52 protein-coding genes, 15 tRNA genes, 1 riboswitch and 1 other annotated feature (1 of these 69 only partly in view) are annotated in these 56,679 nt (G+C 51.5%); of the genes, 52 read left to right on the plus strand and 15 right to left on the minus strand.

The window, feature by feature from the left end; all coding sequences use genetic code 11:
- Window positions 1-25 precede the first annotated feature (25 nt).
- The 15 genes from ACFSDB_RS12560 (at window position 26) to ACFSDB_RS12630 (ending at window position 1,542) form a co-directional block, all read left to right on the plus strand.
- Window positions 26-114: transfer RNA gene (locus ACFSDB_RS12560), tRNA-Leu, on the plus strand.
- Between the two features lie 19 nt (window positions 115-133).
- Window positions 134-210, plus strand: a tRNA-Arg gene (locus ACFSDB_RS12565).
- 25 nt (window positions 211-235) lie between these two features.
- A tRNA-Pro gene (locus ACFSDB_RS12570) sits at window positions 236-312 on the plus strand.
- Window positions 313-318: 6 nt separating this feature from the next.
- A tRNA-Ala gene (locus tag ACFSDB_RS12575) sits at window positions 319-394 on the plus strand.
- A gap of 20 nt (window positions 395-414) precedes the next feature.
- A tRNA-Met gene (locus ACFSDB_RS12580) sits at window positions 415-488 on the plus strand.
- A gap of 8 nt (window positions 489-496) precedes the next feature.
- A tRNA-Ile gene (locus tag ACFSDB_RS12585) sits at window positions 497-573 on the plus strand.
- A 15-nt stretch (window positions 574-588) separates the two neighbouring features.
- Window positions 589-681, plus strand: a tRNA-Ser gene (locus ACFSDB_RS12590).
- A 190-nt stretch (window positions 682-871) separates the two neighbouring features.
- Window positions 872-948 (plus strand) — tRNA-Met (locus ACFSDB_RS12595).
- A 3-nt stretch (window positions 949-951) separates the two neighbouring features.
- Window positions 952-1,027, plus strand: a tRNA-Asp gene (locus tag ACFSDB_RS12600).
- A gap of 14 nt (window positions 1,028-1,041) precedes the next feature.
- A tRNA-Phe gene (locus ACFSDB_RS12605) sits at window positions 1,042-1,117 on the plus strand.
- A gap of 6 nt (window positions 1,118-1,123) precedes the next feature.
- Window positions 1,124-1,197 (plus strand) — tRNA-Gly (locus tag ACFSDB_RS12610).
- A 19-nt stretch (window positions 1,198-1,216) separates the two neighbouring features.
- Window positions 1,217-1,293, plus strand: a tRNA-Ile gene (locus ACFSDB_RS12615).
- Window position 1,294: 1 nt separating this feature from the next.
- Window positions 1,295-1,369, plus strand: a tRNA-Asn gene (locus ACFSDB_RS12620).
- Between the two features lie 4 nt (window positions 1,370-1,373).
- A tRNA-Ser gene (locus ACFSDB_RS12625) sits at window positions 1,374-1,464 on the plus strand.
- A gap of 6 nt (window positions 1,465-1,470) precedes the next feature.
- Window positions 1,471-1,542 (plus strand) — tRNA-Glu (locus ACFSDB_RS12630).
- Between the two features lie 97 nt (window positions 1,543-1,639).
- Here the strand turns inward: ACFSDB_RS12630 and ACFSDB_RS12635 are convergent.
- Together ACFSDB_RS12635 and ACFSDB_RS12640 are read right to left on the minus strand one after the other, a co-directional pair.
- Window positions 1,640-2,611, minus strand: a complete 972-nt coding sequence (locus tag ACFSDB_RS12635) for a DMT family transporter (protein ID WP_204890668.1) — start codon at window positions 2,609-2,611, stop codon at window positions 1,640-1,642.
- Between the two features lie 211 nt (window positions 2,612-2,822).
- Window positions 2,823-3,737 carry a 1,4-dihydroxy-2-naphthoate polyprenyltransferase gene (locus tag ACFSDB_RS12640; protein WP_204890161.1) on the minus strand — a complete coding sequence of 305 codons (915 nt, stop codon included), beginning with the start codon at window positions 3,735-3,737 and terminating at the stop codon, window positions 2,823-2,825.
- Between the two features lie 170 nt (window positions 3,738-3,907).
- Between ACFSDB_RS12640 and ACFSDB_RS12645 the strand changes: the two genes are divergently transcribed.
- The 10 genes from ACFSDB_RS12645 (at window position 3,908) to ACFSDB_RS12690 (ending at window position 13,228) form a co-directional block, all read left to right on the plus strand.
- Entirely contained in the window at window positions 3,908-5,299 is a 1,392-nt protein-coding gene (locus ACFSDB_RS12645; RefSeq protein WP_204890162.1) for an isochorismate synthase, read from the plus strand.
- Window positions 5,286-6,983 (plus strand): 2-succinyl-5-enolpyruvyl-6-hydroxy-3-cyclohexene-1-carboxylic-acid synthase, encoded by a 1,698-nt coding sequence (menD, locus tag ACFSDB_RS12650; protein ID WP_204890163.1) that lies wholly within the window; start codon window positions 5,286-5,288, stop codon window positions 6,981-6,983. The genes ACFSDB_RS12645 and menD overlap by 14 nt, the downstream gene beginning before the upstream one ends.
- Complete coding sequence (menH, locus tag ACFSDB_RS12655) at window positions 6,983-7,810, plus strand: 2-succinyl-6-hydroxy-2,4-cyclohexadiene-1-carboxylate synthase (RefSeq protein WP_204890164.1); 828 nt, start codon at window positions 6,983-6,985, stop codon at window positions 7,808-7,810. Before menD ends, menH begins: the two co-directional genes overlap by 1 nt.
- Window positions 7,807-8,625, plus strand: a complete 819-nt coding sequence (menB, locus tag ACFSDB_RS12660; protein ID WP_204890165.1) for a 1,4-dihydroxy-2-naphthoyl-CoA synthase — start codon at window positions 7,807-7,809, stop codon at window positions 8,623-8,625. The genes menH and menB overlap by 4 nt, the downstream gene beginning before the upstream one ends.
- 61 nt (window positions 8,626-8,686) lie before the next feature.
- On the plus strand, window positions 8,687-10,123 hold the full coding sequence (locus tag ACFSDB_RS12665) for an o-succinylbenzoate--CoA ligase (RefSeq protein WP_204890166.1): 1,437 nt from the start codon (window positions 8,687-8,689) through the stop codon (window positions 10,121-10,123).
- Entirely contained in the window at window positions 10,111-11,193 is a 1,083-nt protein-coding gene (gene menC / locus ACFSDB_RS12670) for an o-succinylbenzoate synthase (protein WP_204890167.1), read from the plus strand. The genes ACFSDB_RS12665 and menC overlap by 13 nt, the downstream gene beginning before the upstream one ends.
- Before the next feature lie 139 nt (window positions 11,194-11,332).
- Window positions 11,333-11,500 (plus strand): hypothetical protein, encoded by a 168-nt coding sequence (locus ACFSDB_RS12675; protein WP_204890168.1) that lies wholly within the window; start codon window positions 11,333-11,335, stop codon window positions 11,498-11,500.
- A gap of 55 nt (window positions 11,501-11,555) precedes the next feature.
- Entirely contained in the window at window positions 11,556-12,284 is a 729-nt protein-coding gene (locus ACFSDB_RS12680) for an AAA family ATPase (protein WP_204890169.1), read from the plus strand.
- A 15-nt stretch (window positions 12,285-12,299) separates the two neighbouring features.
- Window positions 12,300-12,473 (plus strand): Fe3+ hydroxamate ABC transporter substrate-binding protein, encoded by a 174-nt coding sequence (locus ACFSDB_RS12685; protein WP_204890170.1) that lies wholly within the window; start codon window positions 12,300-12,302, stop codon window positions 12,471-12,473.
- A gap of 119 nt (window positions 12,474-12,592) precedes the next feature.
- Window positions 12,593-13,228 carry an MOSC domain-containing protein gene (locus tag ACFSDB_RS12690; protein ID WP_204890171.1) on the plus strand — a complete coding sequence of 212 codons (636 nt, stop codon included), beginning with the start codon at window positions 12,593-12,595 and terminating at the stop codon, window positions 13,226-13,228.
- Window positions 13,229-13,265: 37 nt separating this feature from the next.
- On the opposite strand, the gene ACFSDB_RS12695 is transcribed toward ACFSDB_RS12690, so the two are convergent.
- Together ACFSDB_RS12695 and yidD are read right to left on the minus strand one after the other, a co-directional pair.
- Complete coding sequence (locus ACFSDB_RS12695; RefSeq protein WP_204890172.1) at window positions 13,266-14,291, minus strand: metal ABC transporter solute-binding protein, Zn/Mn family; 1,026 nt, start codon at window positions 14,289-14,291, stop codon at window positions 13,266-13,268.
- A gap of 89 nt (window positions 14,292-14,380) precedes the next feature.
- Window positions 14,381-14,611: a membrane protein insertion efficiency factor YidD gene (gene yidD, locus ACFSDB_RS12700; RefSeq protein WP_204890173.1), complete on the minus strand. Its 231-nt coding sequence runs from the start codon at window positions 14,609-14,611 to the stop codon at window positions 14,381-14,383.
- Window positions 14,612-14,718: 107 nt separating this feature from the next.
- Here yidD and ACFSDB_RS12705 point away from each other — a divergent pair, with 107 nt between their 5' ends.
- From ACFSDB_RS12705 to ACFSDB_RS12715, 3 genes are all read left to right on the plus strand, one after another.
- Window positions 14,719-15,165 (plus strand): Dps family protein, encoded by a 447-nt coding sequence (locus tag ACFSDB_RS12705; protein WP_204890174.1) that lies wholly within the window; start codon window positions 14,719-14,721, stop codon window positions 15,163-15,165.
- A 67-nt stretch (window positions 15,166-15,232) separates the two neighbouring features.
- The gene (locus ACFSDB_RS12710) at window positions 15,233-15,691 is read left to right on the plus strand and encodes an NUDIX domain-containing protein (RefSeq protein ID WP_204890175.1); all 459 of its coding nucleotides are present in this window, start codon (window positions 15,233-15,235) and stop codon (window positions 15,689-15,691) included.
- Window positions 15,672-16,454, plus strand: a complete 783-nt coding sequence (locus tag ACFSDB_RS12715; protein WP_204890176.1) for an alpha/beta hydrolase family protein — start codon at window positions 15,672-15,674, stop codon at window positions 16,452-16,454. Before ACFSDB_RS12710 ends, ACFSDB_RS12715 begins: the two co-directional genes overlap by 20 nt.
- A 265-nt stretch (window positions 16,455-16,719) precedes the next feature.
- On the opposite strand, the gene pckA is transcribed toward ACFSDB_RS12715, so the two are convergent.
- Window positions 16,720-18,309: a phosphoenolpyruvate carboxykinase (ATP) gene (gene pckA, locus ACFSDB_RS12720; RefSeq protein ID WP_204890177.1), complete on the minus strand. Its 1,590-nt coding sequence runs from the start codon at window positions 18,307-18,309 to the stop codon at window positions 16,720-16,722.
- A gap of 238 nt (window positions 18,310-18,547) precedes the next feature.
- Window positions 18,548-18,659, plus strand: a riboswitch (SAM riboswitch).
- A 194-nt stretch (window positions 18,660-18,853) separates the two neighbouring features.
- Between pckA and metK the strand changes: the two genes are divergently transcribed.
- Window positions 18,854-20,068, plus strand: coding sequence for a methionine adenosyltransferase (gene metK, locus ACFSDB_RS12725; protein ID WP_204890669.1), 1,215 nt, complete (start codon window positions 18,854-18,856; stop codon window positions 20,066-20,068).
- A gap of 40 nt (window positions 20,069-20,108) precedes the next feature.
- Here the strand turns inward: metK and ACFSDB_RS12730 are convergent, their stop codons facing one another.
- Together ACFSDB_RS12730 and ACFSDB_RS12735 are read right to left on the minus strand one after the other, a co-directional pair.
- Window positions 20,109-21,326, minus strand: coding sequence for an iron-containing alcohol dehydrogenase (locus ACFSDB_RS12730; RefSeq protein WP_377340250.1), 1,218 nt, complete (start codon window positions 21,324-21,326; stop codon window positions 20,109-20,111).
- A 28-nt stretch (window positions 21,327-21,354) separates the two neighbouring features.
- Entirely contained in the window at window positions 21,355-22,890 is a 1,536-nt protein-coding gene (locus ACFSDB_RS12735; RefSeq protein WP_204890178.1) for an aldehyde dehydrogenase family protein, read from the minus strand.
- A gap of 178 nt (window positions 22,891-23,068) precedes the next feature.
- Here ACFSDB_RS12735 and ACFSDB_RS12740 point away from each other — a divergent pair, with 178 nt between their 5' ends.
- Complete coding sequence (locus tag ACFSDB_RS12740) at window positions 23,069-23,770, plus strand: response regulator transcription factor (RefSeq protein ID WP_204890179.1); 702 nt, start codon at window positions 23,069-23,071, stop codon at window positions 23,768-23,770.
- Window positions 23,771-23,807: 37 nt separating this feature from the next.
- Here the strand turns inward: ACFSDB_RS12740 and ACFSDB_RS12745 are convergent, their stop codons facing one another.
- Window positions 23,808-24,320 carry a gamma carbonic anhydrase gene (locus ACFSDB_RS12745; protein WP_204890180.1) on the minus strand — a complete coding sequence of 171 codons (513 nt, stop codon included), beginning with the start codon at window positions 24,318-24,320 and terminating at the stop codon, window positions 23,808-23,810.
- A gap of 97 nt (window positions 24,321-24,417) precedes the next feature.
- On the opposite strand from ACFSDB_RS12745, the gene ACFSDB_RS12750 reads away from it, so the two are divergent.
- Both ACFSDB_RS12750 and ACFSDB_RS12755 read left to right on the plus strand, forming a co-directional pair.
- Complete coding sequence (locus tag ACFSDB_RS12750) at window positions 24,418-25,227, plus strand: alpha/beta fold hydrolase (RefSeq protein WP_377340255.1); 810 nt, start codon at window positions 24,418-24,420, stop codon at window positions 25,225-25,227.
- A gap of 21 nt (window positions 25,228-25,248) precedes the next feature.
- A complete protein-coding gene (locus ACFSDB_RS12755; protein ID WP_204890182.1) occupies window positions 25,249-26,262 on the plus strand; it encodes an LLM class flavin-dependent oxidoreductase in 1,014 nt (337 codons plus the stop codon).
- 23 nt (window positions 26,263-26,285) lie between these two features.
- Here ACFSDB_RS12755 and ACFSDB_RS12760 read toward each other — a convergent pair whose 3' ends face one another.
- Window positions 26,286-28,634: an ABC transporter permease gene (locus tag ACFSDB_RS12760; protein WP_204890183.1), complete on the minus strand. Its 2,349-nt coding sequence runs from the start codon at window positions 28,632-28,634 to the stop codon at window positions 26,286-26,288.
- Between the two features lie 12 nt (window positions 28,635-28,646).
- Window positions 28,647-29,345 (minus strand): ABC transporter ATP-binding protein, encoded by a 699-nt coding sequence (locus tag ACFSDB_RS12765; RefSeq protein WP_204890184.1) that lies wholly within the window; start codon window positions 29,343-29,345, stop codon window positions 28,647-28,649.
- A gap of 207 nt (window positions 29,346-29,552) precedes the next feature.
- Between ACFSDB_RS12765 and ACFSDB_RS12770 the strand changes: the two genes are divergently transcribed.
- Window positions 29,553-31,721: a copper-translocating P-type ATPase gene (locus ACFSDB_RS12770; protein WP_377340260.1), complete on the plus strand. Its 2,169-nt coding sequence runs from the start codon at window positions 29,553-29,555 to the stop codon at window positions 31,719-31,721.
- A gap of 64 nt (window positions 31,722-31,785) precedes the next feature.
- Here the strand turns inward: ACFSDB_RS12770 and mnmM are convergent, their stop codons facing one another.
- Window positions 31,786-32,367, minus strand: a complete 582-nt coding sequence (gene mnmM / locus ACFSDB_RS12775; RefSeq protein WP_204890185.1) for a tRNA 5-(aminomethyl)-2-thiouridylate-methyltransferase MnmM — start codon at window positions 32,365-32,367, stop codon at window positions 31,786-31,788.
- Entirely contained in the window at window positions 32,364-33,317 is a 954-nt protein-coding gene (gene mnmL, locus ACFSDB_RS12780; protein WP_204890186.1) for a tRNA modification radical SAM protein MnmL/YtqA, read from the minus strand. The genes mnmM and mnmL overlap by 4 nt, the downstream gene beginning before the upstream one ends.
- 155 nt (window positions 33,318-33,472) lie before the next feature.
- Between mnmL and ACFSDB_RS12785 the strand changes: the two genes are divergently transcribed.
- The 4 genes from ACFSDB_RS12785 to leuS all read left to right on the plus strand — a co-directional run bounded on the left by ACFSDB_RS12785 (window position 33,473) and on the right by leuS (window position 38,963).
- Window positions 33,473-34,669: an MDR family MFS transporter gene (locus tag ACFSDB_RS12785; protein WP_204890187.1), complete on the plus strand. Its 1,197-nt coding sequence runs from the start codon at window positions 33,473-33,475 to the stop codon at window positions 34,667-34,669.
- A 168-nt stretch (window positions 34,670-34,837) separates the two neighbouring features.
- A complete protein-coding gene (locus ACFSDB_RS12790; RefSeq protein ID WP_204890188.1) occupies window positions 34,838-35,530 on the plus strand; it encodes a CoA transferase subunit A in 693 nt (230 codons plus the stop codon).
- Window positions 35,531-35,548: 18 nt separating this feature from the next.
- Window positions 35,549-36,202 carry a 3-oxoacid CoA-transferase subunit B gene (locus ACFSDB_RS12795; protein ID WP_204890189.1) on the plus strand — a complete coding sequence of 218 codons (654 nt, stop codon included), beginning with the start codon at window positions 35,549-35,551 and terminating at the stop codon, window positions 36,200-36,202.
- Window positions 36,203-36,247: 45 nt separating this feature from the next.
- Window positions 36,248-36,454, plus strand: a binding site (T-box leader).
- Between the two features lie 97 nt (window positions 36,455-36,551).
- Window positions 36,552-38,963 carry a leucine--tRNA ligase gene (gene leuS, locus ACFSDB_RS12800; protein ID WP_204890190.1) on the plus strand — a complete coding sequence of 804 codons (2,412 nt, stop codon included), beginning with the start codon at window positions 36,552-36,554 and terminating at the stop codon, window positions 38,961-38,963.
- A 321-nt stretch (window positions 38,964-39,284) separates the two neighbouring features.
- Here leuS and ACFSDB_RS12805 read toward each other — a convergent pair whose 3' ends face one another.
- Window positions 39,285-40,556: a BaiN/RdsA family NAD(P)/FAD-dependent oxidoreductase gene (locus ACFSDB_RS12805; RefSeq protein ID WP_204890191.1), complete on the minus strand. Its 1,272-nt coding sequence runs from the start codon at window positions 40,554-40,556 to the stop codon at window positions 39,285-39,287.
- Between the two features lie 201 nt (window positions 40,557-40,757).
- On the opposite strand from ACFSDB_RS12805, the gene ACFSDB_RS12810 reads away from it, so the two are divergent.
- Window positions 40,758-42,365 (plus strand): putative polysaccharide biosynthesis protein, encoded by a 1,608-nt coding sequence (locus ACFSDB_RS12810; protein WP_204890192.1) that lies wholly within the window; start codon window positions 40,758-40,760, stop codon window positions 42,363-42,365.
- Window positions 42,366-42,374: 9 nt separating this feature from the next.
- The gene (locus ACFSDB_RS12815) at window positions 42,375-43,088 is read left to right on the plus strand and encodes a pseudouridine synthase (RefSeq protein ID WP_204890193.1); all 714 of its coding nucleotides are present in this window, start codon (window positions 42,375-42,377) and stop codon (window positions 43,086-43,088) included.
- Between the two features lie 42 nt (window positions 43,089-43,130).
- On the opposite strand, the gene ACFSDB_RS12820 is transcribed toward ACFSDB_RS12815, so the two are convergent.
- A complete protein-coding gene (locus ACFSDB_RS12820; RefSeq protein WP_204890194.1) occupies window positions 43,131-43,352 on the minus strand; it encodes a DeoR family transcriptional regulator in 222 nt (73 codons plus the stop codon).
- A gap of 299 nt (window positions 43,353-43,651) precedes the next feature.
- Between ACFSDB_RS12820 and pepV the strand changes: the two genes are divergently transcribed.
- From pepV to ACFSDB_RS12850, 6 genes are all read left to right on the plus strand, one after another.
- The gene (pepV, locus tag ACFSDB_RS12825; protein ID WP_204890195.1) at window positions 43,652-45,025 is read left to right on the plus strand and encodes a dipeptidase PepV; all 1,374 of its coding nucleotides are present in this window, start codon (window positions 43,652-43,654) and stop codon (window positions 45,023-45,025) included.
- Between the two features lie 17 nt (window positions 45,026-45,042).
- A complete protein-coding gene (gene dat, locus ACFSDB_RS12830) occupies window positions 45,043-45,891 on the plus strand; it encodes a D-amino-acid transaminase (RefSeq protein ID WP_204890196.1) in 849 nt (282 codons plus the stop codon).
- Between the two features lie 194 nt (window positions 45,892-46,085).
- Entirely contained in the window at window positions 46,086-46,622 is a 537-nt protein-coding gene (gene thpR, locus ACFSDB_RS12835) for an RNA 2',3'-cyclic phosphodiesterase (RefSeq protein ID WP_204890197.1), read from the plus strand.
- A gap of 11 nt (window positions 46,623-46,633) precedes the next feature.
- Entirely contained in the window at window positions 46,634-47,566 is a 933-nt protein-coding gene (locus ACFSDB_RS12840; protein ID WP_204890198.1) for a diacylglycerol/lipid kinase family protein, read from the plus strand.
- Window positions 47,563-48,213 carry a tRNA (guanosine(46)-N7)-methyltransferase TrmB gene (gene trmB / locus ACFSDB_RS12845; protein ID WP_204890199.1) on the plus strand — a complete coding sequence of 217 codons (651 nt, stop codon included), beginning with the start codon at window positions 47,563-47,565 and terminating at the stop codon, window positions 48,211-48,213. The genes ACFSDB_RS12840 and trmB overlap by 4 nt, the downstream gene beginning before the upstream one ends.
- Window positions 48,214-48,231: 18 nt before the next feature.
- Window positions 48,232-49,086 (plus strand): YtnP family quorum-quenching lactonase, encoded by an 855-nt coding sequence (locus ACFSDB_RS12850; protein ID WP_204890200.1) that lies wholly within the window; start codon window positions 48,232-48,234, stop codon window positions 49,084-49,086.
- Window positions 49,087-49,813: 727 nt separating this feature from the next.
- On the opposite strand, the gene ACFSDB_RS12855 is transcribed toward ACFSDB_RS12850, so the two are convergent.
- On the minus strand, window positions 49,814-50,128 hold the full coding sequence (locus tag ACFSDB_RS12855; RefSeq protein ID WP_204890201.1) for a PepSY domain-containing protein: 315 nt from the start codon (window positions 50,126-50,128) through the stop codon (window positions 49,814-49,816).
- A 172-nt stretch (window positions 50,129-50,300) separates the two neighbouring features.
- On the opposite strand from ACFSDB_RS12855, the gene ACFSDB_RS12860 reads away from it, so the two are divergent.
- The 7 genes from ACFSDB_RS12860 to ACFSDB_RS12890 form a co-directional block, all read left to right on the plus strand.
- Entirely contained in the window at window positions 50,301-51,374 is a 1,074-nt protein-coding gene (locus ACFSDB_RS12860) for a M42 family metallopeptidase (RefSeq protein WP_204890202.1), read from the plus strand.
- Between the two features lie 40 nt (window positions 51,375-51,414).
- Window positions 51,415-51,963 carry a DUF84 family protein gene (locus tag ACFSDB_RS12865; protein ID WP_204890203.1) on the plus strand — a complete coding sequence of 183 codons (549 nt, stop codon included), beginning with the start codon at window positions 51,415-51,417 and terminating at the stop codon, window positions 51,961-51,963.
- Between the two features lie 33 nt (window positions 51,964-51,996).
- The gene (locus ACFSDB_RS12870; RefSeq protein WP_204890204.1) at window positions 51,997-52,524 is read left to right on the plus strand and encodes a hypothetical protein; all 528 of its coding nucleotides are present in this window, start codon (window positions 51,997-51,999) and stop codon (window positions 52,522-52,524) included.
- Entirely contained in the window at window positions 52,521-52,838 is a 318-nt protein-coding gene (locus tag ACFSDB_RS12875; RefSeq protein WP_204890205.1) for a thioredoxin family protein, read from the plus strand. The genes ACFSDB_RS12870 and ACFSDB_RS12875 overlap by 4 nt, the downstream gene beginning before the upstream one ends.
- Before the next feature lie 61 nt (window positions 52,839-52,899).
- Window positions 52,900-53,715: a DUF1444 family protein gene (locus ACFSDB_RS12880; RefSeq protein ID WP_204890206.1), complete on the plus strand. Its 816-nt coding sequence runs from the start codon at window positions 52,900-52,902 to the stop codon at window positions 53,713-53,715.
- Window positions 53,712-54,320 carry a YtpR family tRNA-binding protein gene (gene ytpR, locus ACFSDB_RS12885; RefSeq protein ID WP_204890207.1) on the plus strand — a complete coding sequence of 203 codons (609 nt, stop codon included), beginning with the start codon at window positions 53,712-53,714 and terminating at the stop codon, window positions 54,318-54,320. The genes ACFSDB_RS12880 and ytpR overlap by 4 nt, the downstream gene beginning before the upstream one ends.
- A 6-nt stretch (window positions 54,321-54,326) precedes the next feature.
- Window positions 54,327-56,679, plus strand: the 5' portion of a protein-coding gene (locus ACFSDB_RS12890) for a DNA translocase FtsK (RefSeq protein ID WP_204890208.1). Its footprint extends 377 nt past the window's final position; the window shows 2,353 of its 2,730 coding nt (coding positions 1-2,353); its start codon is at window positions 54,327-54,329; the stop codon falls past the right edge of the window.

Genomic DNA, 56,679 nt, shown 5'->3' on the forward strand with positions numbered 1-56,679 from the left:
TTTTTTTGCACAGATGCCGACCCTCGCCGGGGTGGCGGAACTGGCAGACGCACAGGACTTAAAATCCTGCGGTAGGTGACTACCGTACCGGTTCGATTCCGGTCCTCGGCACCATTCTTGCAAAAATTCATACGCGCCCGTAGCTCAATTGGATAGAGTACTTGACTACGAATCAAGCGGTTAGAGGTTCGAGTCCTCTCGGGCGCGCCATCTTTTATACTCAGCATTTACAGTTCGGGAAGTAGCTCAGCTTGGTAGAGCACTTGGTTTGGGACCAAGGGGTCGCAGGTTCGAATCCTGTCTTCCCGACCATTTCTCGGGGCCTTAGCTCAGCTGGGAGAGCGCCTGCCTTGCACGCAGGAGGTCAGCGGTTCGATCCCGCTAGGCTCCACCAACTATTATATTAAAGATCCTGGCGGCGTAGCTCAGCTGGCTAGAGCGTACGGTTCATACCCGTAAGGTCGGGGGTTCGATCCCCTCTGCCGCCACTTTTTTAGGACCTTTAGCTCAGTTGGTTAGAGCAGACGGCTCATAACCGTCCGGTCGCAGGTTCGAGTCCTGCAAGGTCCACCATTTATATATTATCACGGAGGAATACCCAAGTTTGGCTGAAGGGATCGGTCTTGAAAACCGACAGGGGAGTCAAATCCCGCGGGGGTTCGAATCCCTCTTCCTCCTCCATTTTTAAAAAATGTGTGGACTAACCTTTTTAAAACTTCTATATATATAGAAGAAACTCTCATATTATTATCGCGGGGTGGAGCAACGAGCCGCACGAAGACGGCGAAGTAACATCGAAGCAGCCGAAGGCGATGCAGATGTCCATTGCGAAACAAGCGTAAGAGAAACAAAGTATCATCTATATTATTGTCGCGGGGTGGAGCAGTTCGGTAGCTCGTTGGGCTCATAACCCAAAGGTCGCAGGTTCAAATCCTGCCCCCGCAACCAAATGGTCCCGTGGTGTAGCGGTTAACATGCCTGCCTGTCACGCAGGAGATCGCCGGTTCGATCCCGGTCGGGACCGCCATTTTTTAAAAATGTGGGTCAGTAGCTCAGTTGGTAGAGCATTAGATTGAAGCTCTAAGTGTCGGCGGTTCGATTCCGTCCTGACCCACCATTTTTTGCGGGTGTAGTTTAGTGGTAAAACCTCAGCCTTCCAAGCTGATGATGAGAGTTCGATTCTCTTCACCCGCTCCATTTTATTTTCCATACATATGGGCCTATAGCTCAGCTGGTTAGAGCGCACGCCTGATAAGCGTGAGGTCGATGGTTCGAGTCCATTTAGGCCCACCATTCCGAAGTAGCTCAGTGGTAGAGCACCGCACTGTTAATGCGATGGTCGTAGGTTCGAGTCCTACCTTCGGAGCCATACTGGGGAAGTACTCAAGTGGCTGAAGAGGCGCCCCTGCTAAGGGTGTAGGTCGGGAAACCGGCGCGAGGGTTCAAATCCCTCCTTCTCCGCCAGTATTTGGCCCCTTGGTCAAGCGGTTAAGACACCGCCCTTTCACGGCGGTAACACGGGTTCGAATCCCGTAGGGGTCATAATGAAAAGAGTCTCGCATTTATGCGGGGCTCTTTTTCTATACAGAAAATTATAATCCACTTAAAAAGCAGCCACTCTTTAAAAGAGCGGCTGCTTTTATGGGTTCGACATCACTTTCACTGTATTGGGATCCGGACAATTGGAAGCTATGCTGTGGAGAATCATTCCGCCAACCACAGTCAAAATTCCGATCCAGGAAAGCGGAGAAGGGAAGGCAACGGAAAGAAACAGGATTTCTCCAGCTAATGCAAAAATTACTTCCATGGATTGGGTAGCTTCAACAGAAGCCAGCTTTTTCAAATCGTTGCGGACATAATCCGTCGCTTGAAAAAAGAGGACAGTGGCGATTACTCCTGAACTTAAGGCTACTAGAAGCGACTGCCATGTCTGCGAGGCGCTTGGTGCTCCTTCTGTTAGAAGGCCATACAAGGACAGCAACAGCCAAAATGGCAAGCTGGCCAACGTCATGCCGAGCACTCTTTGATAGGCATCCAAGCGGCCGCTGCATAGCGCCATCATTTTGCGATTTCCTAAGGGATAGGCAAAAGAAGCGAGTAACACAGGAATGAACCCCAGTAAAAACACTCCTAATGATATGTCCCGCGCATGTTCAATTTGCAGGAGCATTATTCCAAGCAGAACGATTGAAGACATGAGCATGCTTCTATAAGGGATTTTTCCCCTTTCCAACAGTGGACCATTCTTGGTATAAACGGTTGTCAGAAAGAAAGGTGCCAACAAAGAACCGGAAAGGATGGTGATCTGCCAAGTACCGGCAATTAACCATCCGGGTGAATAGGCTGCAGCGAAGCAAAGTGGGGCATAAAACAATCCGAATCCGACAAAGCTCCAAAGCAGCCATTGTTTTGGAGCCTTTTTCATTTCCAGTAAGAGCGGCTGAAGATTCTTCCTGGCTGCAACAATCAGCAGTAAAAACGGAATCATAAATAGGTAGCGCAAGGAAGCACTCCAGATCCAGCTGCCTCCAGTCGCTTCCATGCTGGCATTCAAAACAAATGTAAAAGCAAAAAAGAACGCAGCTGCTATTCCAATCAGTATCGGTTTTATAATGTCCACCTCATTCATTGTCTTATCTTTCTTTATAGGGTACCGCTTTAAAAAATGAAGGTCAATGAGAATTCAGATACGCCGGCATTCCGCTTTTTTTCAATCTATCAATAGAGTAGGAAAACCCGCATTCAATAAAAAAAGGCCCTGCAATTTGCAGAGCCTGTAAAAGGTCTATAAAGTTTTGATTGAAACTCCCTGTAAAACAGTCTCAGACAAGCAAATAATGAATGAGCAGTCCGATTCCGAGCAGAAATGCGAATAAGGTATTCGTTACTCCAGTTGCTTTCATGGCTGGCATGACCTGAAGAGGTTCCGTATAACGTTTGAACGTTTTGACTACCTGCATCGCTTTCGGGGCGCTTAAGAAGACCAGTAGAGCCCAGGGCGTTAGCGAAGCGAAGAGCACTAACAGCAATACCCAACCGTAGGATAGTGCAAAGAAAGCGAGCAGGATGGTGACTGCCTTGCTGCGTCCGACCAGGATGGCAAGTGTCCGCCGGCCGCTTGCTGCATCACCGACCATATCCCGGATATTGTTCGTCAGCATGATCGCTGCAACCAGCAAAGTGCTGGGCACTGCGAGCATGGCTGCGTATGCTGTCACTTCGCCCGTTTGGATATAGAAAGCGATGATGACGATCAAGAAGCCCATGACGACACCTGAGAACAATTCGCCGAATGGCGTGTAAGCGATCGGGTATGGGCCGCCTGTATACAAGTAGCCGATTGCCATGGCCGCACCGCCGACAACGAGCAGCCACCAGCTTGTCTGTGCACAGATCCAAATGCCGATCAATCCGGCAATGCCGTAAAGCACAAGCGCAAGTGTCAGGACGGTTTTAGGCGTGACGCCGTTCCGAACGATGGCGCCTCCAATTCCGACAGAATTCTCATTATCGAGCCCGCGGGCGAAATCATAATATTCATTGAACATATTGGTAGCAGCTTGGATCAGCAGGCTAGCAATCAGCATCGCTGAAAAAAGGCTCCAGTCGATAGCTGTATGGCCGAGCGCAATCATCGTCCCTAGAAAGACAGGAGCGAATGAAGCGGTCAATGTATGGGGGCGGGTCAATTGCCACCAAACTCGCCAGCCGCTGTCTGCTTGTAATGTATGTGCCATTTTTACCTCTCCTTTAATTCATTCCAACCTACATTGTACTGCAATTTGAGAGGAAATACAGCATATGTTGTGCTGATTTTAGCAGAAAGGGGTATGATAGAGGGTAGAGACTCAAAAGTGAAACTGGTTGCGCCCGTTAGGCGCATCTTTAGAAAAACGGAGGGAAAAAGATGAATCCACAGCAGTATTCATCGACCAATAAAATAGCGGATACCCGCTATTTGAAATACCAATTTTATACAGAAACAATCGAAGTTTCCCGCATGTCGGCCTTGGCCTTCTTTGAAGCGGGAGAAAAACAGCATAAAGGCAAGCGGATGTTTTGGCAAAACCGCGAAAAGACGTTCACGATGGTTGGGCTTGGACATGCGCATATACTAGAAGCGCTCAATCCGCACGGCCGGTTCGAAGAAGTGAAAAGCGAGTGGCAAAGCTTGTGCCGGCAGATTGTCAATGAAGAACCGGATGTGCAGCCGATTTTATTCGGAGGCTTCTCATTTGACCCGTTGAATAAAACCCAAAGCGTCTGGACGAATTTTCCTCAGGCTTATTTTGCGGTTCCGGCGTTCCAGCTGGTGATCAAAGATGACCGTGCATATGTCAGCATCCACCTGGTAACAAAGAAAACGGAGTCCTTCAATGATTTTGAAGCCCTGCGGAAAGAGCGGGACCGGTTGATCCACGCCGCCCAGGTTTCCGAATTGAAGAAATACGAAAAGCCGTTGGTGACAAAGCGCACGGAAATCAAAAAAGACGATTACTTGGCATCCATCCGGAAAGTCACGGAAGTCATCAAAGCGAAACAGGCAGAGAAAGTGGTCATTTCACGTGCGTTGAAACTGGACTTTGCAAAACCGCTGTCAGCTGCTTCCGCACTTTACCAGGCGTCTGAAGAACAGCCGGAAAGCTTTCTGTTCGGCTTGGAGGCAGGTAGCCAATTCTTTTTCGGTGCGACTCCCGAACGCCTTGTAAAAGTCAAGGACCGCCAAGCGTTGTCCACGTGCTTGGCCGGATCGATCCCCCGGGGCCGGACGGTCGAGCGGGACACCCAGCTCGGTGAGGAATTGCTGAGCGATAAAAAGAACCGGTCGGAACATCAATACGTGGTCAGCATGATCAGCAAAGTGTTCGGTGCGCATTCAACTCATGTATCTGTGCCGAAAACACCAAAATTGATGAAGATACGGGACATCCAGCATTTATACACGCCGGTGGAAGGGGAATTGATGCCGGGCTCCACGCTTTTGGATTTGGTGCGCGATTTGCATCCGACACCGGCACTTGGCGGCGAACCGAAGCAGGAAGCCTTGAGTTTGATCCGCCAATACGAAACGATGAACCGCGGCTATTATGCTGCACCGGTCGGCTGGATTGATGCAAAAGGCAACGGGGAATTCGCAGTCGCTATCCGTTCTGCGCTCCTGAACGAGACGGAAGCATATTTGTATGCTGGCGGAGGCATTGTGGAAGATTCGACGCCAGAAGCGGAATACGACGAGACCTGGGTGAAATTCAGACCCATGCTGCGTGCGCTTGGAGGGCAATTGAGTGACGAATCGTGAAATGTTAACGGAATATGTATCAGCTTTTACCCATTCGCTTGTCCATCTTGGTGTGGAACAAGTGGTTATCAGCCCGGGCTCCCGTTCGACGCCGCTGGCTTATGCGTGCATGAAGCAGGACGGGCTCGAAGTCTATCGGCAGATTGATGAGCGTTCGGCCGCTTATTTTGCACTCGGATTGGCGAAAGTGTCCGGAAATCCCGTCATGCTTCTTTGCACGTCTGGAACAGCAGCTGCCAATTATTTTCCGGCTGTTGTCGAGGCTTTTTATGCGCGTGTGCCGCTGTTGGTGGTCACCGCCGACCGGCCGCATGAGCTTCGAGAAGTCGGAGCTCCTCAAGCCATCAATCAAATCAATTTATTCGGGTCCCATGTGAAATGGGCGGCAGATTTGCCGATGCCGGAAGAAGACAACCGGCTGGACTTCCTTTCTCGCCATCTGCATCGCTCTGTGGCTTCTGCCAAGACCGAACCGAAAGGGCCTGTCCACTTGAATGTCCCGTTCCGGGAACCGCTACGCATCGATTTTGAGCAAACTTACACGACGCGTGGAGAAATGGCCCATTTCACGGGCAGGAGGGTGCTTGATGAAGAGACAGAAGCATTTCTGCAGGGTTTATTGGAAAAAGAGAGAGGGTTGCTGATTGCCGGAGAAATGGCGTCACCGGTGCCATCTGAGTTTTGGGCATTTGCCGAGAAACTGCAGTGGCCGATCCTGGCCGACCCGCTTTCAAACCTGCGGGCGAATGTGAAGCCAAAGCATCAGCATTTGATCATTGATTCCTACGATGCCTTGTTGAAGAGCGAATCGTTCAAACGGTCTGCCCGGCCGGAAGCGGTCATCCGTTTCGGTCCGCAGCCGGTTTCAAAACCCTTGGCGCTGTTCCTAGCTTCAGCCAAACCTGAAGCCTACGTGGCATTCGATGAAAGCCCGATGCTGCGCGATGCGCAATCCGTCGTCACACATCATATCCAGGCTCCGGCCGCATGTCTGTGGCAAGTGCCGGTGGCTCCGAAAGACGGCAATGCCTATGCTGCTGAGTGGCAGAAGGCATCCGGCTTGTTCTGGCAGTTGGCTGAAGAGCATTGTGCGGAAGAAGTGGATGAAGGGGTTCTGGCAAAAGTGCTGTTTGATCAATTGGATGGCTGTCATCTGGTAGTAGGGAGCAGCATGCCAATCCGTGATACGGATACATTTTTCCGGACGACCGGCAGAGATATCAGAATCTTTGCGAACCGCGGCGCAAACGGCATTGATGGCGTCGTTTCAACGGCGTTCGGTGTACAGGCGGCAGCCAAACGTCCGACTTACCTGCTGATCGGGGATTTGTCGTTTCTGCATGACATGAACGGGTTGATTGCTTCGAAAATGCAGGACACCGACTTGACAGTAGTGGTTATGAACAACGACGGCGGCGGCATCTTTTCCTATTTGCCGCAGTCCGAGGAAGAACGCCATTTTGAAGCACTCTTCGGGACGCCGACCGGCTTGAAGTTCGAAGATGCTGCCCGTATGTATGGTGCTGAATACAGTGCAGCCGCAACGAAAGAAGAATTGGCGGAAGCGCTTCGCCAACCGAAGCAGAAATCGGTGAGAATTATTGAAGTGTTCACTGACCGCGCGCATAACACCTCCACGCACCGCAAATTATGGAATCGGCTAAACGAGGAGCTGGGGAAATAATGGAACGTGAAATCAATGGTGTCCAATACCATGCGGAAGTGCTGAATCCGGAAAAAACCAAAACGATGGTCCTTCTCCATGGATTTACAGGGAGCACGGAAACTTGGAGCGCAATTTCAGCGGAATTCCAGGAATATAAAATCGTCCTGGTGGATTTGATCGGGCATGGCCAATCCGGAAGTCCGGAAGGCGCCGGCCGTTATTCAATGGAAATGCAGGTCCGGGATCTCGACAGTCTGTTCGAAGAGCTGGGATTATCCCGTTTTGTGCTGGCCGGCTATTCGATGGGAGGGCGTACGGCGCTCGCTTATGCCTGTACCTATCCAGGAAGAGTGGAAGTGCTGATACTGGAAAGTGCATCACCTGGACTCAAGAATGCGGCGGAACAGCAGGAACGCCGGGCGCGGGATGAAAAATTGGCAGAACGCATATTGGCTGACGGCGTATTGGAGTTTGTCGATTTCTGGGAAAAGATTCCGCTGTTTGACAGCCAAAAGATGCTTTCCGATGCGAAGCGGAAAATGATCCGTGCTGAACGCCTCCAGCAAAAGCCGCTCGGGCTCGCAAACAGCCTCATCGGCATGGGGACCGGGTCACAAGCATCGTATTGGGAAGATCTTGCGAGGCTCGATTTTCCGGTCCTGCTAGTAACAGGCAGCCTTGATGAGAAGTTTTGCGCCATCGCTGAACGCATGGCGGAGCGGCTGCCGAATGCTGAACATCGTGTAATTCAAGCAGGCCATGCAATTCACGTGGAAAAACCTGCTGAATTTGCTACAATGGTAAAGGAGTATTTAAGTTCTTATTATCGAGGAGGAAAATCATGACACGCGAATGGGTTACAGAACGTACATATGAAGACATCAAGTATGAAACGTATAACGGCATTGCTAAAGTTACCATCAACCGTCCGGAGGTGCGAAATGCATTCCGTCCGAAAACGGTCCACGAATTGATCGATGCATTTTCACGCGCACGCGATGATTCAAAAGTAGGCGTCATCGTCCTGACAGGCGAAGGCGAAAAAGCATTCTGCTCAGGCGGCGACCAATCGGTGCGCGGCCACGGCGGATACGTCGGCGAAGATGAGATTCCACGTTTGAATGTATTGGATCTTCAGCGCTTGATCCGCGTCATTCCGAAACCGGTTGTTGCGATGGTGGCTGGATACGCAATCGGCGGCGGCCACGTCCTGCACGTCGTCTGCGATTTGACGATTGCTGCTGACAATGCACGCTTCGGCCAAACAGGCCCGCGCGTCGGTTCGTTCGACGCCGGATACGGTTCAGGCTATTTGGCACGCATCATCGGCCATAAGAAAGCCCGTGAAATCTGGTACCTATGCCGCCAGTACGACGCACAGGAAGCGCTTGATATGGGCTTGGTCAACACAGTTGTGCCTTTGGACCAATTGGAAGACGAGACGGTCAAGTGGTGTGAAGAGATGCTTGAGATGAGCCCGACAGCATTGCGCTTTGTGAAAGCGGCGATGAATGCGGACACGGACGGCCTTGCCGGACTTCAGCAAATGGCTGGAGACGCAACATTGCTTTACTACACAACGGATGAAGCGAAAGAAGGACGGGATGCGTTCAAAGAAAAACGCAAGCCTGATTTCGGCCAATTCCCGCGTTTCCCTTGATTCTTAATAATTGAAAGCTGTCCTCCCGGGGACAGCTTTTTTTAAAGAAAGGATTTTTCTTATGATGTATCCGAATTGGCTCTCCCAGCGCGCCTATTTGAACGGCAGCCGGATGGCGCTGTCGTTTGGGGAGCAGCAATGGACGTTTGCAGAACTGGATGGCAAGGCCTTGGAATATGCGGGCAAGCTGAGCGCGGCAGGAGTGACGAAAGACAGCCGTGTGGCTTTCCTGTCAAAATCGCATCCCCGTTTCGTCATGCTGATGTATGCCTGTCTCCATGCCGGTTGCGAGATGGTCATGCTCAATGAACGCTTATCGAAAGCAGAGCTTGCTTATCAGCTGGAGGATTCGGGAGCGGATTTTGCGTTTGTCGATGATGTGCTGGCGGACAAAATCGATAGCCCGCGAAAAATGCTCTTCAGTGAAATCGACAAAAAGGAAGAGCTCCCCTTCATGCCGGAACCTGAATGGCATTCCGATCGAACGATTTCCATCATGTACACATCGGGTACGACCGGCAATCCGAAAGGCGTGCGCCAAACGGCGGAAAACCATTTTTCCAGTGCCGTTTCATCTGCGCTGAACATCGGCATCGCACCCGATGATGTTTGGCTGTGCACGGTCCCGCTTTTCCATATCAGCGGTTTTTCGATTTTGATGCGCTCGCTCATTTACGGAATGGGTGTCCGGCTGCATCCGAAATTCGATGCGGAACAATGCGCCTATGAACTGCAGGCAGGGCGTGTCACGCACATGTCGGTGGTCGGCGTGACGCTCGAACGCATCTTGGCAGCATTAAAGGAGTTGGATTTGGAAGTGTCGCCGCGCTTCAAAGTGATGCTCGCAGGGGGCGGCCCGATTCCTACAAACTACATCCACCGCGCCGGGAGCTATGGCATATCGGTGCTCCAGACTTACGGGATGACGGAAACTTCCTCCCAGACGACAACCTTGCAGCCGGATGATGCAGACCGCAAAGCAGGCTCTTCCGGCAAGCCGCTGTTCCTTTACCAAGTGCAAATCGGTGATGCGAAGAAAGCCGGGGACATCGGTGAAATCCACATCCGCGGCCCGCAAGTGACGCCCGGCTATATCGGGAAATTCGCGGACCGCGAAGTACAGCAGGAGGGCTGGCTGCATACGGGTGACATGGGTTATCTCGATGAAGAAGGATTTTTATTCGTCGTCGACCGCCGTTCGGATTTGATCGTCTCCGGAGGGGAGAACATCTACCCGGCAGAAATTGAGAAAACCTTGCTGGCGCACCCGGCTGTCAGGGAAGCGGGCGTCTGCGGAATGCAGAGCGACGAATGGGGAGAAGTGCCGGTCGCTTTTGTCGTCCTGAACGCACCCGCAAAGGCAGATGAGCTGCTTGCTCACTGCAGAGAACAAATCGCTTCGTATAAGGTGCCGAAACACTTGCGGTTTGTTGATGCGCTGCCGCGCAATGCATCGAACAAGCTCCTACGCAGGGAGCTGAAAACATGGGATTGGTAATTGCTTCTATCCGGTTAGAACGGATTGAAAAGCCGCTCAGAACGCCGTTCAAGACGTCCCTGCAGACTGTGACCGAGCGTGAAAGCTTGTTGGTGGAAGTGGCTGATGCGAGCGGAATGAAAGGATACGGGGAATGCGTGGCGTTTACAACGCCTTGGTATACGGAAGAAACAGTCGCCAGCTGCCGGTTTGTGATTGAAACGGTGCTGGTTCCCCTCTTGACGGGCCGGACGCTCACCCATCCGGCTGAAGTGTGGGAGCTTTTCAAAGCCGTAAAAGGCAACCGCATGGCAAAAGCGGCGGTCGAGACCGCCGTATGGGATCTTTATGCGAAGCGCCGAGGCATGCCGCTATGGCAGCTGTTGGGTGGGACGCCCGAAGCGATCCCAGCCGGAGTGGTTGTGGCGGCGGATAAAGCGAAGATTGCCGGTGGGGTCGCAGAAGCTGCGTTGAACGGATATCGGCGCATCAAGATCAAAGTCAGTCCGGCATCGGAAATCGGGCTGTTGAAAAAAATGGTGGCAGACCATCCGCAGCTGCTCTTTTTTGCGGATGCCAACGGTGCATTTGATGAAGCGAGCTTCGGCACTCTGCTGGAATTGGATCGGGCTGGATTTTCCTTGATTGAGCAGCCTTTCGGCGAACAGGAATGGAAGCTCCATGCACGGGCAAAAAAGGAAATGAAGACACCGATTTGCTTGGATGAAAGCATCAAGAGCAGCGACGATGTCCAGCGGATGATTGATGAAAGAGCAGGGGATGTGGTGGTATTGAAGATGGGGCGGCTCGGCGGCTGGAGCGAAACGCTGAAGACGATGGAACTGTGCAGACATCACGCCATTGGCATGTGGGTCGGAGGCATGATTGAATTCGGGGTCTCCAAAGCGCATAATTTGGCTCTTGCTTCCTTGCCGGGAATCACATTGCCTGGCGACTTTTCTGATTCACGCCATTTCTGGGAACGGGATATCATCGAACCGGAAATAAAGGTTGAAAATGGCAGTGTGGCATTGAGCGGACGGGCAGGCATCGGCTATGAAGTCCACTTTGAAAACGGTCCGCTGCAATAAAATCCGTTGGTTTCTTTAGCATCGCTTCGGCGGTGCTTTTTTTATAGAGAGATTTAAAGACGATTCCTGGATTTGGAACCGATTGCCAGCTGTATCGTATACAATAAGAAGAAATAAAACGAGAAAAAGGAGGATGGCTATGAATATATTGATTGCACTTTCGCCGATCCTGTTGATGGCGGCCATGGCAATAGGGATCGGAGCCGTTTTTTATTTTACAGCTAAACGCATGAAACCGGAAAAGGGCTTGGAACAGCGGGTGGCAGCCTTGGAAGAAGAAGTCAGGCGGATGAAGGCAGGGAGATAACGCGGAAGCGTCCACAGGACGGACAGCGAAAACAGGAAACGGGAGTGTGAGCGCGATGTTCTTGAAGAGGATCAGTTTGCTGCGGGATAACGGAGCGGCAATGGAACAATATCCATATACGATTCCGGCTATCCACCATCTTGAAAAAATCGATTTGGCAAGTCCTGTTGTGTTTTTCGTCGGTGAAAACGGATCAGGAAAATCAACGCTGCTGGAAGCGATAGCCGACCGATGCGGCTTCCATCCTGCGGGCGGCGGAAGGAATAATACATATGAAGTTCATGCGTCCGGCGCTTCTTTGGCGGACTCCATCCGGCTGTCATGGATGCCGAAAATCACAAACGGTTTTTTTATGCGGGCGGAATCCTTTTACCACTTTGCGACGCATATCGATCAATTGGAGGAAGATGATCCTAGCGCCTATGCGAGCTATGGAGGACGCTCTCTCCATGAGCAATCGCACGGCGAATCGTTCTTTTCGCTATTCCAGAACCGTTTTAGTGGACAGGCGCTGTATCTGCTGGATGAACCGGAAGCGGCTTTATCGCCGCAGCGGCAGTTGGCGTTCCTTCGCATTTTGCATGAGCTGGCAGAACAGGAAGGCTGCCAATTCGTTATTGCCACCCACTCGCCGATTCTTCTGGGTTATCCGGGCGCACAAATTCTCCATTTCACCGACGGCCCGATCGAAGAAATCGGCTATGAAGAAACGGACCATTTTAAAATCACCAAATATTTTCTCGACCACCGGGAGAAGTTTTTGAAAGACATCTTAAGTGACTAGAAAAGGGGGAGCATTATGTGGCCGGAAAAACCGTCATGCAGCCGCTGCGGCAAAGAGATCCATCCGGAAGAGATGGTATACGTGCAGATGCGCTATCCGAAGAGAAAGGGATTCACGGAAATAAAAGCGTATCTTCATAACGAAGGCAAGTTTATCTGTGAGGGGTGCATCAACCGGGAACCGGATTGAACCAGAAAGCGGCATTGGAGCGGAGATTGTAGATATAAGAATTCCAGCCTGTGTTAAAATAAATCAACGGATTCAGAGGAAGGGTGAACAGCGTGGGGGAATTTGAAGGAGCAAGGATCATGAATTTGGCTGTCGGCTTGCCGGAAAAAATGGTCTACGGAGAGGACAGGGAAATGATGACCGCCATCCGGAAAGTGCCTGTTGCGGAAGCTTACCTATCCAAAGAGAGCTTCGAAGGCGATGGCGTGGCCGATAAGAAACACCACGGCGGAAGGGATCGGGCGGTGTGCATTTATCCGTTCGAACACTACGCATTATGGGAAGAGCAATTCGGCCAGCGCCTTCCTGCAGCAACATTCGGCGAAAATCTGACAGTCACACAGATGCTCGAAAAAGATGTTTTTATTGGCGATGTTTTTCAGGTAGGGGAAGCGGTGATCCAAGTGACGCAGGGACGTGTCCCATGCAACACCATCGACCGGCGGATGGATATGGCGCCTTTGATGAAAGCAATGGTGAAAACCGGCTTTACCGGCTATATGTGCCGTGTCATCGAAGAAGGGGCGATCCGGAGGGATTCGGAGATTCGGCTTGTCGAGCGCGGAAAAGGAGAAGTATCCGTGCTGTATGCCAATGATGTGAATTTTCATCAATCCCGGAATGCCGAAGCCATCCGGCGGGTGCTCGAAGCACATGCCTTAGCGCCTGAATGGCAGGACTGGCTGACGAAAAAGCTAATAAAATTGACGGAATGAAAAATGCGCGCCGGAAGGGGATTCCGGCGCGCATTCCTTATTTCAATACTGTTTCAAGTACTTGCAAGTTCTTTTCCATCAGGGTGAAATAGGTTTCTTCATTGTCGATGTTCTCCTGTGTCAGTACGCCTAGATTATGCATTTGGATCGCTTCTGCACCGACTTCATTCTGGATGACTTCGGTCAGGTTGGAAGAAACATTTTGTTCGAAGACAATGTATTGAATTTCCTTTTCCTTGGCCAAGTCGACAATTTCTGCGAGCTCCTTCTGAGAAGGCTCGTCCTGGCTGTTCAGGCCAGCTACGGCGACTTGCTCAAAGCCGTAGGGCTCTGCAATATAGCCGAAAGCCGAATGCGAGACAAAGAAGGTTTTATTGTCGACGCGTTCGGACAATTCATCGAACGACCGGTCCAGTTCCTCAAGCTCGATGATCAGCTTGGCATAATTGCTCTCGTAGGCTTCGGAGTTTTCCGGATCTGCTTCAGCGAGATTATTCTTGATCGATTCAGCAAGCTTCTGGCTGAGCACAGGAGACATCCAGACATGGGGGTCGACCGTTCCGTGGTCATGCCCTTCGTGCCCTTCTTCCTCAGCAGCTTCTTCTGCGTGAGTTTCCTCTTCATGGGCTTCGTCCTCGTGTGTTTCCTCTTCATGTGCATCTTCCTCATGCGGCTCGCCGGCCGCTTCCAGTTCTTCGTCGGAAATGGCGTCAGCCGCTGCAACAAATTCCACCTTTTCATCTTTCAACGTGTCTCCCGCTTTGTCGATAAAGCCTTCAAGTCCGAGGCCGACATAAAACATAAGATCCGCTTCCGCCAACTTAATCATATCCTGTTGAGTTGGTTCGAAGGTATGTTCATTCGCGCCAGCCGGATAGATCGACTGGACTTGCACGTGTTCGCCGCCGATCCGTTCCGTGAAATACGTGAGGGGATAGACGGTCGTGTAAACCTGAAGTTTCGACTCATCGACAGGTTCCGTTTGGGCCCCGTTGTCGATTGCCGGCTCGCCGCAAGCAGCCAGCAGTAAAGCAGAAGATAAAATTGCTATAAGCTTTTTCATTGATTAACCTCCAAATAGTAACGATTACGTTTTGTGTACTCAAAGAATATTACAGGATAACGTTTCAAAACACAAGAAAAACCACCAAATTATTTTTTTGGTGGCCATTCTTCAGGTACAAAATCGATTCCGCCTTTATTGAACGGGTGGCAGCTCAAAATCCGCCGGACGGCCAGATAGCCGCCTTTAAGTGCTCCGTGCTTCTCAACCGCCTCGATCCCGTAATGAGAACATGTCGGGTAAAACCGGCAACTCGGAGGGGACAAAGGGGAGATGAACCGCTGGTAAAAGCGGAAAATCTTCAGCAATAAGGTTTTCAAATGGGGTCATCTTCTTTCGCTGGAAATGTCGTTATGTTTATTGTAAGAGCCGGAGAGGTATAAATAAAGCATAAGAGCTTACTAATAAATTAGGAGAGTGGTTTTGAATGTCAGCAGAATTGAACAAGGAATTGAATGTACAAGTTGCAACTTGGTCGGTCGTTTATACGAAATTACATAATTTCCATTGGTATGTGAAAGGGCCGTCATTCTTTACGCTCCATGTCAAATTCGAGGAGTTGTATAACGAAGCGACCCAGCATATGGACGAACTCGCGGAGCGGCTACTCGCACTTGGCGGCAAGCCGGTGGCGACGATGAAAGAGCAGCTCGAGCTGTCGGTAGTCAAAGAGGCGACGAGCAAGGAAAGCGCAGAAGAAATGGTGGATACCGTCGTGACGGATTATGACAAGATCATGAAATCCTTGAAAAAAGGCATGGAACTTGCGGCTGAAGACGGCGATGACATGACAGAAGATCTTCTGAACGCCATCCATCAGAATTTGGAGAAACATTCGTGGATGTTGTCTGCATTTCTTGGCGAAAAGAAGTAAAATGGACATACTGGAGCGTACGCTGACCACTCAGTGTACGCTTTTTTTGATACTAGGGGTGAACTCGATGAGATACATAGATTTGAATGGTGTCGAATGCCAGCTTTCGTTTGAGCCGGGAGCATTCGGCATACCGAGCAGGCATGTGCTGGTCATTGCGAAATACCAGGGGCAATGGGTGCTGACCAAGCACAAGGAGCGGGGCTTGGAATTTCCAGGTGGCAAACAGGAACCGGGCGAAAGTTTAACGGAGGCGGCAGTAAGGGAAGTATATGAAGAAACTGGAGCAGTCGTATCCGGATTGGCTTGGTTCGCTGAATACGAGGTGAGCGCGGAGCCGCCGTTCTGCAAGACCGTCTTCCTCGGTGACATCGAGCGGGTGGAACGGGTCGAGCAGATGGAGACGGACGGGCTTGTACTGGCAGGACGGCTGGAGCTAGGTGAAAACTTCAGCTTTTTAATGAAAGATGAAGGTATGAAAGAAATCATAAAGAAGGTGGAGCAGCTTGGAAAATGGCACGATTGAGTCAAAGAAAATCTATCCTTCCCCGAACCCGCACGTGCGGCTATCAGAAATCGTCTATTGGTCAGACGGCTTGAAAGTGAAGGGCTTGTTGGCGGAACCGAAAAAGCAGGGAAACTACAGCGGCATTCTGTATCTGCGCGGCGGCATCCAGTCGATCGGCATGGTCCGCCCGGCCCGTATCGCCCAGTTTGCATCGCAAGGATTTATCATCTTCGCGCCGTATTACCGCGGCAACCGCGGCGGGGAAGGGCGGGATGAATTCGCCGGTGCGGACAGATGGGACGCAGTTTACGGCGTCGATGTGCTGAAACAATTCTGCAATGGAAGCATCCATGTGCTGGCCTTCTCGCGCGGCGGCATCATGGCCTTATGGACAGCCGTCCTGCGGGATGACATCACCTCTGTGGTCACGTGGGCAGGGGTGACAGATACCGTGCTGACGTATAAAGAGCGGCCGGATATGCGGCGGATGATGAAGCGCCTGTATGGCGGCACGCCGAATACGGCACTTACAGCTTATGAGGAGCGGAATCCATTGCTGCGGCTTAATGAAACGGATGCGCCGTTTCTGATCATCCATGGCTTGAAGGACGAGAATGTCTCACCAGGGCAAGCCTATCTGCTTGAAGAGGCTTTGAAGATGAACGGACAGGCACACGAAACCTGGTATTTTCCGGAGTATACGCATTTCTTCCCGCCTGCGGCAAACCGCAAGACAGCGCGCGCATTGGCGGAGTGGATGAGAAGGCAGGAAAGACATTGACCGATGCTTGCGAGGTCAAGTCTTTGCGACGAAGCTAGCGAAGCGATGCAACGCCCTTTCATGTCTCGAAGCTAGCGCAGCGACGGTTTTTCATGCACCGAAGCTAGCGCAGCGATGCAGGTGCAATGCAGAGACAGGAGCATGGTTTATAAGTGATAAAAAGATGGAAAAGGATCGATAAAATCTTAAAGAATCGAGCAACGACAGCGATTTGTCTGAGTTGGCACCAATAAAAAAAGCTATCCCGGAGGATAGCTTTTTTGTATTATTTCTGGACCGGTCCGCCTTGGACACTTATGTCAGTGGAGACAGTACCGAATTTCTTGAAGTTTTCCTGGAATTTCTCTGCAAGCTCTTTAGCTTTTTGGTCGTATGCTGCTTTGTCAGCCCATGCATTGCGCGGGTTCAAGACTTCAGTCGGCACACCAGGTACTTCTTTCGGCATTTGAAGGCCGAAGACAGCTTCCTGTTCAGTTTCGATGTTGTGGAGTTCTCCTTTGATCGCTGCACGGACCATTGTGCGTGTGTAAGACAGTTTCATGCGGCTTCCGACGCCGTATTCGCCGCCTGTCCAGCCAGTGTTGACGAGGAAGACATCTACGTCATGCTCATCGATTTTCTCTCCAAGCATCTCAGCGTAAACTGTCGCATGCAATGGAAGGAACGGCGATCCGAAGCATGTTGAGAAAGTCGCTTCAGGTGAAGTGACGCCGCGCTCAGTTCCGGCAAGCTTCGAAGTATAGCCGCTCAGGAAGTGGTACATTGCCTGTTCTTTTGTCAATTTGCTGATTGGAGGCAATACGCCGAATGCATCAGCTGTCAGGAAGACGATCGTTTTCGGATGTCCTGCAACAGAAGGGTAGACGATATTCTTGATTGCATGGATCGGGTATGCTGCACGCGTGTTTTCCGTCAATGAACCATCTGCATAATCCGGCATGCGCGTCTCCTCATCCACTACCACGTTTTCAAGCACGGCGCCGAATGTGATGGCGTCATAGATTTGCGGTTCGTTTTCACGAGTCAGGTTGATGGTTTTTGCATAGCAGCCGCCTTCGATATTGAAGACGCCGTTATCCGACCAGCCGTGCTCATCGTCGCCGATCAGCTTGCGGTCTTCATCTGCGGATAGAGTCGTTTTGCCTGTTCCCGACAAGCCGAAGAACAATGCGACATCGCCTTCTTCGCCAACGTTCGCTGAACAGTGCATAGGAAGGATGCCTTGTTCAGGAAGCAGGTAGTTCATGATCGAGAAAATGGATTTTTTCATTTCGCCAGCATACTCTGTTCCGCCGATCAAAATGATCTTTTTCTCCATCGAAACGATGATGAAAGTTTCTGAGTCAGTACCGTCAACTGCCGGGTCCGCATGGAACGTCGGAGCGTATACGACCGTGAATTGCGATTCGTGGCTCGCCAATTCCTCTTTGGTCGGACGGATGAACAATTGGTGGGCGAAAAGGTTATGCCAAGCGTATTCGTTGATCGTCTGGATGCCCAAACGGGATTCAGGGTCAGCCCCTGCATAGCCTTTGAATACGTATAGTTCATCTTTTTGCTTCAAATGATCGATCACTTTAGCATAAAGGTTTTCGAAGACTTCAGAAGAAATCGGGCGGTTTACTGAACCCCAGTCGATTTTGTCTTTAGAAATCGGCTCTTCTACTATATACTTATCTTTAGGCGAACGGCCGGTGTATTTCCCGGTCTCGGCTTTCACCGCTCCGTCTTTAGTCAATACAGCTTCTCCGCGGGATGTTGCCGCCTCGATTAATTGTGGGACGGATAATTGGACACGGACGTTTTGGCCATTTAAAAGATCCTTTAGGTTGTTTGCGAAGTTCACTGGATTCATTTATATGTACCTTCCTTTTCGGTTATTCCCATAAAGATGGGGAGGTTGTATATTTCGTAAATTAGTATAACACATTATGGTCATTAGTCTATACTAATACCCTGTTGACACGAAAAAGTAACATATTTTCCCCTTGTTGGGTGCGAACAGGTTCATTTAATAGAAGAACCTGTTTTTATTCGTTTAAAATCGTTGACATCACTTTATACTTTCCGTAAGATGGAACATTGAACGGATACTCTTATTCCGAGCTGGTGGAGGGGACAGGCCCTATGAAACCCGGCAACCTGCTGCTGCATGCAGAGAAGGTGCCAAACCTGAAGCAAGGTCTCAACCTTGGACGATAAGAGTGAAAGGTGCTTATGATGATTTCTCCTTTCCACATGCAGATGCTGGATGGGATTTTTTTATGAAATTGCCCTTAATCCTCGTGTACAAAGGCCACAACGGCTTGAAGTTCAATCCTCACGGAACGGACTTGACATGGGAAACGAGTACCGTATCAATTTCGAGAGCAATCTCGCAGGATATAAGGAGGAAACACATTTTGAAAAACCGTCGATTATTCACATCAGAATCAGTAACAGAAGGACATCCGGATAAAATCTGTGACCAAATCTCAGATGCTATTTTGGATGCCATCCTAACAGAAGATCCAAATGCACGTGTAGCGTGCGAAACAACTGTAACAACAGGCCTTGTCCTCGTGGCAGGCGAAATCACGACTACTACGTATGTAGATATCCCGAAAGTCGTGCGTGAAACGGTCCGTGAAATCGGCTATACACGCGCTAAATACGGCTTTGACTCTGAAACAAGTGCAGTCCTGACAGCCATCGACGAGCAATCGCCGGATATCGCTGCAGGTGTCAACGTAGCGCTTGAATCGCGTGAAGGGCAAATGACAGATAAAGAATTGGATGATATCGGAGCAGGAGACCAAGGATTGATGTTCGGTTTCGCTACAAACGAAACCGAAGAATTGATGCCGCTTCCGATTTCATTGGCACATAAATTGGCTCGCCGCTTGGCTGAAGTGCGCAAAGAAGAAATCCTTCCATACTTGCGCCCGGATGGCAAAACACAAGTAACGATCGAGTACGATGAGAACAACAAGCCGCTTCGTGTGGATACGATTGTCATCTCGACTCAGCACCATCCGGAAGTGACGCTTGAGCAGATCCAGCGCAACATCAAGGAATTTGTCATCAATGAAGTGGTTCCTGCAGAATTGATGGACGAAGAAACAAAATACTTCATCAACCCGACTGGCCGTTTTGTTATCGGCGGACCACAAGGAGATGCGGGACTTACAGGACGCAAAATCATCGTAGATACGTACGGCGGCTATGCACGCCACGGCGGCGGAGCATTCTCCGGCAAGGACGCGACGAAAGTCGACCGTTCAGCAGCTTATGCAGCCCGCTACGTAGCGAAGAACATCGTGGCAGCAGGACTTGCTGACCGTTGTGAAGTGCAATTGGCTTACGCAATCGGCGTGGCTCATCCGGTATCGTTGGCGTTTGATACGTTCGGAACCGGAAAAGTCAGCGAAGAGGAATTGATCGATCTTGTCCGTGCAAACTTTGATTTGCGCCCGGCCGGCATCATCAAGATGCTTGATCTTCGCCGCCCGATCTACAAACAGACAGCAGCTTACGGCCACTTCGGCCGCACGGATGTCGACCTTCCTTGGGAGCGCACTGATAAAGTGGAAGCTCTTAGAGAACAGTCAGGCATCTTCAAGAACCAAGCTTAATAAAAAAGTAAGACGGCCAGCGAAATGCTGGCCGTCTTTTTTATGTTTCCTGCGGTGATTTGATGGTGGACACGCGATGCGCGATGGCTTCGATCAGCGGTGCCGGCAACGGGAAGTTCATGGCGGCTGGATCACTTTGGACAGCGGCAATCGTCATCTCCAGTGAATCTTCCGGAATGTCATAGGAAGCGAAATCGCTCGGCAGCCCGACATCTGCTTGGAGTGACCGGATTTTGGCGACAGTGTCCATCAGCAAAGTCTGTGGCGTTTTATCACGCGTATCCAGGTTCAACGCTTGAGCCAGCGCTTCGATCTTTGGCAAATACAGGTCCTGCACCAATTCGATGACGTGCGGCAGGAACACAGCATTAGCGAGGCCATGCGGTATGCGGAATAAGGCCCCGTAGGCATGGGCCAGGTTGTGGACAGGGATGGCGTTCAAGGCGAAACTGAACGCCGTGATGCCCATCGTACTGGCCAGCAGCATTTCCATGCGTGCTTTTACGTTTTGGCCGTTGTGAACGGCTTCGGAAATGTTCTTTTCGAACATCCGGATCGTCTGCAGCGCGAATGCATCCGTGAAACCGGTGGCTGTAGGCGAAGCCAATGCTTCGATGGCATGCGTCAACGCATCGAATCCGGTGAAAGCCGTGATGAACGGAGGCAGCCCGGTCGTCAAATCAGGATCGAGAACGGCTATGTTCGCCGCAATGAACGGATGGATGATGTTCGTTTTGACGTGCTTTTCTTCATTATAGATGACGGCGATCGGCGACACTTCCGAACCGGTTCCAGCAGTGGTTGGCACCGCGATATGAGGGATCGGAATGAATTGCGCTTCCGGCCAGCTGTAGTAAGCGAGCCCGCCGGGTATGGCCTGTTTAATATCCGCCAAACCGTGGTGAAGGGCGAACTTGACGCCTTTAACCGTGTCGAGTACGCTTCCTCCGCCAAGTGCGAAGAGGGAATCGGCCGCCATTTCGCGCGCATATCGGATGGCATTGTTCACCGATTCGCTGCCGGCATCCTGTTGGATATCGGTAAAGATGCCGACCAGTTCCGGTCCCATACCATTATGGGCCAGACGGAAAATATCCGCGACTTTGTCGACGATGCCCGCATCCAGCAGGCCTTTGTCACTGAACAGCACGACCCGTTTGGCGCCTAGCCCCTGAAACAGGGCTGGAATCATCGCGCGCGTATTGGAGCCGCTGTGGATCGAAGTGGTCAAAGCGAAATTTGAATACGTAGTAATCACAGTCGTTCACCTCTTTTGTCAGATTGGGTCATTCCGATTTTCCGGGTTCTGTGAACAGCAGCCCGTAAGCGACGCGCCGTTCAAGTTCAGGCACCATCGATGTATGGACATGTTTCAATTGTGTATAGGCATCAAGCGAATATTTGCCCATCTCGCGGCCGATCCCGCTTTGCTTGTAGCCGCCGAACGGTGCATCGTTGCGGAGCATATGCCAATCGTTGATCCAGATGACACCAGCTTTGATTTTCCGTGCGACTTCATAGGCTTTGTTGACATCTCGGGTCCAAACGCCGCCCGCTAGCCCGTAAATCGTATCATTAGCCATGGCGATCGCTTCATCGATGTGGTCATAGCGGATGACGGATAGCACGGGGCCGAAAATTTCTTCCCGCGCTATTTTCATGTCATTGGTGACATCCGCAAAGATTGTCGGCTCGATGAAATAGCCGTTTTCCAATCCTTCCACGACAGCTTCTTTCCCGCCGCAGACCAGACGGGCCCCTTCGCTGATACCGCTCTCGATATATTCAAGCACGGTCTCTTTTTGCCGCTGGGAAATAACGGGTCCGACGCCGGTATTTTCATCCAGCGGATTGCCGATCGCCAATGTTTTAGAAAGCGCTTTCAATTCTTCGATGACTGTATCGTAAATGGAGCTAGGCACAAACAGCCGGGTGCCTGACTCGCACAACTGACCTGAGTGGAGGAAGACGCCGAAAAGGGTCCCCGGCAATGCAATTTCGAGATCCGCATCTTCCAGGAGGATATTCGGTGACTTGCCGCCAAGTTCGAGTGTAATGTTCTTGATCGTATCTGCAGCCTGTTTCATGATGCCCCGGCCGACTTCGGTCGAGCCGGTGAATGCCACTTTCCCGACTTTCGGATGGCGCACAAGCGTCTCGCCGATTTCAGCTCCTGATCCCGCCACCACATTGATGACACCCGGAGGCACGACTTCGGAAATGATTTCCGCCAGGCGCAGTGTGGATACAGGCGTATGGCTGGCCGGTTTTAAAACCAGCGTGTTGCCTGTCGCCAGAGCAGGCGCGATTTTCCAGGAAGCGATCAATAAAGGCATATTCCAAGGGGCGATTGCGGCGCATACGCCAATCGGTTCGCGCCAGACAAAATTGTGGGCGGGCCCGGGGAACAAAGGATTCGGCAATGTCTCGGAAAAAGGATAGGCTTTGACGAAGTTCGCCATCTGCTGGAACAAGTCGATGATCATCATGATGTCGTTCCCGGCGACGCGGCGGACTGTTCCGCCTGACGTAAGGGATTCCAAATAGATCAATTCGGTTTTATTCGCTGCAATGGCATCTGCAATCTTATGCAGGACCTCTGCGCGCTGTGCCGGCGGCATATCGCGCCAGCCCTCTTGTTCAAAAGCGGCATGGGCAGCTTCGACAGCTTTGTTGATATCTTCCGCTCTTCCTTTGGATACTTGGGCTACGATTTCGCCGGTCGCCGGATTGAAGACTTCGAACGTTTCACCAGACGATGCGGGTTGGCGCTGGCCGTTTATGAAATGTGAATATGTGGGCACTTCTACTTGAATAGACATGTTTCCCCTCCTAAAGTCGTTGAATTTAGGCGATAGTGCAGGTAAAATGAAACCATTGAAGATTAAATATTCAAAAAATATAAAGCGCATTGTTCTAGAGCCTTTCAACCTCAGTTTAGTTGACGCGACATCGGTTTCATATCCCTGAAAATGTAGGGGAATCAGAGGAGGATGCTCCATGCCCGCAAGCAGTTTGAAACTTGAACAATTTCTGGCCGAATTATCGGAAGAAAAAAACCAAGAACAGCAGATTCTGAAGAGCCTGAAGGGTTTCTTTTCATTTTTCCCTTTTTCCCGGTTATCGCTGTTTTCTTATTCGCCAATCAATTACATGAGTGAACTGCTGTTCTTCCTGCAAAGCGACGGATCCTTGTTTCCGTCCGAGAAAATCAGGGAAGATGTAAGGAATGTACCTCCGGTCTTTTCGGCGATACATAATCGGAAAGCGTCCTATATTGAACTGAATCCGGGGAATGCATCGTTTCCGGAGAAGTACGTGGAGAAATACAAATTATCTTCGCTTCTCGTCGTTCCTTTGAAGAAAGGCTCGATGGTGATTGGCTGTGTTTTGATTGACGGCTATACGGGCAAAAAACCGTTTCAAGAGCCTATGCTAAAGAAGATCGAAGAGTATTTCCGGCTTGCTTTCAATTCGATCGTCTCAAAAGAAGCGAAAGTCCATCACGCTAAGCTGAGCAACCGGGAAATCCAGGTGCTTGAAATGCTGTCCATCGGACTGGATACGAAAGAGATGGCAGGCAAGATGGCAATCAGTGAGTTTACGGCAAGGGATTATATCAGTTCGGCCATGAAGAAGCTAGGCGTCCGCCACCGGGCGCAGGCGATAGCAGTAGCGGTGAGATCCGGGCTGATCTCATAGAAAAGAGCCGGCAGGATGCCGGCTCTTTAAACTATATTTATTTCTGGAGCGATTTGTAATATGCGCCTTTTTCGGCGTATTCTCGGACAATGCGTTCCATGTCCTGCTTGTCATCGTCACGGAGTTCACGGACAACCTTGGCAGGCCGCCCGAACGCCAATGTCCCCGGCGGAATAATTTTGCCTTGCGGTACAAGGCTTCCGGCGCCGATGAATGCACCCTCGCCGACTTCCGCGCCGTCAAGGATGATGGACCCCATGCCGACAAGGGCGCCTTTGCGAATCTTGCAGCTGTGCAAGGTGACCTGATGGCCGATGGTCACTTCATCTTCGAGCACCAACGGATTGTTCGGGCTCTGGTGGAGCATGCACAGATCCTGGATATTGGTCCGGTTGCCGATGATGGTCGGGGCAACGTCGCCGCGGATAACTGTATTGAACCAGACAGAAGATTCTGCGCCGATGGTGACATCGCCAGTGACGACGGCATGATCCGCGAGAAAGGCGGAAGGATGGATGGAAGGCTGCTTGCCATTATAAGGATAAATCATGTGGGACCTCCGATGAAATGGAATATGGATATCTTCCATCCTATCAAATACGGGCAAAAGCTCCAAACATTGTGTACAGTTACAGAAAAGGGAGATGATGGCTTTGTGGAAATGGGAAGCGAAAGTCCAGCCGAAAGCAGTGATCGTGCTCGTACATAGTGCTTACGAACATCACCTGAGATATGCGTGGCTTATCGAACAATGGAGGACGGCAGGCTATCACGTCATCATGGGAGACTTGCCGGGCCATGGGAGAGGCGTGCCAGGCGGGCAGCCTCACCATGAACCGTTCGATGAATTCGAGGAATCCGTCAAGCTGGGCATCGTCGTCGCCCAAGAAAACGACCTGCCGATTTTCATCGCCGCCCACGGCCTCGGGGCAACCATCGCCATGAATGTCCTAAGCAAAAAAGCTTATCCGATTGCCGGCGCGATTTTCACATCGCCATGGCTGCATTTGCTGAAGACACCGTCAAAATTGTCTTCTGCTCTTTCAGGGCTCCACCAATTGACGGCAGCGATGAAAATCGACCATGGAATAAAAATCGGGGACCTGACGCGCAATCCCGATGTCATCGAGTCGGAGAAAAATGATCCTTTCTACAGGACTCAGATCACTGTCGGGTGGTATCATGAACTGCAAACCTACATGCGGAAGACAGCTTTGGGCAAAGGGAAGTTCCCTGATATTCCGGTGCTATTGCACACAGGCGAAAGGGATCGGATTGCCGATAAGGAATACGCCAAACGCTGGCTGAAGGGCCAGGAGCTGAAAGATTTCAGCTATAAGGAATGGAGCGGCTGCAGCCATGATTTGTTCCAGGAACCGGAGCGCGAGGATATTCTGGCGGCAACGGATTTCTTTATACGGAGTTCGCTCCGTACACTCGGGTATGTCGTGAATTGAGCATAGGCAAGGAGAGATAATGTGACATTGAAATACAGTATTTTAGACCAGTCGCCGATATCGCAAGGAAGCACGCCGCAGCAGGCATTAAAGGAAACGGCAATGCTTGCCGGGCATGCGGAGAAGTGGGGCTATACCCGCTTCTGGGTATCCGAGCACCACGATGCGCCAACGCTTGCCGGGTCCAGTCCGGAAGTGCTGCTTGCCCATTTGGGTGCGGTGACAAACACCATCCGGCTGGGTTCGGGAGGTGTCATGCTTCCGCATTATTCCGCTTTCAAAGTGGCGGAAAATTTCAAGCTGCTGGAGGCGCTCTATCCGGGGCGGATTGATGCGGGAATGGGACGGGCGCCGGGCGGTATGCCGCGGGCCAGTTATGCGTTGAACAACGGCAAGCCGCGCGACGCGGCGAAGTTTCCGGAACAGATCGACGAGCTCCGCATGTATCTGGAGGATGCCATTCCGGAAGAACATCCTTATTACGGCATGAAAGCGACTCCTGTAACCGAAACTGCACCGCCGGTCTGGATGCTCGGGTCCGGCCAAAGTTCGGCACTCCTGGCTGCAGAAAAAGGGCTGCCGTATATGTTTGCGCAGTTTATCAACGGCGAAGGCGGGCAGAGTTTCGCAAAAAGCTACAGGGACCGGTTTGTTTCTTATAACGGCAGCAAGCCGTACCAGGGCGTCGCGATTTTCGTTGTGTGCCAGGAAACCGAAGAACAGGCGGAGCGTATGGCCTCTTCGATGGATCTGGCGTTGGCGATGGGCGCGCAGAACAAGCCGTCCAAAGGGACGCCGCCTCCGGAGGAAGCGTTGGCTTATCCTTATACCAAATTCGAGCGCCTGCTTGTCGAGGAAAACCGCAAGCGCGCGATTGTCGGCACACCGAAGGGAGTCGTGGATGCGCTTGAAAGCCTTGCTGCAGAATATGCAGCGGATGAAGTGATGCTCGTGACCATTGCGTATGATTTTGAAGACAAATTGGAGTCGTACAGGCTGATTGCAGAAGAAATGGAAAAGCGCCGGACAGGCTGATCTGTCCGGCGTTTTCTATGGGTTTATTCCCCGTAGGTTTTCAGTACTTCCTGAAGCGGGATCCGTTCGATTTTCCGGCGGCTGAGGAAAGTGCTGGCAAAATAGATGGCCAGCAGGATAGTGAGCACGACCAAGATGTAGAACGGTTCAAATACCATGGGCAGCACAATGCCGTAATCCAGTGCAAAAACGACAATCAGCCGCCGGAGTACAAAGAGTGCAAGCGGTATGCTGATCAAATAGGAAATCAGTGCATACACGAAATAACTGCTCAGGATCATCGAATTCACTTCGCGCCGGCTATATCCGAGCACTTTCAGCAAGGAGATCGCGTAATAGTTTTTTTCGACCGTGAAAGAAGTGAGCACGAACAGGATGCTTGCGGCTATGATGGCTGCTCCCGCGATCAGGACATTGAACATCAGGCTTGAATAGCTGGCCAGCGCCTCCGACTGCTCCATAAACCCTTCTTTGGAAATGACGGTCTGATAAGCTTCCGAAGAAGGCGGGTCTGAAGAATAAACCCCGTTGTAAAGGCCGGGCGTTTGGCCGTCTGTCAGTAGCAGGCTTAAGGTCTGCCGGTCGATGTAAATCTTGTCTGCCGTATACTCCTCGACAACTCCCCGGACAACGAATTCGCTTTCCTTGTTATTGATTTCGACCGTCATGGAGTCGCCGTCTTCGATCTCTTGAGTCGCCCGCAAGCGTTCACTAATGACGACGCCGTTCTCTAAAGCGGAAGTGATATCCTCCCCAGACTCCGCATAAAGCCGGTACAAGCGGTTGTCCGGCGACAGCCCTTGGAGCATGACGGTTTCATCGTTCAGCCCCGCAAAAGGATAGGACAGAAATTTTTCCTCTCCATTTTGGAGCGGAGGCGGAGCCGTTGCAGCATCCAGATAGGCTTCGTATTCATATTCGGTTTTTTCCAGATAGCCGACCGTCAATCGTTCCACGGTGCCGTCGAGCATCAAGGCAAAGAAAATCAATAAGGTGGAAAACAGGATGCCGATAAAGAAAATCAGGAAACTGCCGGTGCTCCGAATAGCCTGCAGGTATTTGAACTTTATTGCGCCTGACCTCCCCGACAAGAGCATGCTGACTGCACGGCTGAGGCGGTTAATGGAGGAATGGATGGGCGGGGTGAGCAGCGCCAAGGCGCGCTCGCCGAGAATTCGGTAGATGATAAAGCCGGAAACGGCGGAAAAAAACAGCAGCGGCACCAGAATGGCTGTCGCGAAAACAGACCAGCTTTGCCCGATGGCTGCCGACGGCAAAAGGTAAAAGTCCAGATATAGAGATTTCAGCGGTTCAGCTGCCAGCCATCCGAATGCATAGCCGATCGCAAGCATGACAAGGGCGAAAACCGAAATTGCCAATAAATAAGGGGCTGAGATTTTGGACCGGCTATACCCGAGCGCTTTCAATATGCCGATCTGGCTCCGCTCTGCATAGAGCAGGTTGAAGATCATGATCGATACGATAATGACCGCGATTGAAGCAATGAACACGCTGAGGCCGAGCGACATCGTCTTGCCTTCGTTCAATTCGCCGTATACGGCACCGCTGCGCGCAGTGTTTTCAGTGGCGGCGATATGCGTGACAAAAGGAAGTGCTGCTCTGTCAAACGAGGTATCCAGCTCTTCTGTATCCGGAAGCGTCCCCGCAAGCCTGAAGCTTTCAGGAGCATTGAGTTCTTCGTAGGCTGAAGAAGGGAAAAGCAGCAGCGCTTTAAGGCCGGCATCGATATTGAAGCTATCATCGAACATCGGCAGCGTGTAATCCGGAAAAAGCACAAATCCGGTAATCGTATAATTCGTGCCGCTTACTGACAATGCTTCGCCGATCCGCAGGCCGTTTTTTTCGGCATAGATTTTATTGACAGCGATTTCCGTGGGGCTTTCCGGCTTGCGTCCTTGTTCGATAAAGGAGAGGTTGATCCGTTCGGCGTCTTTGGCCGCCAGAGCAGTATGGCTTTCGCCGCCGAGTGTGTAATTGGCAATCTTAAATTCCCGCATTTCCAAAGATGAATGGGGGTAATGGCGATTGAAGGCTTCGATGCGCCGGTCCATCAAGCGCTGAAAAAGCCCGGGATCGGCCCCTTTGATACCGCTCAACGAAAAAGCCCCTTGGGACAGGTAAGCTGCCACTTCGGGATCGCGAGCTTCAATTTCCGAAACCGTATTCAGCATCTCGACCGAAAAATCTTCCTGGTTGGCTTCTTCAAGATAGCTTTCCGTCGGTTCTTCGATGCCGCTGATGCCATAGAACATCATCGTATAGGTGAAGGAACTGAGAATGATGATAATGCCGATGGCGGCAAGCTGCATCCACTTTCTGCGAAAAGCCCTGATCACATTTTTCAGCAGCATCTGGCTTCCTCCTTATCCCCAGTGAATATCTTTGGCATCTTTTTTGGTTGGATTGATGGTAATGTCTACAATCTTTCCGGAATTCATCTTGATCACTTTGTCGGACATCTCGGAAATGCCTGTATTGTGGGTAATGATGACGATCGTTTTCCTATACTCCCGATTGAGTTCCTGCAGCAGCTTCAGCACATTCTTGGAGTTTGCCTCGTCGAGCGAACCGGTCGGCTCATCGCAGAAAATGACTGCAGGGTTCTTGGCCAGGCTCCGGGCGACGGACACCCGCTGCTGTTCACCGCCGGAAAGCTGGCTCGGGTATTTATTGCGGGTTTTTTCGAGGCCGATTTTCAGCAGCAGTTCGTCGATGTCGAGCGGATCGGTCCCGATATCCGAGCCGATCTGGATATTTTCATAGACCGTCAGATTTTGCAGCAGGTTGTACTGCTGGAAGATGAAGCCGAGGTATTGCCGCCGGAAACGCGTCATGCCGCTTTCGGACAGGCCGGTCAATTCCTTGCCGCGAAAACTGATTTTCCCGGATGTCACCGTATCGAGCCCGCTGATGACATTAAGGAGCGTGCTTTTTCCGCTGCCGCTGGGCCCGAGAATCACGGCGAATTCTCCTTCCGCGATTTCCAGATCGATGCTTTTCAACGCAGCCGTTTCGATGTCGCCGCTCCGGTAAGTCTTGGTGACGCCTGTCAACGTTATCATGTTTATCACTCCTTGCTTATGGATGGAGAAATAGCCTGATGGAATAAAACCAGCAGTATTAATGAAGAGTTTGATGTATGATTTGATTATAATCGAATTATTCAGAAAAATGTCGGAAGGAAATCTGAAAACAGCAACAGCCGCTCGGAAACATGTTTATTGCATCAAAATACCATTTGTCAAAAATCTCTCAAGAGGTGGCTAATCATGGCAAACAAAGAAGGAGACCGACATACCCGGCAAGAACACCACGGCATGAAACACGAAGAGAAAGGACACCACGGCATGAATCACGATGAGCAAGGACATCACAGCATGAATCCAGATGAGCATGAACACCGCAACATGAATCAAGAGAAGCACGAGCACCGACCGGATTCGACGGTGCAGCAAGAGCCCATGGAGCACGGACATGAAGAGCATGGGAGCAACGGGCACCACGGGCATATGGTGGAAGATTTCAAAAAGCGCTTTTATGTTTCTTTGGTGATTACCATCCCGATTCTGGCCCTGTCGCCGATGATCCAGCATTTTCTCGGCGTCGATTGGCGCTTCACCAACGATCTTTATATCCTGTTCGCCTTGTCCTCCATCGTCTTTTTCTATGGCGGCTGGCCATTCCTGACCGGCGGCATTGCCGAACTCAAAGACCGGAATCCGGGCATGATGACGCTGATTGCACTGGCAATCACGATTGCTTACAGCTACAGCACGCTTGTGGTATTCGGCTGGGACGGCAACCAGCTTTACTGGGAGCTCGCGACGCTGGTCGTCATCATGCTGCTTGGCCATTGGATTGAGATGCGGTCAATCATGGGAGCTTCCAACGCCCTGGAGCAATTGGTAAAACTGATGCCGAGCGAAGCCCATAAAATGGATGAGCAAGGGGATGTCCACGACGTTCCGCTCTCAACCATCCGGAATGGGGACCGGGTTCTCGTGAAGCCGGGCGAAAAGATTCCGGTCGACGGCGTGATTATCGAAGGGAAATCGGCGATTGATGAATCGATGCTGACCGGAGAATCCATTCCCGTCGAAAAAGAGGAAGGCAGCGAAGTCATAGGTGGGTCAGTGAACAAAGAAGGATCACTGGTTGTCATGGTGGAAAAGACCGGGGAAGAATCCTATTTGTCACAAGTCATCACGATGGTCAAGGAAGCGCAGGAATCCAAATCGAAAACGCAGGATCTGACGAACCGGGCTGCAAAATGGCTGTTCTATCTGGCATTAGGGGCGGGATTTGCTACATTGGGCGCATGGCTCGCACTCGGTTATGCCTTCGATATCGCCATTGAACGGATGGTTACGGTCATGGTCATCGCTTGCCCGCATGCACTGGGACTGGCTGCGCCATTGGTGGTGGCCGTCTCGACGTCCATCTCCGCGAAACAAGGGCTCCTGATCCGAAACCGCGCGGACTTCGAAGGTGCGCGCAATCTGGATGCGGTGGTGTTCGACAAGACCGGAACGCTGACAAAAGGGGAATTCGGCGTCACCGATATCGTGCCCGAAAGCGGTTATACCAAGGATCACGTGCTTGAGCTCGCTGCGGCGATTGAACAGAATTCGGAGCATCCGATTGCAGCAGGCATCGTTTCTACAGCCAAAGAAAAAGGTTTGCCAATAGGCCGGGTGAGCGAATTTGGTTCGATCTCAGGAAAAGGCATCCAAGGATGGGTGGACGGGCAGAAAGTAAATGTTGTCAGTCCGGGATATGTAAACAGCCAGAAACTGGGCTTCAATAGGGACGTGTTCAATCAATTGTCGGAACAAGGAAAAACGGTCGTCTTCGTCCTCGTGGAAGACAAACTTGCGGGCATGATCGCCCTGGCCGATCTGGTGCGGGATACGGCCAAAGAAGCCGTGGCCGCATTGAAAGCCAAAGGCATCCATTCCATCATGCTGACAGGCGACAACAAGAAAGTGGCGGACTGGGTCGCAGCCCAGTTGGGGATAGAGGAAGTGTATGCCGAAGTCTTGCCGGATGACAAAGCCAATCAGATTTCAAAAATCAAAGCGAAGGGCTGGAAAGTGGCGATGACCGGGGACGGCGTCAATGACGCTCCCGCACTTGCTACGGCCGACCTTGGCATCGCCATCGGTGCAGGCACGGACGTCGCAATGGAAACGGCTGACGTCGTACTCGTGAAGAGCAACCCGAATGATGTGGTGGCATTGATCGACCTTTCGAAAAAGACGTACCGGAAATTGGTCCAGAATTTATGGTGGGCCACCGGCTATAATATCGTCGCGATTCCACTTGCAGCTGGTGTCCTAGCGCCGTGGGGCATCGTCATCAGCCCGGCCGTTGGCGCCGTCTTCATGAGCCTGAGCACCATCATTGTGGCCATCAATGCAAAATTATTGAAAGCATGAACAGCAGGCAGCGTCGGGGGTTGGAGCCGGCATGGAAAAACAAAAGAGGACAGAAGGCTTATGATCAGCCTTCTGTCCTCTGTTTATTTCTCTTTGGCTTTTTCTCGATTGCCACAAGAAATGGCGGCGAGTGGCGCTGGTTGATGAATTCGTACTTCATGACATCAAAGAACGCCTGAGGCAATTCCCGGACATATTCCATGACGGCATCCCGCTCTTCACCGCCGCCCTCATGGCCTGAATAGATGACAATCAGCACCAGGCCGTTTTCTTTCAGCAGCCCGATGCTTTGTTCGATGGCAGTGAGCGTGCTGTCGCTCTTGGTGATGATCGCGTGGTCGCCTTTCGGCAAATAGCCGAGGTTGAAGACCACGGCGGCTACCGGGCCGTCCACATGCCGGACCATTTCCGCGTGGCTGCCGTGGACCAGCTTGACTTGCGGATGGCCTTCGACGCGGAGGCGCGTCGCTTCGATCGCTTCTTCCTGGATGTCGAATGCAATCACTTTGCCGCCCGGTCCGGTAAGCCCGGCGAGAAAGAGGGTGTCGTGGCCGTTGCCTGCCGTGGCATCAACGACCGTATCGCCTTCCGAAACCGCTTCTTCCAATAAACTCTTGGTAAATGGCAGAACCCGCTGCAACGTCATATTTTCACACTCTTTCCAAAAAATTTCCCTTGCCAGCTTTCGCGCTCAGCAAGTTCGGCATCGATGCCGTTCAGGACGTCCCATTTATTTGCGCTCCACATCGGCCCGATCATCAAGTCGATCGGACCGTCGCCGGTGATGCGCTGCACCACCATCTCCGGCGGCAGCACTTCCAATTGGTCTGCTACCAGACGGATGTATTCTTCTTTCCCGAGAAATTCCACCATGCCTTTTTCATATTGCTTGACCATCGGCGTGCCTTTCAACAAATGCAGCAGGTGAATCTTGATGCCTTGCACGTCCAGCTTCGCCACTTCACGTGCCGTCTCCATCATCATCTCCCGGTCTTCCAGCGGCAGGCCGTTGATGATGTGCGTACAGACGCGAATGCCGCGGCTGCGGAGTTTATTGACGCCTTCGACATACGATGGGAAGTCATGCGCCCGGTTGATGAGGCGTGCGGTCTTTTCGTGTACGGTCTGCAAGCCAAGTTCGACCCAAAGATACGTCCGTTCGTTCAATTCCGCCAAATAATCGACGACGTCGTCCGGCAGGCAGTCGGACCGCGTCGCGATGCTGAGGCCGATGACATTTTCCTGTGCCAGTGCCGCTTCGAATTTTTCCTTAAGAACAGGGAGCGGTGCATGGGTATTCGTATAAGCCTGGAAATAGGCCATGTATTTGCCGTCTTTCCATTTACGATGCATTTTCGTCTTGATTTTTTCGAATTGGACGTCGATCGGTTCGGTGCGGTCCCCGGCAAAATCACCGGAACCGGCTGCGCTGCAGAACGTACAGCCGCCAAAAGCGACCGTACCGTCGCGGTTCGGGCAGTCAAAGCCGGCATCGAGCGCAATCTTCATCACCTTGAAGCCGAAATGGTCGCGCAAGTGGCGGTTCCATGTATAGTAGCGCTTGCCGTCCGAAGAAAAAGGCAAATTCATATTCATTCAAAACAACTCCTCAACCCGTATTGTAGCATGGCGCCAAAAGGCGCTACAACGGCGGAAATCCTGATTTCCAGCAAGGCGGAAAATTTAGCTTGTCGGCATGCTGGAAAAGGAATACAATTGCTTTTGGAATTGAGATAAGAGGAGAGAATACCATGCCGAAAAGCGTCTGGCTTTTGATCATCGGAATGCTCGTCAACGTGACGGGAAATTCCTTTTTATGGCCATTGACTACTATATATATGCACGACCACCTCGGGAAATCGCTGTCGCTCGCCGGACTGGTCCTGATGGCGAACGCCGGAGCGGCGGTCATCGGCAACTTGCTTGGCGGGGCGCTTTTCGATAAATTCGGAGGATACCGTTCGATTATGGCCGGAATCGTTTTTACGCTGATTGCGCTCACCGGGTTGACAATCTGGCACAGCTTTTTGCCGTTTGTCGTCTTCTACACCATCATCGGATTCAGCGGAGGCATCGTCTTCCCGAGCATGTACGCCATGGTCGGAACGGTGTGGCCGGAAGGCGGGCGCAAGGCGTTCAATGCAATCTACCTCGCCCAGAACGTCGGCGTCGCCCTTGGGCCTGCCATGGCCGGCGTGCTTGCCGCCTATAGTTTCGATTATATTTTTACCGCTAATCTAGCGATGTATGTCCTGTTCTTCTTCATCGCCTTGTTCGGATTCAAGTCGATGAGCATCTCACCGAACGCACACACATCCGTCTTCAATGAAAAGAAAAAGATCCGCAAACGCGCGCCGCTTTACGCTTTGCTGATCGTTTCAGCCGGCTACTTCCTGTGCTGGGTCGGCTATGTGCAGTGGCAATCAACCATTTCCGCTTATACGCAGGAAATCGGCATCACATTGCCGCAATACAGTTTCCTATGGACGCTGAACGGCATCCTGATTGTCGCAGGACAGCCATTCATTCGGCCGATCATGAAAAAGATTGAAGACAACATAAAGCAGCAACTGATCATTGGCATCCTGATCATGATTGTGTCGTATATTGTCGTGGCATTTGCCCAGGATTTCAGCATGTTCATCATTGCCATGGCCATCCTGACAATCGGTGAAATGTTTGTCTGGCCGGCGGTTCCGGCGCTTGCCAACCAATTGGCGCCAAAAGGGCGGGAAGGCTTTTACCAGGGCATCGTCAACAGCGTCGCAACTGGCGGGCGCATGGTCGGCCCGCTGCTCGGCGGCGTCATGGTCGATCTGTATGGAATGCCGGCTTTGTTCGCGTTGATCACCGCTTTGGTGTCGATTGCGATCATCACGTCGCTCCTGTATGACCGCCCGTTGAAGCGGGAACAGGCGCAGGCGATGCAGGAAACTCCGATTCTTTAACCCTGAGCCGTAAGATGGAAAACCCGTCTTCCGGCTTTTCTTTTTGAAGAACCGGCAGGTCAGCCTTTTTTCTTAATATTGCGTTTTAGGGAGGAGTTTGTTTAAATTAAAAAGGAAGCGCTTTATTTTCAACAATTCTGTACATAGATGAAATGGAGGCCATTAGAAATGAAACCGATTTATGGATCTGCAAAAGAAGCAGTCGCCCAGATTGAAGACGGGTCAACAATCATGGTCGGCGGATTCGGTTTGGTAGGAATCCCTGAGCAATTGATTTTGGCGCTGGTGGACAAAGGGGTCAAAGACCTCACTGTGATTTCCAACAACTGCGGCGTTGATGAATGGGGCCTCGGGCTCTTATTGAAAAACAAACAAATCAAGAAAATGATTGGATCATATGTCGGCGAGAACAAAGAATTCGAACGCCAGGTGCTGTCCGGCGAAATCGAAGTGGAATTGACGCCGCAAGGCACGCTTGCTGAAAAAATGCGTGCAGGCGGTGCAGGGATCCCTGCATTCTTCACACCGGCGGGCGTTGGTACAACGGTTGCCGAAGGCAAGGAAATCCGTGAATTCGACGGCAAGGAATATGTGCTGGAACATGCGCTGAAAGCTGATTTTGCATTGGTGCGCGCGCACAAAGCCGACAAGATGGGGAACTTGGTCTACAACAAGACGGCCCAGAACTTCAACCCACTGGCAGCGGCAGCAGGCAAAGTGACGATTGCGGAAGTCGAGGAAATCGTCGAAACAGGCGATATCGACCCGAACCACGTTCAGACGCCGAGCATTTACGTGCAAGGGCTGCTGCAAGCGAAACAGGAAAAACGCATCGAACGATTGACCACTCGATCTGTATAAGGAAGGACGGGGAATAGAATGGATAAGAACCAAGTGAGAGAACGGATTGCCCGCCGTGCGGAGCAAGAAATCAAAGACGGCGACTACGTCAACCTGGGCATCGGCATGCCGACTTTGGTGGCGAACTTCATTTCTGACAATAAAAGCGTTGTGCTGCAATCTGAAAACGGCTTGCTCGGCATCGGCCCTTACCCAACGGAAGACCAGGTCGATCCGGACTTGATCAATGCAGGGAAAGAGACAGTGACGACCATTCCCGGAGCGGCATTCTTCACGAGTGCGGAATCGTTCGCGATGATCCGTGGCGGGCACATCGATGTTGCCATCCTCGGCGGCATGGAAGTGGCTGAGAACGGCGATTTGGCGAACTGGATGATTCCAGGGAAGATGATCAAAGGCATGGGAGGCGCGATGGACCTGGTCCACGGCGCAAAGAAAGTCATCGTCATCATGGACCATGTGGCAAAAGACGGCTCTGCGAAAATCAAGAAGCAATGCGACCTGCCTTTGACTGGCAAAGGCGTCGTCAACAAAATCATCACAGAGCGGGCGGTCATCGAAGTGACGGACAACGGCCTCGTGCTGTCGGAAGTGTTCGACGGCTACTCGGTGCAGGACATCATCGATTCGACAGATGCGCCCCTGAACACTGACAATGTGAAAGTCTCGTAATCTATTGCCAAAAAACGGCGGGTCCGTTAAAATAAAGGACAATAGCTAATGACAGTGAAGAGGATCAGTAGATTGCGTTTATTCCCTAGAGAGCCGGCGGCAGGTGCAAGCCGGTGTGTAAACCAGTCGAACTCGCCTCGGAGTCTGTGCATCCGAACCTGAGTAAGGTGCACCGTTTTCCGCGTTAAGGAAACAAGTTGAGCGGGCGACCGCTAATTTGGGTGGTACCGCGGGAAAACTCCCGTCCCTTATTTTTATGAGGGACGGGAGTTTTTATTTTTCCCCGGTACTGAAGTTGTTAGGGGATCGGCTCCGGCCGCATCCGTTTTAAACCAAGGAGGAACAGGACATGACATTCAAGCACAAGGAAATCGAGAAAAAATGGCAGAAGCATTGGGAGAGCAATAAAACCTTCAAACTGGAGACGGATTTTTCAAAGCCGAAATTCTATGCGCTTGATATGTTCCCGTATCCGTCGGGCGCCGGGCTTCATGTCGGGCATCCAGAAGGCTATACGGCGACGGATATCTTGAGCCGCGTCAAGCGCATGCAGGGCTTCAACGTGCTTCACCCGATGGGCTGGGACGCATTCGGCCTTCCTGCTGAACAGTACGCATTGGATACGGGCAACGATCCTGCGGAATTCACCGAGAAGAACATCGCGACATTCAAGCGCCAGATCCAGGAACTTGGCTTCTCGTACGATTGGGACCGCGAAGTGAACACGACGGATCCGAAATACTATAAATGGACGCAGTGGATCTTCATCCAGCTGTACAATAAAGGCTTGGCGTATGTCGATGAAGTGGCGGTCAACTGGTGCCCGGCACTCGGTACCGTGCTTGCGAACGAAGAAGTGGTTGACGGCGTATCAGAACGCGGAGGCCACCCGGTGGAACGCCGCCCAATGCGCCAATGGGTGCTCCGCATCACGGAATACGCAGACCGTTTGCTGGAAGATTTGGATGATCTGGACTGGCCGGAAAGCTTGAAGGACATGCAGCGCAACTGGATCGGCAAATCCGAAGGGGCCGAGCTGGAATTCAAAGTCGGCGGCACCGAGCATGCGTTCCGCGCATTCACGACGCGCCCGGATACGATTTTCGGTGCGACGTATGCGGTGTTGGCACCGGAACATAAACTGGTGGCTTCGATCACAACTGCCGAACAGAAGGAAGCCGTCGAGAAATACATCGACGACGTGAAAACGAAGAGCGACTTGGAGCGTACGGATTTGGCGAAATCGAAGACCGGCGTATTCACTGGCGCTTATGCCGTGAACCCGGTCAGCGGCGAGAAAATGCCGATCTGGATTGCGGATTATGTATTGGCGACATACGGAACGGGCGCCATCATGGCAGTTCCGGCGCACGACGAGCGCGACTATGAATTCGCCAAGCAATTTGATCTGCCGATTGTCGAAGTGGTTTCAGGAGGCGACATTTCAACGGAAGCTTATGCAGGCGACGGCGAATTGATCAACTCCGACTTCCTGAACGGCTTGAACAAAAAAGAAGCGATTGCGCGCGCGATTGCCTGGCTTGAAGAGCACGGCGTCGGCGAGAAGAAAATCACGTACCGTTTGCGCGACTGGCTGTTCAGCCGCCAGCGCTACTGGGGCGAGCCGATTCCGATCATCCACTGGGAAGACGGCACGATGACGCCGGTCGACGAGAAAGACCTGCCGTTGATGCTGCCGGTGACAACCGACATCAAGCCGAGCGGTACGGGCGAATCACCGCTTGCCAATATTACGGAATGGGTCAATGTGGTCCATCCGGAAACCGGCATGAAAGGGCGCCGCGAAACCAACACGATGCCGCAATGGGCAGGCAGCTGCTGGTATTACCTTCGCTATATCGATCCGAACAACGAAGAAGCGTTGGCGGATCCGGAATTGTTGAAACACTGGCTTCCTGTTGATGTCTATATCGGTGGAGCAGAGCACGCGGTACTTCATTTATTGTACGCACGCTTCTGGCATAAAGTGCTTTACGATATCGGCGTGGTTTCCACAAAAGAGCCGTTCCAGAAATTGTTCAACCAAGGGATGATCCTGGGTGAAGGCAATGAGAAAATGTCGAAATCCAAAGGCAACGTCGTCAACCCGGACCAGATCATCGAGAGCCACGGGGCGGATACGCTTCGTTTGTACGAGATGTTCATGGGTCCGCTTGAAGCATCGATCGCCTGGTCGACAAACGGCCTTGACGGCGCGCGCCGCTTCCTTGACCGCGTATGGCGCCTGTTCATCGAAGACGGCAGCTTGAGCGCGAAAATCACCGAAGCGAACGACGGCAAAATGGAGAAAGTCTTCCATCAGACCGTCAAAAAAGTAACCGAGGACTACGAAGGCCTCCGCTTCAACACCGCAATTTCGCAAATGATGGTGTTCATCAATGAAGGCTATAAAGCAGATGCGATTCCGAAAGAATACGCAGAAGGCTTCGTCAAGCTCTTGTCGCCGGTTGCACCGCATTTGTCAGAAGAGCTATGGGAAAAACTCGGGCATACGGAAACGATCACGTACGAAGCATGGCCGGAATTCGATGAATCGAAAATGGTTGAAGATGAAATCGAAGTCGTTGTACAAGTGAACGGCAAAGTCCGCACGAAAATCGTTGTGGCGAAAGATTCAACAAAAGAGCAATTGGAAGCGGCAGCGCTTGCCGACGAAGCCATCGTGAAAGCGGCAGAAGGCAAACAAGTCCGCAAAGTGATTGCAATTCCAGGGAAATTGGTCAATGTGGTAATCGGGTAAAAGAGGAAAGCCTGTCCGGCGACGGACAGGCTTTTTTCGTTTGCTGCAAGTAAAAAGTGGAATACTGCAAGTAAAGTTCTGTTTTCTGCAAGTAAAGTTCCGTTTAGCGCAAGTAAAATTAATTTGCCGCAAGTAATGAAAATGTGGAGGATAGAGCCAGTTGAAAATTGGATGACCGCAGATAAATCTCCAGAATCGCAGATAAAACAAAATAAACGCAGATAATCCTAAAGAAAAGAAGAAATATTTCCAACCATGCATCTTCTTCCAAAAATTTCCGTCCTACTAAAAAACGCCCGCAAAAAAAGCGGACGTAGGCACTTATACTAATATCTCCCGTGCAAAGGCGGCTGCGCTGCGACCCGCGACATTGCCGGTAACCAAAGCGGAAGTGATGTTGTAGCCGCCGGTATAGCCGTGGATATCCAAAATTTCGCCGCAGAAATAAAGTCCGGGCATTTTCCGCGAAGCCATCGTTTTCGGTTCAATTTCCTTGATGGAAACGCCGCCGCCCGTGACAAACGCTTTCTCGATCGGCTGCGTGCCGTTGACGAACATCGAGAATGCCGTAAGTTGCTGGGCCAGCACACGCACCCGTTCACTCGCCAGTTCCGCGCCGACCGCTTGCGGATCGATGCCGGAGCGTTCCAGCAAGAACAGCAGCCAACGTTCTTGCGCTATGCTTTTCCAGACGTTTTTAACCGCTTTTTTCGGCTCGTCCTTCATCATTTTGAAAAGCAGCTGGAACGCCGATTCGGCATTTTCACCCGGCAGCGTATTGATGCGCATTTCGACCGGTGCACCGCCGTTTTTCTTCATTTCCTTGACGACGTACTGGCTGCAGCGCAGCACAGCCGGACCGCTCAGCCCGAAATGGGTGAACAGCATGTCCATCTGATGGGTGACGAGCAGTTTCCCTTTTTTATTCAGCACGGAGACCGCAGCGTCGCGCAGTGCGAGCCCCTGCAATTCACGGCTGACGATGAACGGCTCTTTCGACAAGAGCGGCACTTCCGTCGGATATAGGTCGGTCACGGTGTGGCCTGCACGTTCTGCCCATGGATAGCCGTCGCCCGTCGAGCCGGTCTGCGGCACCGCTTTTCCGCCGACTGCGACAACGACCGCTTTCGCCGTATATTCATCGCCCGAATGCAGGCGTACGCCGGTCACTTTCTCGTCGGTCATCAATAATTTCTTGACCGGGGAGTCGAGCAGCACTGTAACATTCAATCGGTCCATTTCGCGGAACATGGCATCTGCTACATCCTGCGCCCGGTTGGAAACCGGGAACATGCGCCCGTGATCTTCTTCTTTCAAAGCCACGCCAAGCCCTTCAAAAAAGGCGATGATGTCCTCGTTATTGAATACGGAGAACGGGCTGTAAAGGAAGCGCCCATTGCCCGGAATGTGTTTCACGATTTCCTCAAGCGGCAGCCGGTTGGTCACATTGCAGCGCCCGCCGCCGGAAATGATCAGTTTTTTTCCAAGTTTCTTGCCTTTTTCGATCAATAAAACCTTTTCGCCTTGTGAAGCCGCAGCGATGGAAGCCATCAAGCCTGATGGGCCGCCGCCGATAATGATTACGTCATACATATTATGAGAACTCGCTTTCGTTTGTATTAGTGTGCATACTCCAGCGCCTAACTCCTCGGCCATAAGCCCGCCCGGAGCTGAACAGGCGCATCCGCTTTTCTCAAGTATACACGATGCGGCAAAACTCGTTGAGTAATTCGGTTTATAGGTGTAAACTATCGTGTAGATTGTTTTTTATCATTTCATGTCAGGAAGTGCAAAATGTCAACACTTATCAAAGGAACGGCCATTTTAACGCTTGGTTTATTCTTATCGAAAGTCCTCGGGATCATCTACGTCATCCCGTTTTACGATATGGTCGGGGAAGAGAATATCGGCCTCTACCAATACGCGTACATACCTTATAACCTCATGCTGTCGCTCGCCATTTCCGGCGCGCCGATCGCTTTCTCTAAGTTTGTGGCGAAGTATAATTCGCTCGGCGATTATGAAACCGGCCGCCGTCTCTTGAAGTCCGGATTGATGACGATGATGGTCACCGGCTTCGTTTCATTCCTCTTGCTGTATTTCTTCGCTGGGCCGCTTGCGGAACTGACGATTGATGAAAATGAAAAAATCCACTCCGTGCAGGACGTCAAAGAAGTGATCCAATGGGTTTCATTCGCCTTGATCGTCGTGCCGTTCATGAGTTTGTTCCGCGGCTTTTTCCAAGGCTATAACTTCATGATGCCGACAGCCGTATCACAGCTGATTGAGCAGATCGTCCGCATTGTCTTCCTGCTGGCCGGGGCGTATGCCGTCCTCAATATTTTCGGCGGCTCCGAAAAGACTGCAGTCGAAGTGGCTGTCCTGTCCGCATTTGTCGGCTCGCTCGGCGGCGTGCTCGTGCTGTTCTATTATTGGAAGAAGAAAAAAGGGGAGTACAACGAGCTCCGTGCAAATTCCGTCGAATCCTACGATGTGAAGCTCGGCGATATGTACAAGGAAATCATCATCTACGCTATTCCGGTCGTCTTCCTTGGCATCGCGAATCCGCTTTTCCAGTTTGTCGACATGCTGACATTCAACCGGGCAATGGGCGATTCGGAAAATGCAGCAGCATCCGGGATCTACTTGAGCGTCCTGAATTTCACCGCCCATAAACTGGTGATGATTCCGGTCATGCTTGCGACAGGGTTCTCGATGGCGCTGATTCCACTGATCACACGGTACTATACGAAAAATGAATTTCAGCAAGTCAACCGGACGCTGGACCAGACGTTCCAGATTCTGTTGTTCCTGACGCTCCCGGCAGTTGTCGGCATGACGATGCTGTCTGACGAGCTTTACCACATCTTCTATGAGATCAGCGACATCGGCTCTGAGATCCTGGCGCATTACCTGCCGGTGGCCATCCTGTTCGCAATGTTCCCGGTAACGGCTTCGATCCTCCAGGGTATCAATAAACAGAAATGGATCATCCTGAATCTTCTGGTGGGCTTGCTGCTGAAACTGGCATTGAACATTCCGTTGATCCGCCTGTTCGAAACGGACGGTGCGATTGCGGCGACGGTGATCGGCTATGTGGTTGCCATCGGCATGAACTTGGCGGTCATCAAAGTGACGATGAATTATCAGTCCAATATGGTATTGCGCCGCTTGTTCCTGATCGTATTGATGAGTGCCGTGATGGCAGCGGCTGTCTGGCTGACGGCATCCGGCTTGGATCTGTTCCTCGGCATGGATTCGAAATTCCATTCGATCGCGCGCATCTTGATCATCGGCGCTGTCGGCGGAGCGGTGTACGGCTATCTGGGACTTAGAACGGGCATTGCACAGAAGCTGCTCGGTGAACGGTTGACCAAATATACGAAAAAATTCGGGTTCTAGGAGGCCGACATGCGCATAGACAAGTTTTTATCGAATATGGGCTATGGCTCACGCAAAGAAGTGAAGATTTTATTGAAGTCGAAAGCGGTGGAAGTGAACGGGGAGACCGTGCGCGATCCGAAAGTGCATGTCAACGAACTGGCCGATGAAGTGGCAGTTGCCGGCGAACGCGTCGAATACGCCGAATTCATCTACTTGTTGATGAACAAGCCCCCGGGCGTCATTTCTGCGACGGAAGACAAATACGATCCGACTGTCGTCGAGCTTTTGGCAGAAGAGGAGAGGCATTTCGAGCCGTTTCCGGTCGGCAGGCTTGATAAGGATACCGAAGGGTTTCTGCTGCTGACGAATGACGGGGTGCTGGCGCATGAATTGCTGTCGCCGAAGAAACATGTCGATAAACGCTATTTTGCGAAAATCGAAGGTTTGGTGACGGAGGAGGACGGAGAAGCATTTGAGCGAGGGGTGATGCTCGACGATGGCTATGTCACAAAGCCCGCCAAGCTACAAATTCTCAAAAGCGGACCGGAGTCGGAAATCGAACTGACCATCACAGAAGGGAAGTTCCATCAGGTCAAGCGCATGTTCCAGAGTGTCGGCAAAGAAGTTGTCTATCTGAAGCGCTTGTCGATGGGGCCGCTCGAACTTGACCCGGAACTGGGCCTCGGCGAATACCGCCACCTGACCAAAGAAGAAATAGAGCTTTTGAAAACAAGAAAATGACCGCATAAGCTGCGGTCATTTTCTTTGTTTTTTAAGAGGTTTCTAGGATGTCAGTTTCACCTTTTTTTGCGTCGTAGTCCATTTGCCGCGAGTTGGGCTTTCTACCAAGTCGTTAAAGGCTAACACATTCAAATCTCTTTGAATGGTGCGAGGAGTGATGCCGAATTCATCGACAAGATCTTGCGTAGTTACAGTTCCGTTATCACGGATGTACTTATACATATCTTTAATACGAATTAGCATGCGATCAGTTGTTGGTTTCAATTAAAGAACCACTCCTTCATCTTTTTTCCAATAGGCAAAGACTAGCGGACGATGCGCTGAGGTTCACCCAGCTTCCTAGTAATAAATGCCAATGACATCCCCTTTTCTTAAAAAATCTGTCAGTTGATTTTTCTGACAACTTGATTATAACGAAAAAAGCTGTGGATATCTATCATTTTCCCTTTGTAAATCGAATCTTAACAATCTTTTTGGCCGCCATTTTAATAAAAAAACAGCGAAGTTCTTTAAAAAAGTTTGAAAAGGTGTACAATAGCTTTAACAAAAAAGGGGCGTGAACCATGGATTGGCAATTGGAAGCGGAAAAAAGAAGGGACAGCATCCTAAGTGAGTTGCAGGAATTGATTGCGATTCCCAGTGTGCTGAGCGAAGAACCGGCTCCGGGCGCGCCTTTTGGGAAAGATGTCAAAAGAGCGCTGGATTGGTTTTTGGAAAAAGGGGCTGAACGGGGCTACGCCACTAAGAACGTAGCGGATGTAGCAGGGCATATCGAAGTCGGGGCCGGGCAGGAGCTGCTTGGAATTCTGGGCCATGTCGACGTTGTGCCGGCAGGGGCAGGGTGGACGAAAGATCCGTTCGGCGGTGAAATCGAAGCCGGCAAGCTATATGGCCGCGGGGCGATTGATGATAAAGGACCAACCATCGCTGCATGGGCGGCGCTGAATATCGTCAAAGACGCCGGCGTTGAATTTACGAAACGCGTCCGCCTGATCATCGGTACCGATGAAGAAAGCGGCTTCCGCTGTGTATCGCGCTATTTTGAAACGGAAGAAATGCCGGGCATCGCTTTTGCGCCGGACGCGGATTTTCCGATCATCAATGCCGAAAAGGGCATTGCGGTCATCAAATTTGCAGCTGAAGCGTCAGACGGTGAAACCGAGCTGCAGACTTTCGCGGCGGGACAGCGGACCAATATGGTTCCGGACCTTGCCGAAGCGATTGTCGATGGCGATGTGACCGGGTGGCTGGATGAATTCGAGGCGTTCTGCAGCAAGCACAGGGCGAGCGGCATTATTGAGATCATCGGGAACGAGACGAAGCTGACATTGAACGGCAAATCGGCACATGCCATGGAACCGGATGAAGGCGTCAATGCCGGAATCCTCTTGGCGCTGTTCCTGAAAGACCGCCTAACCGGCAGCGGCAGAACGTTCACTGCCTTTTTGGCAAATCGTTTCTTCGGTGATTCCAGAGGCCATAAGCTGGGGCTTGCCTTTTCAGACGATGTTTCCGGCGACACGACGTTCAACCCGGGCGTGATCCGGTTTGAGCGCGGAGGGGAAGCGCGGATTGAAGCAAGCATGCGCTATTCAATCAGCTATCCGTTCGATGAGAAGTTGGCGGGTGCTGAAACAGCCGGTTTTGAACTTTCCGTCCTGTCGAATTCTCCGCCGCACCATGTCGATGCAGCAGATCCGTTCATCAAGGCTCTGCAGTCTGCCTATGAAAAGCAGACCGGGGAAAAAGCGGAGCTTTTGGCAATCGGGGGCGGCACCTATGCCCGCGTCCTCGATAAAGGCGTGGCGTTCGGCATGCTGTTTCCGGGTGAGAAAGATGTAGCTCATCAAAAAGACGAATTTGTGGATATCGATAATTTGATCAAGGCTGTAGCCATTTACGCGGAAGCGATTTATGGACTGGCTTGCAAAAAATAAAGGAAGAGGGATGCAGTATGGCTTGGATTTTGCACAATGATACATTGATTCAGGAAGAGGAATTGGCGATTTCGAAAGAAGACCGGGGCTATCAGTTCGGGGACGGCATCTACGAAGTGATCCGGATCTATGAGGGGAACCTCTTTACCGCAAAAGAGCATATCGACCGTTTTTACGCGAGCGCGGAAAAAATCAAGATTGTCATTCCTTACACGAAAGACGTCTTGCATAAATTGCTCTACGATCTGGTTGAACAAAATGAAATCAATAACGGGCAAGTGTATGTCCAGATCACCCGTGGAGATGCGATGCGGCAGCATCATTTCCCGCAGGAAACTTCGCCCGTCATGGTGGCCTATACCAAAACGGTGGAACGCCCGAAAGAAATGATGGAAGCAGGCGTGCACGGAACATTCATCGAAGATATGCGCTGGCTGCGCTGCGACATCAAGAGCCTGAATTTGCTTGGGAACGTCATGGCGAAACAGGAAGCACACGAAGCGGGAAGCTATGAAGCCATCCTGCACCGCGGCGAAGTCGTCACGGAAGGATCTTCATCCAATATGTATGGAATAAAAAATGGCATCCTTTATACACATCCGGCGACCAATTTGATTTTGAACGGCATTACCCGCAGCGTCATCCTGGACCTGTGCCGCAATCTTGGCATCGAAGTTCAGGAAACTGCCTTTACAAAAGAACAGGCGCTTGAAATGGACGAATTTTTCATGTCGTCCACAACAGCCGAAATTATGCCGATTGTCCGGATCGATGGACAGGAAATCGGAAACGGTTCACCAGGAGAAGCGACAAGAAAACTTCAGCAGGCGTTTGAAGCGAACTTGAAGCTAACGGTGAAGATGTAAGAACTCCGTTCCAGGCGAAGCACAAGAGCTGTCGAGGAAACTCGGCGGCTTTTTCCATGCGGACGGAGGGATGCAGAACGGGCCTTTGAATCGTAAAACGGACAGGAACCGGCCGAAAGAGATTGCGATTCCGGCGTTCCAATTCCTGTTTTTTTGTAGCGCGGCAAATGGTAAACTGAAAGAAGGTGATGAAAATGCAGGCTCATTATTTTATCGGCATCGCGATTCCGGAACCGGTTGCCCGCAAGTTGGCAGAAAAGCGGACGCAATGGAAGATGCGCAGCCATAAAAAATATACCAAACCCGAAGACATGCACATTACGCTGCTGTTTATCGGAGATGATCCGCACGGCGAAATCGGGGATGCGGCAAAAGCCTTGGAGGAGATACGCCATGCCCCGTTCAACCTCACACTGGACGGCGTGAAGACTTTCGGCAACCCTGCCACGCCCCGGATCGTTTATGCGTCGGTCGCCGACAGCCGTGAGTTGGCGGAGCTGCAATCGGACATCCGGGAAAAGATGCTGCAGTTCGACATGAATCCGGACCAGAAACGCTTTGTCCCCCATGTGACGCTGGCCGGCAAATGGGCAGGGGGGGATCCGATAGACGTCCGTATGGAACTCGAGCCCCTCTCTTTTCAAGTGACGGAGTTCTCGCTGTTCCGGATCGATCCGATCGGTGAGCGCAAATATATTCCGGTGTCTACATACCAACTGAGAGAAGGCTGAAGAAGGGTCTTATGAAAACGATATTCGTCATAAATCCGGCAGCCGGCAACGGAAAATCGCTGGCAAAATGGAACCGATTCAAAAAAGGGCTGGCTTTCCCGTACGAAGCCCTGCTTACAGAATACCCGGGCCATGCAACCGATATGGTCCGGAACCTTCATTCAATAGAGGAACCATGCTTGATCATCGGTTTCGGCGGAGACGGCACGCTTCGGGAAATCATTGCAGGTGCGGCGGGTGCCGCCAATATTGTGGTCGGATCAGTCTCCGCAGGGTCAGGCAATGATTTCGGCCGGGGGTTTTATTCATTCCGCGACGGAAGGGACATCGGGCGTTTTATCGGAAACCCGGTTTTTTCGAAAGAAGACCTGGGCGAAATCAAGAGCCCGGCGCCTTTCCGTTTTGTCAGCAGCTCAGGCATCGGTTTCGACGCGGAGATTTCCGTACTCGTCAACCGTTCTGCAGCCAAGAAAATGCTGAACCGGATCGGCGCCGGAAAGCTCGTCTATTTGATGTATGTCGTCCGGACGCTGGTGGGATTCGGCAAGTTCGGGCTGACGGTCAGGCATGGCGGAACGGAAACGGTTTATCGGGACGTCTGGTTCGCCACAGTCAGCAACCAGCCATATTTCGGCGGCGGCATGAAAATCTCCCCGAAATCGAGGACCGATGACGGGCTATTGGAATTGACGGTCGTCCACGGCATATCACGCTTGAAACTGCTGCTGGTCTTTGGTACGGTTTTTACCGGAAGCCATACAAAATTCAAAGAAGTCGTGCAGATGAGCGGGGAAAGTTTCCTGCTAACGGCGGACAGGGAAGTATACAGGCATGTCGACGGCGATGCAGCCGGCAGGACGTCAGCCGGACAAGAAGTCGAATATGCCATCAGCGAAGATTATTGGAAAGCTGCAAATAAAGGAAAGAAAGAGGATGAACAATGAGATCACGTTATAAACCATGGGCTGCAGATTTGATCGACGCCCATCCGGAAATCGTTATTCCGGATCCGGAAAACCAAAAAGGCAAATGGCACGAAGTTTTCGGCAATGTCAATCCGCTTCATATTGAAGCAGGAACCGGCAAAGGCCGCTTTATCACAGGAATGGCGAAGCAGAACCCGGACATCAATTACATCGGCATCGAACTGTTTGACAGCGTCATCGTCACTGCGCTGGAAACCGTGCTGGCAGAAGAGGGCGGCATTCCGAATTTGCGCCTTCTTCGCGTAAATGCGAAAGAGCTCCAAAGCTTCTTTGAAAAAGGGGAAGTGGACCGGCTTTATTTGAACTTTTCGGATCCATGGCCGAAAACGCGCCACGCTAAACGCCGTTTGACCCATGAAACATTTTTGAAGCTTTATGAAGCCGTGCTGCCGGAAGGCGGAGAAATCCATTTCAAGACGGATAACCGAGGCTTGTTCGAATACTCGCTGACGAGCATCTCAGAATACGGCATGCTCTTGAAGGATGTCTCGCTCGATTTGCACGCAAACGAACCGGAATGGAACATCATGACCGAGTACGAAGAGAAGTTTTCGAAGAAAGGGCAGCCGATCTACCGGCTTGAAGCCCAGTATCAAACAAAATAAGCACAAGGGGGATTTTGGATGGAGAAATTTCAATTTCACGATATGCAATTAGCTTGGCTGGATGGAGGGACAACCTGGCTGGACGGTGGAGCCATGTTCGGCGTCGTTCCGCGGGTCGTCTGGTCCAAACGCTACCCGGCGAATGAAATGAACCAGATCGAATTGCCGACGCATCCGATCCTGATCCAATTGGAAGGGCATAATATCCTGATAGACAGCGGCATCGGCAAGGGGAAGCTGAACGACCGCCAAAAGCGCAACCTCGGCGTTTCCGCCGAATCCCGGATCGAAGAAGACCTGGCACTGCTGGATTTGGCGCCGGAAGATATCGATACGGTAATCATGACGCATCTCCATAACGACCATGCGGCCGGGCTGACAAAGCCGGAAGGCGATGGCTATGTTCCGGTTTTCCCGAACGCGAAAATCCATGTTTCGGCGATTGAATGGGAGGAAATGCAAAATCCGAATATCCGCTCCCGCAACACATATTTCAAAGAAAATTGGGAGGCGATCCTGGACCAGGTAGAAACCTTCGATGGGGAGAAAACCTTGTTCGGCGCCATCACGATGATCCATACCGGCGGACATTCGAACGGCCATGCCGTGATCAAGCTGGAAAGAGGCGGCGAGACGATGATCCATATGGCGGACCTCATGCCGACGCATGCCCACCAGAATCCGCTTTGGGTGCTGGCATACGACGATTATCCGATGGATTCGATCTATGCCAAGGAAAAGCTTGTGAAAGAAGCGCTGGAGAACAGTTATTATTTCACGTTCTACCATGATGCGTTCCACCGGCTAGTGAAATGGAGCCCGGACGGCAAGGAAATCATCGAATCCCTCGCCTATGAAAAACAAAAGAGATAACCGCTTTCGGGTTCAATAAATAAGTAAGCAGCATTCCTGGAAAAAGACAGCTGCAAAGAAAAAGAGCCGACTCGCGTCGGCTCTTGGGCTTGAAGACAAAAGAATTATTTTTTTGTAAGAATGAACATACAACTAGGAGAAGCTGTGCCGAATCCTCCACTTCAGGCGGACGCTTTCCGCGGGCTTGCGCCGAACTAACTCGGACTGACGTCCGAGTGGATTTCGGCACTTCGCTATCCCGCAGGCAAAACCGGTGCTCCTGTCTCTGCATCGCTGCGCTAGCTTCGAGACATGAAAGGGCGTTGCATCGCTTCGCTGCTTCGTCGCAAACAAGTCGGTCGAACTGCCTTCGACCAACTTGCTCGCCGCCTTCCGTTACGGATTCCAAAGCCAGCGGCTTGTACTTATCGAGTTGAAGTTGAATCTATTTCTCCTACCACATCCATTAGATACATGTGACACGCCCGACCGGTCTGGCCACGAAGACTCCTGTGGGAGCAGCGAAGCGACTCGAGCTGAAGACCCTGGACTGAGCGAAGCGAGGGAAGCGGCTGAAGCCGAGCCCACGGAAAGCGAAGTGGCCAGACCGGTCGGGCTTATAAATCTCTATTCATTCAAATAAGACTTGATCTACAGTCTAAAGAGCCGACTCGCGTCGGCTCTTTTCTAATGCATAAAAAAGAAAGGTATATCTATTCTAGGTGAAGCGGCTGAGTTCATTGCTGGATTAAGCTTTGGAAACTTCAAGGATGGCGCCGGTATAGGCGTCTGCGACAAACTCGAATTGTTCAAGCTCGTCATCACGGTGGCGCGTGATGCCGCCTTTGTAAACTTCGGTCTCGATAGCGTGCTGCTTATAGGGTTCGGTTTTCATATAAATCCATGAGCCGTCGATCGGCCCTTCTTCTTTAAAAGCGGTTTTGACGCTTTTCAGCACATCATCTGCCGGGTAAAGCTTCTCTTTGCGGTCATAGACTTCTTTGGCGATAAAAGCCGCCGCTGCGCCTGTTGCGAATCCGATCAGTAAATCACGATTTTTCAATGAAATCCCTCCTATATTTAATGGATAAAGTGTACCATAAAGTGCCAGCGGCTAGAAACTTTGGACTCAAGAAAGCGCCGATTCTTTCGCGATGCGAAATATAAGACTGGAAAATGTCAGATAAAAGCTCTAAACTAGATGGAGATACCCCATTTTAGGAGGAATTGTACATATGAACAGTGAAACACAAAATTTATTTAAAACTTTGACTGAGCTCCCGGGCGCGCCGGGAAATGAACACGCTGTACGCAAATTTATGCGCCAGGAGCTCGAGAAATATTCAGACCGCCTGATCCAGGACAATCTGGGCAGCGTTTTCGGCGTCAAGGACGGCAACGCCGACGGCCCGAGAATCATGGTAGCCGGGCATATGGACGAAGTGGGCTTCATGGTTTCCCAGATCACCGATAGTGGAATGGTGCGTTTCCAACCGCTTGGCGGCTGGTGGAACCAGGTGATGCTGGCTACACGCGTCGAGGTCATTGCCGGGGAAAGAGTGATTCCTGGCGTCATCGGTTCGATCCCACCGCATCTCTTGAATGAAGAACTTCGGAGCAAGCCAATGGAAATCAAGAACATGCTCATCGATGTGGGCGCAGACAACAAAGAAGATGCGTTGGCTATGGGCGTCAAGCCGGGCCAGCAGATCGTCCCTTACAGCCCGTTCACCGTCATGGCCAATGAGAAGAAAATCATGGCCAAAGCATGGGACAACCGCTATGGCTGCGGCCTGGCGATTGAATTACTGAAAGAATTGGACGGCGAAAAACTGCCGAACCAGTTGTTCTCCGGGGCGACTGTTATGGAAGAAGTCGGATTGCGCGGAGCCCAGACGGCAGCCAATCTGATCCAGCCGGATCTGTTCTTTGCTTTGGATGCAAGCCCGGCAAATGACGCAACCGGTGACAAGAACGAATTCGGGCAGCTGGGCAAAGGCACGCTTTTGCGCATTCTTGACAAGAGCATGGTCACACACCGCGGCATGCGCGAGTTCATCCTGGATACTGCGGAATCCAATGGCATTCCGTATCAATATTTCGTATCCCAGGGCGGCACTGACGCCGGAAGGGTCCATACCGCAAACGAAGGGGTGCCGAGTTCAGTCATCGGCATCTGCAGCCGTTACATCCATACGTCCGCTTCCATCATCCACACCGATGACTATGCAGCGGCGAAAGAGTTGTTGGTGAAACTTGTTAAAACGGCAGACAAGACCACACTCGAAACGATCAAACAAAACGTTTAAAAAAGGCCTTCGGGCTTTTTTTTTTGAAAGGAAGGGTTTTATGAAAAAGATACAGGCGGCCATCGCCTCCAATAACCAAGCGAAAATAAAAGCGGTATCCACTGCCTTAGAAGAATTCGGGCTCGCGTTCGAACTTTATTCCAACGAAGCGGCATCAGGCGTGGCTGACCAGCCGCGTTCGCTTGAGGAAACTCGGGAGGGTGCCATCAACCGGGCCAAAGCATTAGCTGAACAGCCTTTGGACTTTGCCATCGGGCTGGAAGGCGGAGTCTATGAGATGGGGGGAGAGATGTATGTGTGCAATTGGGGCGCACTTGCAACGCCGGAAGGAAAACTGTGGACGGCGGCTGGGGCGCAAATTCCGCTGCCGGAAAGCATTGCCGGAAAGCTCCGTGAAGGCCGAGAGCTGGGGCCTGTGATGGATGAATACGCAGAAGAAATCGGCACCCGCCAGCATAAAGGGGCAGTGGGGGTCTTGACCAACGGGGCAGTGAACCGGGACGAGATGTTCAGCCACGTCGTCAAACTTCTGCTCGGCCAATACATGCGCAGCAGCGAAGAAGTTGCATGTGCCTCCAAACATCTTTAAAATAAGAACAAGCAAAGTTAGGGAGGAATGGAAGTGCCTCGAAAAGGATTACTGGTTTTATTGATCGCAGCGGCAGTTGGTCTGTCGGGCTGTGTAGCTTCTGCTGAAGAGCAGGTGGCCAACGGCGTGGCCCAGGCAGCGAAAGCATTCGAAGCCGAACCGCGAAATACGAACGAAACATCAGAGAATACGGATTTTTACTTGCCTGGCGGCTATACGGTGGAAGAACCTTCTGACGAATACAATATCATCATCACCAAAGGGAGCGATTCGTTCGTGCTGTTTGTAAATCCGAACGAAGCAGGCGACAGCACGTTATTTTATGACCTGCAGAAAGCGGACCCTGAACGGAAATGGGTCGTGGACGAGACGTTCGAGCAGAATGGCCGTTTCGGCTTCGTGACAGTCCGGCAAGTGGCTGAAAATCTGTTTGAAGTGGTCGCTAGTGCTGGCGGAGCCAAACTGACGACGATTTCCGAAAAGAAGAAGATTGACAGCAATATGGAATGGATGATGAAAACTGTCCGTTCGATCAATCCGAAAGAGGAGGAGCAGGAATGAGAACATTGTCATCGCTTGAACAATTCAATGACCTCGTGGAAAGTGAAAAGGTCGTATTCATGTTCACCGCAGATTGGTGCCCGGATTGCCGGGTGATTGAACCGGTTCTGCCGGAGATTGAAGAATCATTCAACGAATATACCTTTGTTTCCGTGGACCGCGACGAATTCATCGATCTTTGTATCGAAAAGAATATCTACGGCATTCCAAGCTTTCTGGTGTATAACGGCGGCGAAGAAGCCGGCCGTTTTGTCAGCAAGGACCGCAAAACACAGCAGGAAATCGAGAATTTCCTGTCGAATCTGCCCAAATAAATCCATGACGGTTCGCCATTCGTTGGCCGAGCCGTTTATTTTTGACAAGGAGGAATCTGTCATGAAATCGACTGAACTGGTAAACAAGCTGAAAGAACGCATACAGAATCCGAAACTCGTTTGGCATTACGACCGGGAAAAAGACCAATTGAATATCCGGCACACGGAGCTGAAAAACAGCACGTCGATCGCACTGCCCCAGGCACTTAACCGCGTTACGGCAAAAGGGGACAGTGCAATCGATGAAATCGCCTATACCATCAACGAAACGTTCAATGCCATGGAGCTGGAAGCGAAAGGGCACCTGAAATCGTCCGAACATATCTATCCGGTGATCCGGTCAACGTCATTCCCGCAGGAATCCAAGGAAGGCCATGCCTTCCTGACAAGCGAACATACCGCTGAAACCCGCATCTTTTATGCGCTTGATGCCGGCACTACCTATCGCTTAATTGATGAAAATATGTTAAATTCATTAAGTCTGACTGACGAGCAAGTCAAGGAAATCGCCAGATTCCAAGTGAAGAAACTGAAGACGGCACTAAAAGAAGACCGAGTGGCAGGGAATGTTTTCTATTTCCTGAACGAAAACGACGGGTACGACGCTTCCCGCATTTTAAATGAAAATTTCCTGAAAGACATGAAATCGAAAATTACCGGAGACATGACCGTCTCTGTACCCCATCAGGATGTGCTGATCATTGGCGACATCCGCAACGAAACCGGCTATGATGTCCTGGCCCAGATGGCCATGCACTTTTTCACCAATGGCAAAGTGCCGATCACGTCCCTGTCGTTCATTTACGAGAATGGCAGCCTGGAGCCGATCTTCATCATGGCAAAAAATCAACCGACCAAGGAGCAGGATAAAAAATGAATGCATTTTACAATAAACAGGGAATAGGCGATGTCCTATTGGTTCAATTGCAGACGGAAACACCTGAAAAAATCCATGCCGAGCAATTCGGCGATGTGACATTGATTAAAGACGCGGAAGGCGAAATTGCCGGGTTCAACCTGTTCCATGCCTCCGCTTATATCGAATTGGCTGAAAGCGACAAAGTGGAAGTTTCAGAAGCACTGGTTACAGCGCTCCAAAACGCGTTGGAGAAAAACGGCGTGGATTATACACTGGAAGTCGATCTCTCGCCGAAATTCGTCGTCGGATATGTTGAATCCAAAGAAAAGCATCCTAATGCGGACAAGTTGAATGTCTGCCGGGTTTCCGTCGGCACTGAAGAACTGCAGATCGTCTGCGGTGCCCCAAATGTTGAGCAGGGGCAGAAAGTGGTGGTGGCGAAAGTCGGAGCGGTCATGCCATCCGGGATGTTGATCAAAGATGCGGAACTTCGCGGCGTGCCGTCAAGCGGCATGATTTGTTCTGCCAAGGAACTGGCTTTGCCGGACGCGCCTCAAGAAAAAGGGATCCTAGTTCTGCCGGAAGATGCAGAAGTCGGTTCCGCTTTCGAAGTAGGGGCGTGACGCCCGATGAGCTGGGTTAAAAAAGTCTGGAGCCGCCTGTTTACCGAAGGGACGGAAGAAGACGCAGTGGAGCCGGTCCGCGAACCGCATCCTGCCGAACTTGAACGCCCGAAAAAGGCGCCGTTCCGTTTCCCGTTGATTTCGGACAATGAAAAAGAGAAATTCGTGAAATCGGAATCGGCACCGGTACCGCCGGCGCCGAGACGGCGTCCGTCAAGCCCTGTCCTGAACAAGGCGAGAGGCTATGAACCGCCCAAAACGAATGCCTTTGTGCCGCGGGACGTGCCGCCTGTGCGCGAGCCGAAGCCGCTGGAACCCAAAGCACCGCGTACATACCATGCACCGGCACCGCGGAAGCCGCAGTCGACGCTTGCGCCGCGCCCATACCGGCCGCGCATTTCAGAAACACCGCAATTGCCGAAAAGCCGGACAGCGGAACCGGCCATGAAAAAAACACGGCCATTTGAGCCGACGCGTGTCCCTTCGCCTATCCACGGCTACAACGAGACACGCCCGGAACCGGTAATGAACATGCTTGAGAAAAAAGCATATGTGAATGAACAGCCTTATTTGTCATCAAGAGCTTCCGCAATAGAAGCTTCTTTAGCGAACAAAAAGATTTCTTCCTCATTGGAATTGGAGGAAGCTCTTCCGAAAGTGCCACCTGCCATTCAGGAACCTGCAGAAGCCGAAAAGCCGAGTGTTGAAGAAGCGGTACAGACTGAAAGGATCGAAGAGGCAATCCTTCCGGTCCAGGAACAAGCACGGGCCGAAGCGGAAAAGCCGGCGGAAGCAATTGAACTAAAACAGCCGGTCTTGCAGATTGAAACGGAACAAGAGCCTCTAGCGGGTGCTGATACAGAGGAGCTGCCAAATGCGACTGAACATCCGGAAACAGCGGAAGAACGCACGACAGAACTCACGGAAACAAGCATAGAACCGGCATCCGAACTTCCTGAACCGGACCTGGCTGCAGAAACGAAGCGCCCGGAGACGGCAGCAGAAGCGAAGCCGGCAGAGAAAAAAGAAAAGACGGTTCCATTCAATGTGCTGATGCTGAAATCAGACAAGCAGCGGCTTTCTAAACCGGCAGCTGCCAAACCGGCTCCGCGCACAGAAGCGCTGCCGAAAAAAGTGGAAGTACAAAAAGGAATGATGTCCGATTTCAACGCGCCTCAGCAGAATGAGGAACCTGAGCCTGAACCAATAAAAACACATGAACCGGCAAGAGCGGCAGAAGCGGCTATTTCCGCGGAGTCCAGAGATTCCGCAGCTCCAATCGCCGTCCAAGAGGAAGCAGCAAGTGAAGAGCCGGCAACACCCGCGGTCTATGAACAGCCGAAAAGCGGTTTTTTGCGTGCGCCAGAAAATGATCTGATTGACGAAGTGTGGATGGAAGAGCAAGGGGAGCGGCTGATCGAAGCCCTTTCCCATTTCCAGATCCAGGCTTCCATTTTGGGCATTGTACAAGGGCCGGCCGTGACGCAATTCGAACTGACCGTTGCGCAAGGAGTTAAAGTCAGTAAAATCCGCAATTTGGCGGACGATCTGAAATTGGCGCTGGCCGCAAAAGATATCCGGATCCAGGCGCCGATTCCGGGCAAAAGCTCGATCGGCATTGAAATCCCGAACCGCAAGTCGCGGGCAGTACGCATTTCCGAAGTTATCGAAAGCCGTGTTTTCCAGGAGTCGGATTCTCCGCTTGAAGCAGCACTTGGGCTGGATCTGACAGGCAGACCGGTGACGCTGGATCTGCGCAAGATGCCGCATGGCCTGATTGCCGGAGCGACCGGTTCCGGAAAAAGCGTGTGCATCAATTCTTTATTGGTCAGTCTGTTGTACAAATCGTCGCCGAAAGATTTGAAAATGCTGCTGATTGACCCGAAGATGGTTGAGCTTGCGCCGTATAATCACATTCCTCACTTGATCAGCCCGGTCATCACAGACGTTAAAGCGGCAACAGCCTCTTTGAAATGGGCGGTCGAGGAAATGGAGCGCCGCTATCAATTGTTTGCCCATACCGGAGTGCGGGATATCAGCCGCTACAATAAGATGGTTAAAGAAAAAGGGGATCATGCCCAGCACCTTCCATATATTTTGATCGTTATCGACGAGCTGGCCGATTTGATGATGATGTCGCCATCCGACGTAGAAGATGCGATATGCCGCATTGCGCAAAAAGCCCGTGCCTGCGGCATTCATCTGGTGATTGCGACTCAGCGCCCGTCAGTGGATGTCATCACCGGGTTGATCAAATCGAATATCCCGACCCGCATTGCCTTTTCCGTGTCATCACAAGTGGACAGCCGCACAATCCTGGATTCGCAGGGAGCAGAGCGGCTGCTCGGAAGAGGGGATA

The sequence above is a fragment of the Planococcus chinensis genome (assembly GCF_042681545.1).
Lineage (GTDB): Bacteria > Bacillota > Bacilli > Bacillales_A > Planococcaceae > Planococcus > Planococcus chinensis.

Coding starts and splice junctions, on each gene's coding strand:
- ACFSDB_RS12640 (WP_204890161.1), bottom strand. CDS start 3,737: ATGGCACATACATTACAAGCAGACAGCGGCTGGCGAGTTTGGTGGCAA.
- ACFSDB_RS12645 (WP_204890162.1), top strand. CDS start 3,908: ATGAATCCACAGCAGTATTCATCGACCAATAAAATAGCGGATACCCGC.
- menH (WP_204890164.1), top strand. CDS start 6,983: ATGGAACGTGAAATCAATGGTGTCCAATACCATGCGGAAGTGCTGAAT.
- menB (WP_204890165.1), top strand. CDS start 7,807: ATGACACGCGAATGGGTTACAGAACGTACATATGAAGACATCAAGTAT.
- ACFSDB_RS12665 (WP_204890166.1), top strand. CDS start 8,687: ATGATGTATCCGAATTGGCTCTCCCAGCGCGCCTATTTGAACGGCAGC.
- menC (WP_204890167.1), top strand. CDS start 10,111: ATGGGATTGGTAATTGCTTCTATCCGGTTAGAACGGATTGAAAAGCCG.
- ACFSDB_RS12675 (WP_204890168.1), top strand. CDS start 11,333: ATGAATATATTGATTGCACTTTCGCCGATCCTGTTGATGGCGGCCATG.
- ACFSDB_RS12680 (WP_204890169.1), top strand. CDS start 11,556: ATGTTCTTGAAGAGGATCAGTTTGCTGCGGGATAACGGAGCGGCAATG.
- ACFSDB_RS12685 (WP_204890170.1), top strand. CDS start 12,300: ATGTGGCCGGAAAAACCGTCATGCAGCCGCTGCGGCAAAGAGATCCAT.
- ACFSDB_RS12690 (WP_204890171.1), top strand. CDS start 12,593: ATGAATTTGGCTGTCGGCTTGCCGGAAAAAATGGTCTACGGAGAGGAC.
- ACFSDB_RS12695 (WP_204890172.1), bottom strand. CDS start 14,291: ATGAAAAAGCTTATAGCAATTTTATCTTCTGCTTTACTGCTGGCTGCT.
- ACFSDB_RS12705 (WP_204890174.1), top strand. CDS start 14,719: ATGTCAGCAGAATTGAACAAGGAATTGAATGTACAAGTTGCAACTTGG.
- ACFSDB_RS12710 (WP_204890175.1), top strand. CDS start 15,233: ATGAGATACATAGATTTGAATGGTGTCGAATGCCAGCTTTCGTTTGAG.
- pckA (WP_204890177.1), bottom strand. CDS start 18,309: ATGAATCCAGTGAACTTCGCAAACAACCTAAAGGATCTTTTAAATGGC.
- ACFSDB_RS12735 (WP_204890178.1), bottom strand. CDS start 22,890: ATGTCTATTCAAGTAGAAGTGCCCACATATTCACATTTCATAAACGGC.
- ACFSDB_RS12740 (WP_204890179.1), top strand. CDS start 23,069: ATGCCCGCAAGCAGTTTGAAACTTGAACAATTTCTGGCCGAATTATCG.
- ACFSDB_RS12745 (WP_204890180.1), bottom strand. CDS start 24,320: ATGATTTATCCTTATAATGGCAAGCAGCCTTCCATCCATCCTTCCGCC.
- ACFSDB_RS12750 (WP_377340255.1), top strand. CDS start 24,418: ATGGCTTTGTGGAAATGGGAAGCGAAAGTCCAGCCGAAAGCAGTGATC.
- ACFSDB_RS12760 (WP_204890183.1), bottom strand. CDS start 28,634: ATGCTGCTGAAAAATGTGATCAGGGCTTTTCGCAGAAAGTGGATGCAG.
- ACFSDB_RS12765 (WP_204890184.1), bottom strand. CDS start 29,345: ATGATAACGTTGACAGGCGTCACCAAGACTTACCGGAGCGGCGACATC.
- ACFSDB_RS12770 (WP_377340260.1), top strand. CDS start 29,553: ATGGCAAACAAAGAAGGAGACCGACATACCCGGCAAGAACACCACGGC.
- mnmM (WP_204890185.1), bottom strand. CDS start 32,367: ATGACGTTGCAGCGGGTTCTGCCATTTACCAAGAGTTTATTGGAAGAA.
- mnmL (WP_204890186.1), bottom strand. CDS start 33,317: ATGAATATGAATTTGCCTTTTTCTTCGGACGGCAAGCGCTACTATACA.
- ACFSDB_RS12785 (WP_204890187.1), top strand. CDS start 33,473: ATGCCGAAAAGCGTCTGGCTTTTGATCATCGGAATGCTCGTCAACGTG.
- ACFSDB_RS12790 (WP_204890188.1), top strand. CDS start 34,838: ATGAAACCGATTTATGGATCTGCAAAAGAAGCAGTCGCCCAGATTGAA.
- ACFSDB_RS12795 (WP_204890189.1), top strand. CDS start 35,549: ATGGATAAGAACCAAGTGAGAGAACGGATTGCCCGCCGTGCGGAGCAA.
- leuS (WP_204890190.1), top strand. CDS start 36,552: ATGACATTCAAGCACAAGGAAATCGAGAAAAAATGGCAGAAGCATTGG.
- ACFSDB_RS12805 (WP_204890191.1), bottom strand. CDS start 40,556: ATGTATGACGTAATCATTATCGGCGGCGGCCCATCAGGCTTGATGGCT.
- ACFSDB_RS12810 (WP_204890192.1), top strand. CDS start 40,758: ATGTCAACACTTATCAAAGGAACGGCCATTTTAACGCTTGGTTTATTC.
- ACFSDB_RS12815 (WP_204890193.1), top strand. CDS start 42,375: ATGCGCATAGACAAGTTTTTATCGAATATGGGCTATGGCTCACGCAAA.
- pepV (WP_204890195.1), top strand. CDS start 43,652: ATGGATTGGCAATTGGAAGCGGAAAAAAGAAGGGACAGCATCCTAAGT.
- dat (WP_204890196.1), top strand. CDS start 45,043: ATGGCTTGGATTTTGCACAATGATACATTGATTCAGGAAGAGGAATTG.
- thpR (WP_204890197.1), top strand. CDS start 46,086: ATGCAGGCTCATTATTTTATCGGCATCGCGATTCCGGAACCGGTTGCC.
- ACFSDB_RS12840 (WP_204890198.1), top strand. CDS start 46,634: ATGAAAACGATATTCGTCATAAATCCGGCAGCCGGCAACGGAAAATCG.
- trmB (WP_204890199.1), top strand. CDS start 47,563: ATGAGATCACGTTATAAACCATGGGCTGCAGATTTGATCGACGCCCAT.
- ACFSDB_RS12850 (WP_204890200.1), top strand. CDS start 48,232: ATGGAGAAATTTCAATTTCACGATATGCAATTAGCTTGGCTGGATGGA.
- ACFSDB_RS12860 (WP_204890202.1), top strand. CDS start 50,301: ATGAACAGTGAAACACAAAATTTATTTAAAACTTTGACTGAGCTCCCG.
- ACFSDB_RS12865 (WP_204890203.1), top strand. CDS start 51,415: ATGAAAAAGATACAGGCGGCCATCGCCTCCAATAACCAAGCGAAAATA.
- ACFSDB_RS12875 (WP_204890205.1), top strand. CDS start 52,521: ATGAGAACATTGTCATCGCTTGAACAATTCAATGACCTCGTGGAAAGT.
- ACFSDB_RS12880 (WP_204890206.1), top strand. CDS start 52,900: ATGAAATCGACTGAACTGGTAAACAAGCTGAAAGAACGCATACAGAAT.
- ytpR (WP_204890207.1), top strand. CDS start 53,712: ATGAATGCATTTTACAATAAACAGGGAATAGGCGATGTCCTATTGGTT.